The 57671-nt window shown below is 32.9% G+C and carries 52 protein-coding genes, 1 tRNA gene and 1 pseudogene (2 of these 54 only partly in view); 37 read left to right on the top strand and 17 right to left on the bottom strand.

What is annotated here, in order from left to right; all coding sequences use genetic code 11:
• The 9 genes from H3S74_RS03770 to hxlB form a co-directional block, all read left to right on the top strand.
• Window positions 1-150, top strand: the end of a protein-coding gene (locus H3S74_RS03770) for a YbhB/YbcL family Raf kinase inhibitor-like protein (RefSeq protein WP_198200015.1). 405 nt of this gene lie to the left of the window's left edge; only the last 150 of its 555 coding nucleotides appear in the window; its start codon lies off the left edge, out of view; its stop codon occupies window positions 148-150.
• Between the two features lie 25 nt (window positions 151-175).
• Window positions 176-976, top strand: a complete 801-nt coding sequence (locus H3S74_RS03765; RefSeq protein ID WP_110447777.1) for an AraC family transcriptional regulator — start codon at window positions 176-178, stop codon at window positions 974-976.
• A gap of 226 nt (window positions 977-1202) precedes the next feature.
• Entirely contained in the window at window positions 1203-3179 is a 1977-nt protein-coding gene (locus tag H3S74_RS03760) for a transcription antiterminator (RefSeq protein ID WP_198247256.1), read from the top strand.
• On the top strand, window positions 3169-3624 hold the full coding sequence (locus H3S74_RS03755; protein WP_086364284.1) for a PTS sugar transporter subunit IIA: 456 nt from the start codon (window positions 3169-3171) through the stop codon (window positions 3622-3624). The genes H3S74_RS03760 and H3S74_RS03755 overlap by 11 nt, the downstream gene beginning before the upstream one ends.
• A 29-nt stretch (window positions 3625-3653) precedes the next feature.
• Complete coding sequence (locus H3S74_RS03750) at window positions 3654-4991, top strand: PTS galactitol transporter subunit IIC (RefSeq protein WP_086364285.1); 1338 nt, start codon at window positions 3654-3656, stop codon at window positions 4989-4991.
• A gap of 14 nt (window positions 4992-5005) precedes the next feature.
• Window positions 5006-5290 carry a PTS sugar transporter subunit IIB gene (locus H3S74_RS03745; protein ID WP_034901958.1) on the top strand — a complete coding sequence of 95 codons (285 nt, stop codon included), beginning with the start codon at window positions 5006-5008 and terminating at the stop codon, window positions 5288-5290.
• A 96-nt stretch (window positions 5291-5386) separates the two neighbouring features.
• Entirely contained in the window at window positions 5387-5902 is a 516-nt protein-coding gene (locus H3S74_RS03740; protein ID WP_198247255.1) for a YjbQ family protein, read from the top strand.
• A gap of 15 nt (window positions 5903-5917) precedes the next feature.
• Window positions 5918-6568, top strand: a complete 651-nt coding sequence (locus H3S74_RS03735) for a ribulose-phosphate 3-epimerase (protein ID WP_198247254.1) — start codon at window positions 5918-5920, stop codon at window positions 6566-6568.
• Window positions 6569-6578: 10 nt separating this feature from the next.
• Window positions 6579-7115, top strand: a complete 537-nt coding sequence (gene hxlB / locus H3S74_RS03730; protein WP_086360713.1) for a 6-phospho-3-hexuloisomerase — start codon at window positions 6579-6581, stop codon at window positions 7113-7115.
• 270 nt (window positions 7116-7385) lie between these two features.
• On the opposite strand, the gene mmuM is transcribed toward hxlB, so the two are convergent.
• The 5 genes from mmuM to mfd all read right to left on the bottom strand — a co-directional run bounded on the left by mmuM (window position 7386) and on the right by mfd (window position 16290).
• Window positions 7386-8330: a homocysteine S-methyltransferase gene (mmuM, locus tag H3S74_RS03725; protein ID WP_198247253.1), complete on the bottom strand. Its 945-nt coding sequence runs from the start codon at window positions 8328-8330 to the stop codon at window positions 7386-7388.
• Window positions 8330-9721, bottom strand: coding sequence for an S-methylmethionine permease (mmuP, locus tag H3S74_RS03720; protein ID WP_198247252.1), 1392 nt, complete (start codon window positions 9719-9721; stop codon window positions 8330-8332). Before mmuP ends, mmuM begins: the two co-directional genes overlap by 1 nt.
• Window positions 9722-9789: 68 nt before the next feature.
• Window positions 9790-11175, bottom strand: coding sequence for a YdgA family protein (locus H3S74_RS03715; protein ID WP_198247251.1), 1386 nt, complete (start codon window positions 11173-11175; stop codon window positions 9790-9792).
• A 94-nt stretch (window positions 11176-11269) separates the two neighbouring features.
• Window positions 11270-12796 (bottom strand): DUF945 family protein, encoded by a 1527-nt coding sequence (locus tag H3S74_RS03710; RefSeq protein ID WP_198247250.1) that lies wholly within the window; start codon window positions 12794-12796, stop codon window positions 11270-11272.
• A gap of 32 nt (window positions 12797-12828) precedes the next feature.
• A complete protein-coding gene (gene mfd / locus H3S74_RS03705; protein ID WP_198247249.1) occupies window positions 12829-16290 on the bottom strand; it encodes a transcription-repair coupling factor in 3462 nt (1153 codons plus the stop codon).
• Window positions 16291-16449: 159 nt separating this feature from the next.
• On the opposite strand from mfd, the gene lolC reads away from it, so the two are divergent.
• From lolC to lolE, 3 genes are read left to right on the top strand one after another with little or no spacing between them, the layout of a single operon-like run.
• Window positions 16450-17652, top strand: a complete 1203-nt coding sequence (lolC, locus tag H3S74_RS03700; RefSeq protein ID WP_198201121.1) for a lipoprotein-releasing ABC transporter permease subunit LolC — start codon at window positions 16450-16452, stop codon at window positions 17650-17652.
• Entirely contained in the window at window positions 17645-18343 is a 699-nt protein-coding gene (gene lolD / locus H3S74_RS03695) for a lipoprotein-releasing ABC transporter ATP-binding protein LolD (RefSeq protein WP_198247248.1), read from the top strand. The genes lolC and lolD overlap by 8 nt, the downstream gene beginning before the upstream one ends.
• Before the next feature lie 20 nt (window positions 18344-18363).
• Window positions 18364-19602 (top strand): lipoprotein-releasing ABC transporter permease subunit LolE, encoded by a 1239-nt coding sequence (lolE, locus tag H3S74_RS03690; protein ID WP_198247247.1) that lies wholly within the window; start codon window positions 18364-18366, stop codon window positions 19600-19602.
• 48 nt (window positions 19603-19650) lie between these two features.
• On the opposite strand, the gene H3S74_RS03685 is transcribed toward lolE, so the two are convergent.
• Together H3S74_RS03685 and H3S74_RS03680 are read right to left on the bottom strand one after the other, a co-directional pair.
• Window positions 19651-20379 (bottom strand): rhomboid family intramembrane serine protease, encoded by a 729-nt coding sequence (locus H3S74_RS03685; protein WP_198247246.1) that lies wholly within the window; start codon window positions 20377-20379, stop codon window positions 19651-19653.
• A 47-nt stretch (window positions 20380-20426) separates the two neighbouring features.
• Window positions 20427-20921, bottom strand: a complete 495-nt coding sequence (locus tag H3S74_RS03680) for a GNAT family N-acetyltransferase (protein ID WP_198247245.1) — start codon at window positions 20919-20921, stop codon at window positions 20427-20429.
• Between the two features lie 997 nt (window positions 20922-21918).
• Between H3S74_RS03680 and H3S74_RS03675 the strand changes: the two genes are divergently transcribed.
• Window positions 21919-22833: a hypothetical protein gene (locus H3S74_RS03675; protein WP_198247244.1), complete on the top strand. Its 915-nt coding sequence runs from the start codon at window positions 21919-21921 to the stop codon at window positions 22831-22833.
• A gap of 173 nt (window positions 22834-23006) precedes the next feature.
• Window positions 23007-23540, top strand: coding sequence for a hypothetical protein (locus H3S74_RS03670; RefSeq protein WP_198220317.1), 534 nt, complete (start codon window positions 23007-23009; stop codon window positions 23538-23540).
• A gap of 73 nt (window positions 23541-23613) precedes the next feature.
• On the opposite strand, the gene H3S74_RS03665 is transcribed toward H3S74_RS03670, so the two are convergent.
• A complete protein-coding gene (locus H3S74_RS03665) occupies window positions 23614-24573 on the bottom strand; it encodes a LysR family transcriptional regulator (protein WP_198247243.1) in 960 nt (319 codons plus the stop codon).
• A 171-nt stretch (window positions 24574-24744) separates the two neighbouring features.
• Between H3S74_RS03665 and H3S74_RS03660 the strand changes: the two genes are divergently transcribed.
• From H3S74_RS03660 to H3S74_RS03650, 3 genes are all read left to right on the top strand, one after another.
• Window positions 24745-25947, top strand: coding sequence for an MFS transporter (locus H3S74_RS03660; RefSeq protein WP_198247242.1), 1203 nt, complete (start codon window positions 24745-24747; stop codon window positions 25945-25947).
• A gap of 33 nt (window positions 25948-25980) precedes the next feature.
• On the top strand, window positions 25981-26772 hold the full coding sequence (locus H3S74_RS03655) for a hypothetical protein (RefSeq protein WP_198247241.1): 792 nt from the start codon (window positions 25981-25983) through the stop codon (window positions 26770-26772).
• 193 nt (window positions 26773-26965) lie between these two features.
• Complete coding sequence (locus H3S74_RS03650) at window positions 26966-27616, top strand: hypothetical protein (protein ID WP_198247240.1); 651 nt, start codon at window positions 26966-26968, stop codon at window positions 27614-27616.
• Window positions 27617-27937: 321 nt separating this feature from the next.
• On the opposite strand, the gene H3S74_RS03645 is transcribed toward H3S74_RS03650, so the two are convergent.
• A complete protein-coding gene (locus H3S74_RS03645) occupies window positions 27938-28519 on the bottom strand; it encodes a YigZ family protein (RefSeq protein WP_198247239.1) in 582 nt (193 codons plus the stop codon).
• A gap of 60 nt (window positions 28520-28579) precedes the next feature.
• Here H3S74_RS03645 and nfi point away from each other — a divergent pair, with 60 nt between their 5' ends.
• Together nfi and H3S74_RS03635 are read left to right on the top strand one after the other, a co-directional pair.
• Window positions 28580-29245: a deoxyribonuclease V gene (gene nfi, locus H3S74_RS03640; RefSeq protein ID WP_198221108.1), complete on the top strand. Its 666-nt coding sequence runs from the start codon at window positions 28580-28582 to the stop codon at window positions 29243-29245.
• Complete coding sequence (locus H3S74_RS03635; protein ID WP_198247238.1) at window positions 29235-29981, top strand: tRNA1(Val) (adenine(37)-N6)-methyltransferase; 747 nt, start codon at window positions 29235-29237, stop codon at window positions 29979-29981. Before nfi ends, H3S74_RS03635 begins: the two co-directional genes overlap by 11 nt.
• 15 nt (window positions 29982-29996) lie before the next feature.
• Here the strand turns inward: H3S74_RS03635 and H3S74_RS03630 are convergent, their stop codons facing one another.
• The 3 genes from H3S74_RS03630 to apt all read right to left on the bottom strand — a co-directional run bounded on the left by H3S74_RS03630 (window position 29997) and on the right by apt (window position 33009).
• Window positions 29997-31406, bottom strand: a complete 1410-nt coding sequence (locus H3S74_RS03630) for a basic amino acid/polyamine antiporter (protein ID WP_198247237.1) — start codon at window positions 31404-31406, stop codon at window positions 29997-29999.
• 44 nt (window positions 31407-31450) lie between these two features.
• Window positions 31451-32221, bottom strand: a complete 771-nt coding sequence (gene ddaH / locus H3S74_RS03625) for a dimethylargininase (RefSeq protein ID WP_110447800.1) — start codon at window positions 32219-32221, stop codon at window positions 31451-31453.
• A 242-nt stretch (window positions 32222-32463) separates the two neighbouring features.
• The gene (gene apt, locus H3S74_RS03620; protein ID WP_110447801.1) at window positions 32464-33009 is read right to left on the bottom strand and encodes an adenine phosphoribosyltransferase; all 546 of its coding nucleotides are present in this window, start codon (window positions 33007-33009) and stop codon (window positions 32464-32466) included.
• Between the two features lie 270 nt (window positions 33010-33279).
• Here apt and H3S74_RS03615 point away from each other — a divergent pair, with 270 nt between their 5' ends.
• From H3S74_RS03615 to H3S74_RS03605, 3 genes are read left to right on the top strand one after another with little or no spacing between them, the layout of a single operon-like run.
• Window positions 33280-34626 (top strand): VWA domain-containing protein, encoded by a 1347-nt coding sequence (locus H3S74_RS03615; protein WP_198247236.1) that lies wholly within the window; start codon window positions 33280-33282, stop codon window positions 34624-34626.
• Window positions 34627-34628: 2 nt separating this feature from the next.
• Window positions 34629-36071: a cell wall metabolism sensor histidine kinase WalK gene (locus tag H3S74_RS03610; protein ID WP_198247235.1), complete on the top strand. Its 1443-nt coding sequence runs from the start codon at window positions 34629-34631 to the stop codon at window positions 36069-36071.
• Between the two features lie 4 nt (window positions 36072-36075).
• A complete protein-coding gene (locus H3S74_RS03605) occupies window positions 36076-36759 on the top strand; it encodes a response regulator transcription factor (protein WP_110447803.1) in 684 nt (227 codons plus the stop codon).
• A gap of 181 nt (window positions 36760-36940) precedes the next feature.
• Here the strand turns inward: H3S74_RS03605 and H3S74_RS03600 are convergent, their stop codons facing one another.
• The gene (locus H3S74_RS03600) at window positions 36941-38002 is read right to left on the bottom strand and encodes a bifunctional transcriptional activator/DNA repair enzyme AdaA (RefSeq protein ID WP_110447804.1); all 1062 of its coding nucleotides are present in this window, start codon (window positions 38000-38002) and stop codon (window positions 36941-36943) included.
• 335 nt (window positions 38003-38337) lie between these two features.
• On the opposite strand from H3S74_RS03600, the gene H3S74_RS03595 reads away from it, so the two are divergent.
• Window positions 38338-38988, top strand: a complete 651-nt coding sequence (locus H3S74_RS03595; RefSeq protein WP_198247234.1) for a DUF421 domain-containing protein — start codon at window positions 38338-38340, stop codon at window positions 38986-38988.
• Between the two features lie 82 nt (window positions 38989-39070).
• Here the strand turns inward: H3S74_RS03595 and ispE are convergent, their stop codons facing one another.
• The gene (gene ispE, locus H3S74_RS03590) at window positions 39071-39913 is read right to left on the bottom strand and encodes a 4-(cytidine 5'-diphospho)-2-C-methyl-D-erythritol kinase (RefSeq protein ID WP_198201117.1); all 843 of its coding nucleotides are present in this window, start codon (window positions 39911-39913) and stop codon (window positions 39071-39073) included.
• 9 nt (window positions 39914-39922) lie between these two features.
• Window positions 39923-40543 (bottom strand): lipoprotein insertase outer membrane protein LolB, encoded by a 621-nt coding sequence (gene lolB, locus H3S74_RS03585; RefSeq protein WP_198199978.1) that lies wholly within the window; start codon window positions 40541-40543, stop codon window positions 39923-39925.
• Window positions 40544-40702: 159 nt separating this feature from the next.
• Between lolB and hemA the strand changes: the two genes are divergently transcribed.
• From hemA to H3S74_RS03565, 4 genes are all read left to right on the top strand, one after another.
• On the top strand, window positions 40703-41974 hold the full coding sequence (hemA, locus tag H3S74_RS03580) for a glutamyl-tRNA reductase (protein ID WP_198199977.1): 1272 nt from the start codon (window positions 40703-40705) through the stop codon (window positions 41972-41974).
• A gap of 34 nt (window positions 41975-42008) precedes the next feature.
• Entirely contained in the window at window positions 42009-42263 is a 255-nt protein-coding gene (locus H3S74_RS12660; RefSeq protein ID WP_110447809.1) for a DUF1289 domain-containing protein, read from the top strand.
• Between the two features lie 117 nt (window positions 42264-42380).
• Entirely contained in the window at window positions 42381-42623 is a 243-nt protein-coding gene (locus H3S74_RS03570; protein ID WP_110447810.1) for a zinc ribbon domain-containing protein, read from the top strand.
• Between the two features lie 98 nt (window positions 42624-42721).
• A tRNA-Leu gene (locus H3S74_RS03565) sits at window positions 42722-42808 on the top strand.
• Between the two features lie 558 nt (window positions 42809-43366).
• On the opposite strand, the gene H3S74_RS03560 is transcribed toward H3S74_RS03565, so the two are convergent.
• A complete protein-coding gene (locus H3S74_RS03560; RefSeq protein ID WP_198247233.1) occupies window positions 43367-43597 on the bottom strand; it encodes a hypothetical protein in 231 nt (76 codons plus the stop codon).
• Window positions 43598-44169: 572 nt separating this feature from the next.
• Here H3S74_RS03560 and H3S74_RS03555 point away from each other — a divergent pair.
• The 10 genes and pseudogenes from H3S74_RS03555 to H3S74_RS03510 all read left to right on the top strand — a co-directional run bounded on the left by H3S74_RS03555 (window position 44170) and on the right by H3S74_RS03510 (window position 56683).
• Window positions 44170-45114 carry a WYL domain-containing protein gene (locus H3S74_RS03555; protein ID WP_110447811.1) on the top strand — a complete coding sequence of 315 codons (945 nt, stop codon included), beginning with the start codon at window positions 44170-44172 and terminating at the stop codon, window positions 45112-45114.
• 59 nt (window positions 45115-45173) lie between these two features.
• Window positions 45174-46262, top strand: coding sequence for a hypothetical protein (locus H3S74_RS03550; protein ID WP_198247232.1), 1089 nt, complete (start codon window positions 45174-45176; stop codon window positions 46260-46262).
• A gap of 45 nt (window positions 46263-46307) precedes the next feature.
• Window positions 46308-47879, top strand: a complete 1572-nt coding sequence (locus tag H3S74_RS03545; protein WP_198247231.1) for a hypothetical protein — start codon at window positions 46308-46310, stop codon at window positions 47877-47879.
• Window positions 47880-49142: 1263 nt separating this feature from the next.
• Window positions 49143-49919 (top strand): annotated as a pseudogene (locus tag H3S74_RS12655) (transporter substrate-binding domain-containing protein); the annotation flags it as partial.
• 90 nt (window positions 49920-50009) lie between these two features.
• The gene (locus H3S74_RS12650; RefSeq protein ID WP_370547468.1) at window positions 50010-51524 is read left to right on the top strand and encodes an amino acid ABC transporter permease/ATP-binding protein; all 1515 of its coding nucleotides are present in this window, start codon (window positions 50010-50012) and stop codon (window positions 51522-51524) included.
• Window positions 51525-51577: 53 nt separating this feature from the next.
• On the top strand, window positions 51578-52063 hold the full coding sequence (locus H3S74_RS03530; protein ID WP_086363667.1) for an L-2-amino-thiazoline-4-carboxylic acid hydrolase: 486 nt from the start codon (window positions 51578-51580) through the stop codon (window positions 52061-52063).
• Window positions 52056-53291 carry a M20 family metallo-hydrolase gene (locus tag H3S74_RS03525; protein WP_198221271.1) on the top strand — a complete coding sequence of 412 codons (1236 nt, stop codon included), beginning with the start codon at window positions 52056-52058 and terminating at the stop codon, window positions 53289-53291. Before H3S74_RS03530 ends, H3S74_RS03525 begins: the two co-directional genes overlap by 8 nt.
• 80 nt (window positions 53292-53371) lie before the next feature.
• Window positions 53372-53953: a hypothetical protein gene (locus H3S74_RS03520; RefSeq protein ID WP_198247229.1), complete on the top strand. Its 582-nt coding sequence runs from the start codon at window positions 53372-53374 to the stop codon at window positions 53951-53953.
• 363 nt (window positions 53954-54316) lie between these two features.
• Window positions 54317-55108: a phosphatase PAP2 family protein gene (locus H3S74_RS03515; protein ID WP_198247228.1), complete on the top strand. Its 792-nt coding sequence runs from the start codon at window positions 54317-54319 to the stop codon at window positions 55106-55108.
• A 177-nt stretch (window positions 55109-55285) separates the two neighbouring features.
• Window positions 55286-56683 carry an FAD-binding oxidoreductase gene (locus tag H3S74_RS03510; RefSeq protein WP_198247227.1) on the top strand — a complete coding sequence of 466 codons (1398 nt, stop codon included), beginning with the start codon at window positions 55286-55288 and terminating at the stop codon, window positions 56681-56683.
• A gap of 234 nt (window positions 56684-56917) precedes the next feature.
• Here the strand turns inward: H3S74_RS03510 and H3S74_RS03505 are convergent, their stop codons facing one another.
• Window positions 56918-57671 carry the 3' portion of a LysR family transcriptional regulator gene (locus tag H3S74_RS03505; protein WP_198247226.1) on the bottom strand. 128 nt of this gene lie beyond the right edge of the window, so only the last 754 of its 882 coding nucleotides appear in the window; its start codon lies off the right edge, out of view; its stop codon occupies window positions 56918-56920.

Here is a 57671-nt window from a genome sequence, read left to right as displayed (position 1 = left end):
AACAGCAATCACCGTTATCAGTTTACACTTTATGCTCTTGATATTGACCGTATTGATGTGACTGATCAAACAACACCCGCGATGATAGGATTTATTGCAAATGCACATCAAATAGCCAAAACAAGTATCACTTATCATTACACTCGTTAGGCAATAATTAATAGGTTAGACTAAATTGGATTTTAAATTAATCGGGCAGATTATTCATATTACTCAACATGGTAACCATAAGTTAAAATATATTGAAAACAGTCAGCCGTTACTGGTATATGTTATTAGTGGTGAAAAATTAGTTGAGTGGAATGGTGAAACACTTAGTGTTAAAGCAGGGCAGATTATTGCTATTCCTGCGAATACCATTTTGAATATGACTAATTTGTCGATTAATAATACACCTTACCAAGCAATATGTTTTAGTTGGTATGATGAATTACTAAATCAATTTGCATCTTCTAATAAACAAATTATTCCTAAACCCCTTAAAAAGATTAAAGTCGAAACTGATTTAAGAGATAATTTTATTAATCGTTTATCACAAATAGAATCTGAATTGATAAATAGCTCAGTGAACGATTCTAGGATGAATTTGATGTTAGTTAAACATCTATTTTTAGAATTATTAATCAGGTTATCCTCAATAGGCATTGTTTTTAAAGCCAATAATAACACTAGCATCAGTTACCAGATAAGACAAATGATTAGCCAACAACCTGATAAAAAATGGAAACTAAGAGTTATCGCTGATCAATTTGCAATGAGCGAATCAACTTTAAGGCGTTATTTAGCTCGAGAAGGGCAAAATTTATCACAAATTATTTTAGATGTACGTTTAAATTATGGGTTGGTCTTATTACAAACTACCCAAAAATCAATATTAACTATTGCTCAATCAGTTGGTTATGATAGTGGTTCTCGCTTTACCCATTATTTTAAAAAACGCTTTGGCATTTCGCCTAAGATGTTACGTTCTGAATAAGTTTCTATCTCAATACCCACCAATTATTGGTTATCTACATTAAAACAAATACCCCATCTTAAGCTTGATATTCAGTCAATCTCATTATTTTACATTGATTAAGATCACATTCTATTCCAGATTAATCTGGAAAAAAATGTAATCGTCTTATTTATTTAACTAACTATACTTTAAATCATCAAGTTATGAATGTATTGCAACAACAATTAGAAAAAGGAGTTGAGTAATGGAACGACAAATCAAATTACTTAAACTACTTTTTAGCCAATCGGAATTTAAACCGGCTGCTTTTTTTAGTTCAAAATTATCAATTTCAACTAAAACTGTATATTACGATATTGAAAAACTAAATGAACAGTTAATAACGGTACCGAATACGGATATTCGAATCGAAAAGTCTCCCCGTAAAGGGCTAATGCTAGTAGGTGAAAAAACGGATGTTGAGCCGATTATTAGCTATTTAGAACAAAAAAATAGTCATAGCTATTTCAATCAAAAATCACGACGCTTAAGTCCTGAATACCGTCGATTAGATATCGTCAAACGCTGTTTACTTAAAAGCGAATCAGTATCATTGGAACAATTATCTGATGATTATTTAGTCAGTAAAACATCGTTACACAAAGATATTGAATTTATTAATCGGGCTCTTGAGCAAGAAAATATTCTATTAAATGTCACTCATAAAGGAATTTGTATTGACGGTAATGAAAATCAAATTCAACGAGCGATTAAACATTTCTTATCTTTGTATATTCATAAACAAGATGATTATTATCTCAATCAATTGATGAAATCATTTATTGGCGATAACTCTTTTGAACAGATAACTCAGTTATTATTTGAACGTTTTGAATCAGTAGTTTTACAATCTTCAGAGCATTATTTATCTTCATTACTGATATCCATCACCATTCAGCTAAAAAGATTGTGTTTAGGTTATTCAATTCCTGAAGAGAGTGATTTCTTATTTAATCATATCCGATATATGCAATCTTATTTGATTGCCTCTGAACTGGCTAAAACGTTAGAGTTAACTTTTACTGTGACATTTTCGACCAATGATATTAAATACCTAAGTAAATTGTTTTTTGCTCATCGTATTATTGATGAAAATGTCATTGTTGATGATAGTTTTTATGAGCAAATTATTCGTAGAATTATCAAAAAAATAGGCGATATTGAAAGTGTCGATCTCTCTGGTGATGGCAAATTATTTCACTCATTATTGTCGCATTTTCCACCGATGATTACTCGGTTACAAAAGCAAATTCGTATTATTAATCCAATATTAGATGAAATAAAACAGGAATATTCGAAATTATTTAGTGTGTTATGGTATGCACTTTCAGACTTAGAACGTAAATTTGATATTCATTTAAATGATCATGAAATTTCATTTTTATTGATTCATTTCCAAATAGCCTTAGATAAAGCTGCTGATGCCAATAACATCGTTATTATATGTCAATATGGATGTTCATCATCAAATTTAATCTTAAATAAAGTCCGCAAATTTTTGCCATCTAAAGATAATATTGAAGTGTATTCTGTGGCTAAACTGAATTCGACTAAGCTTAGTAATGTCGACTTGATCATCACCACTCTGGATATCAAAAATATTAATAAACCGATGGTCAAAATATCATCTTTGTTGAACAAACAAGACTATCAAAATATTATTCAAGCTTACGCTAACTATGTCTTGAATAAACAATCCGATTTTTCAGACAAAGGTAATTATTACCCATCTACCGCCAAATTTGTCAATGCGGATTTAATTGAATTAAATGTTGATATTCAACATAAAAGTGACTGCCTTAATTTGCTGATAAGTAAGTTAGAAGATAAAGGCTTAGTGACCAGAAACTATCGTGACTCAGTTTTATATCGAGAAGAAATTGGCGACACTTCAATCGAAAACGGTATTGCTTTACCGCATGGCTCGCCAATGTTTGTTATTAAATCGAGTATCTCAATTATGACCCTCAAACGACCAATAAAATGGGGCATGATTGATGTCAGTATTATTATTATGGTTAGTCTTTCCGAAGACAATATCAATAGCATTAATGATGTTTTTACCGAAATTTATGAAATTGTTTCAAATAAACAAGTAATTTCATCCTTAAAAAATCTCACAAATTTTAAACAACTTAAACAATTTTTGGATAATCAAAGAGGAATCAAGAATGTACTTTGATCAACATTTATGCCTATTTAACATTGAGGCAAAAACCAAAGAAGAGATCTTAACCACAATGGCACAAATGTTATTGTCACATGGCATTGTTAAACAAGATTATTTAACAGGTATTTTAGAAAGAGAACAGCAATACCCTACTGGTTTATTAGTTAATTCGATTGGTTTTGCAATTCCCCACACCGATTCCTCAAAAGTGAATCAATCGCAAATTTGTTTTGCATCACTAAAAAATCCGGTGATTTTTTCTGGTATGACCGATGATAAAGAGCAAATACCGGTCAAATTTATTTTCATGTTAGCAATGAAAGAGCCACATGAACAAGTTGAGAATTTACAAAATTTAATCGGCTTATTTCAAAATGAGGAGCAAATAAAATTATTAGAACAATGTCAATCAACTAACGAATTTATCTCTATTTTAAATAGCGCTGGTGTTAAATAGGATGGATTATTTTTATTAAGGAGTTACAAATGGATAGTGTCATTAATATTTTTCAATGGCTAATAAATTTAGGTGGGGTCGTTTTTTTACCTATCATCATTTTTATTATCGCCTTGTTTTTCAGAGTTAGCTTTTCCAAAGCGATGATGTCTGGTATTACCGTCGGTATTGGTATTGTCGGTCTTGGTTTAGTTATTGGTTTATTATCAGATACGTTAGGTGTTGCGATTCAAAAAATGGGTGAGCAATATGGAACGTCATTAAGCATCATGGATATTGGTTGTGGAGTAGGTGGCCCGTTAGCATTCTCAACCACATTGGGATTATTACTCATTCCTGCTTCATTAATTATTAACTTTTTATTTATTTCACTCGGTTGGACTAGAACGTTAAACGTTGATATCTGGAACTTCTGGTTTGCAATTTTCCTCGGCTTAGTGGCTTATTCAGTAACCGGTGAATATTGGGTTGGTATTATTGGTTGTATCACTGCAGTAATGTTGCAATGGTTTTTAGCTGATCTTTTACAAAAACCAATTAGTTCCTTCTTTGGATATCCGGGTATTGCCGTTACTCACCTTATGGCATTATCAGGGGCAATTGTTGCAATTCCATTAAATTGGATATTTGACCGCATTCCAGGACTAAATAAATTAAATGCTGATTCAGAAACATTAACCAAACGATTTGGGATTTTCGGTGATACAGTGGTAATTGGTTTAATCATCGGTATTGTTGTTGGCATCTTAGCTAATTACGATGTTCCACAAATTGGTAAATTAGCGATTTCAACTGCTGCAATCATGAAAATTATGCCGAAAATGGTGGCAATGTTTATGGAAGGCTTACTTCCAGTTGCTGATGCTGCTCGTGAATTTACCAGTAAAAAACTCAATGGCAAACAAGTTAACATCGGCATGGATGCTGCGTTAACTGTTGGTCATCCTGCGGTAATGGCAACTGCGTTAATTATGGTACCTGTTTCATTATTATTAGCCTTAATTTTACCGGGTAATAAAGTACTACCTTTTGGTGATTTAGCTTTCTATGCCTTTGGCATCTGTTTAATGGTACCGTTTTTCAAAGGGAATATTATTCGTTCAATTTTAGGCGGCACCATCTATTTGGTCGTCTGCTTATATATGGCAACATGGCTTGCTCCAGTTATTACTGATGTATTCCATTTGGCTAATTACGATGTAGGTACTGCTGGTATTGTTACTGTCATTTTATGTGGATTATGGCCAGTAACCTTATTCGTACTGTTGTTAACTCAGCTTGGTTTTATTGGTCTAATTGGTTTAGCGTTAGTTATTCTTTGCTTGCTTATCTATATCAACAAAATCAAAAAAATTGAAATGTATTAAAAGGGAATAATAATATGAAAAATTTACTTATCATGTGTGGTGCAGGGCATGCAACTTCGACTATCGCAGTAAGCAAAGTTAATAAATGGCTTAGTGATGAAAAATTAACAGATCAGGTAAAAATTTATCAATCTAAGATTGCTGATGAACTTAATAAGATTGACTCTTATGATGTGGTTGTAAGCACAACTATTGTACCTGATTCAATTAAAGCAAAAGTAATTAATGGGTTACCACTACTTACTGGTGTTGGATTAAATGAATTTTTTGCTGAATTGAAAAAGCGTTTAGCTATTTAATTTAAATTCAACTTTAAGTTTTGATAATGATCGCCTCATTTATTTTGTGAAGCTTAGCTACAAAGTAGATGGGGCTATAATAAGGAATAAACTATTATGAATATTATTCATCATGCCATTGAAATCAACACGATTGCAGGTAGGCATTCATACCACGATATTACTGAGCAATTAAAACAGTTTGTAAAGCAATCCAATATCCAAAATGGTCAATTAACGATAGCTACTAGCCATACAACATGTTCACTTTTTTTTGAAGAATGTATGCACGATACTAATTTTTTTGGTGATGAATTTCTGCAAGTTGATATCAACAATACATTAGAAAAAATTGCTCCACGGATGACCAGCGAAAATCAATATAACTCACCGGGTCCAAAGCATGTTGAATTTGGTTTAAGTCTTAGTGATCCTAATTATCCAGCTGAAAAATGGGTTATGTTAAATACCGATGCTCATATCAAATCATCACTGTTTGGTAATTTTTCAATAGTATTAATTATCAAAGATGGTCAGCCATTATTAGGGCAGTTAGGACGAATTTATTTTGTCGATTGGGATGCACTACGTGAAAGAAAACGTAATGTGAATTTTATGCTGATGGGTCGTTAATAAAAGGAGATAATAATGATACTGTCTCCATCACTATTTAATTCTGATCTTTATCAGATCAAAGAAACTCTAGAAAATCTACAAACTTTAGGTATTCGCCAACTACATATTGATGTAATGGATAATCATTATGTACCCAATCTAGGCTTTAATGCTAGTTTTGTTAAAAATCTAAAAGCGCATACTGATTTTATTTTAGATTGCCATCTAATGGTTGAAAAACCTGAATTAGCCATAGTTGATTTTATTGATGCTAAAGCTGATATTATTACCTTTCATTATGAAGCAACGGCGCATCATTCATATATTATTAATAAAATTAAAAATAGTAATATTAAAGTCGGTATAGCTATAAACCCTTGTACACCAGTTGAAAATCTGAAGCTGTTATTACCTCAGGTCGATCAGGTTTTAGTCATGACGGTCAATCCTGGCCAAAAAAATGAAAGTTTTTTACCTTTTACGTTACCAAAAATAGAACAATTGAAAAGTATAAAACAAATCGGTAATTATCATTACGATATTCAGGTTGATGGCAATATTAGCGATCAAAACATATCTTCATGTGTTACGGCTGGCGCAAACAGTATCGTATCGGGGGGATTTATCTTTAACAATAATCCGCTTGAAAGCAACATAGAAAGATTAAAAGCGGCAATCAAATAGGGAAATAATAATGGATACCAAAGATGTATTATCAAAAATATTAACTGAAATATCAGCACAAGTAAGCTCCATCAATGAGGAACAACTTAGCCAATTTAAAAATGCCATTATTGCAGCAAAACACATCTTTCTTGCTGGGACCGGTCGCTCTGGGTTAATGATTGGGGCATTTGCTAATCGATTAATGCATTTGGGCTTGAATGTTAGCTTGATAACTGAAATTAGTAAACCAAAAGCAAATGTCGGTGATTTATTAATTTTAGGATCGAGTTCCGGTGAAACCAAAAGCTTAATTGCTTATGCTAATCAAGCAAAAGCACTTGGCGTTAAAATAATACTATTTACTACCAATGGTAACTCTAGCTTAGCTAAGTTAGCGGATAATATTGTGGCAATTCCAATAAAAGTGCTTGAACTAAATCAACCGATGGGCAGTACGTTTGAACAACTATCATTACTCACTTATGACAGCATTGTTTACAGTCTAATGACAGAATTGCAACAGACGCCAGAATTAATGAAAAACCGTCATGCTAATATTGAATAGAATGCAAACTAAACTTACACCCTTGAGATAAAATTCTACTTATTACAGTAGTTCCAATCTTAAATGAGAACGATAAATATTTCATTATTAAATGTGAGCCAAAAAATTTTGAGGAAAGCACTTTTTTGAAGCAAAAAATTTGAGGAGAGGGGCTTTTTAGGTTATGAAATTCTTAATTATATAACAAAACACCGTTAATTTATCTTATCGATTTAATTAACGGTGCTGATTTATTGGTCTATAGCTATAAATGTAAACTATCGATTATACTTAATTAGCTGCTTTTAAATAATGAGCAATTTGTGCAATATCATTTGGAGTTGTTTGACAGCAGCCACCAATCAATTTGGCCCCTAACTTGATCCAGACTGGCAATTGATTATCAAAGGTACAATTATGTTGATGATCTTTGTGCCATTGTTTAGTGGTTGGATCATATTGCTCGCCTGAATTAGGATAAACAATTAAGGGTTTCGCCGTGAGTGTTTGTAATTCAGTTAATGCTAGAGAGACCTTTTCTAAGGCAATGCAATTAATACCGATACTAACCACCTGATCAATCTGATTTAGATAATCAATCACTTCGACAAGTGGAGTTCCATCACTAAGGTGATTGGCATCTTTTAACGTTAACGAAAACCATGCTGTCATTGTTGGATATTGTTGTAGCAATTTAGCTAACGCTTTTATTTCAACAAAGTTGGGTAGGGTTTCACAAGCTAAAATATCAACTTTTGCTTCAATGAGTGCTTGCATTCTGGCCTGATGAAAATCAATAAACTCATTTTCACTAAGTTGATAATTACCAGTATATTCTGAACCGTCTGCCAAATAGGCTCCGTAGGGCCCTACCGAACCAGCGATAACTAATAACTTATCTGACTTAATTTGATCTAGATATTGCTGCTTGGCTTGTTGAGCTAGTGCTACACTTTGTTTTATCAAATTTATTGATTCGGCAAGTGATATCCCTTTTGGGGCAAAACCTAATGGTGTCGCTTGATAGCTAGCGGTAATAGCACAATCCGCCCCTGCATTAAAATAGTCATAATGAACTTGTCTAATTAGATCGGGTTGATCAATTAATACTTTAGCTGACCATAAGCTATCATTAAGATCACAACCACGGCGCTGAAGCTCACTTGCTAAAGCACCATCAATAATTACGTAGTTATTTTGGTTTAATAACTGCGAGAGAGGATTTTCTTTTGACATTATCGATTTACTCGTTGTTGATAAGCTCGGGTAATATGATAGGCGATATAGCAAACCACTACAAATGGAATACCACAATAAAGGGCAATCCGTTGTTCAGGATCGAAAGCCAGTCCAATACAAGCAATTAAACATAATATAAACCCTAAAATTGGCACTAATGGATAAAGTGGGGCTTTATATTTTAGTGATTGTATTTCAGATGTTGAGAGTTGTTTTCTAAAAAAGTAATGTGAAGCACAAATACTTAACCAAACAGCAACAACGGCAAATCCTGAAATTGCCGTTAAGCCTACAAATACAGTATCGGGAGCAATAACACTGGAGAACAAAGCTAATAATCCTCCAATCATACTAACGGCAATAGCAGTAGTTGGAATACCTTTTGGATTTAATTTACCAAAGCATTTTGGCAATGTACCTTGATTAGATAGCGACCATAACATGCGACCAGATGCATATAATCCAGAGTTAGCTGCGGATAAAATAGCAGTTAAAATGACAAAATTCATAATGTCAGCAGCATAAGGAATTCCGATACTTTCAAATACTTCAACAAATGGACTTTTAATAACGCCAGCTTGTTCCATTGGTAATAGGGCTGCTAACACAAAAATAGTACCAACAAAAAAGATAATCAATCGTAGGATAGTCGTTTTGATGGCTAGTGGAATGGTTTTTTCCGGTTGATGGGTTTCGCCAGCGGCTATACCGATAAGTTCTGTTCCTGAAAATGCGAAATTCACTGATACCATGGTCATTACAATAGGAATAATACCATTAGGAAACCAGCCATGTTCGGTAATATTGTGCAAAAATGGAGCAGGTAGGTTATTTTTCATTGGAATAAACCCAAAGATAGCCGCACTACCAGCGATGATAAATACAATAATAGTAATTACTTTAATAATAGAAAACCAAAATTCACTTTCGGCAAAAAATTGTGCGGTAATAATATTTAATAAGAAAATCACTACACAGAAAACTAAGCACCAAACCCAAACTGATACTTGTGGGAACCAATATTGCATACATAAACCTGCAGCAGTAAAACTTGAGCCTAATGCCACAGTCCAGGTTAACCAATAGAGCCAAGCAACAGTATAGCCGATTGCAGGACTAATAAATTTTGAAGCATAAGTATGAAATGCGCCAGTTTCAGGCATCGCAACGGCCAGCTCTCCCAAGCAAAGCATAACTAAATAGACAACAATTGCACCAATCAAATAAGCAATAATAGCACCAATGGCGCCAGCAGTAGCGATGATATACCCAGTATTAAAAAATAATCCAGTTCCAATAACACCACCTAGTGATAACATGATTAAGTGGCGTGTCTTCATTGACCGTTTAAATTGATTTTCAGGCACAGCAGAAGAGTTTTTGTTCATATAATTTTTGACTCATTAAATTGTTTTTTAAATGGTATTCCGCCTGATGATAGGCGGAATTCTTTAGATTAGAAGTTTAAATTGTTTAGAAATTCTTGTTTGCTAATTTTATTGCCATTGATAGTCACTTGATCGTTTGATTTTAAGTAATCAAGTTCGCTAAATATACCAGAGGTATTACCTTTTTTAAAGGTGACTAATGGCGATCTGCTCAGTGCCATTTGTGTCATTAATTGTAAATTATTGCTTGCTCTTTGTAGCTGATTATCGGTTATTTGTTCTGACTCAGGAGCTTCTATTTGTGACATAAATCTCGCTATTACAGCAAATGGTGCTTCAAGATTTATTGAAAGTTGGTTAATTTTGTCAATGTCTCTATCATAAATTGTCATTTGGTTAAGGTTAGCAATATCAACTAATGCACTAAAATTGAAATCACCAGAAGCATTGTGCCAATGAAATTTTTTAATGTCTATTTTAGTATTGGTGATGTTTGAGTTATTAGCTGAATCTAATAACCAAGATATTTGCTCAAAATTGTCAAAAAATGATTTATCTAACCCTTGAACATTAAGTTCAAAAGTACCATTTCCCATTTGTTGCTTGCCGTAATTAAAAGCATCAATTGCAATATCCATGTTACCTTCAAGGCCAGTTGTTTTATTGGTAAATTTATAGTCCATTGCAAAATTTTTAAGCGCAATTGTTGGTTTATCGGTATTAGCCTTTAAATTAACAAATAAATCATCAACACTATTTTGTGCTTCGAAGAAATAATTTTTATAATCAATTTTATTATCAACTTTTAAATTTTTTAGTTTAATCTCATCACCATCGTGTCTTTTATAATTTAAATTATCAATAACCAATGAAAAAGAAGGTGTTTCAAATCCTAGGTTACCAGACACACTATAATCAATTTGGCCTAGTTCGAGTTTACCTTCAAGAAATTGATAATTAGGATCTTGATCACTCAAAACAATCGGTTGTGTTGTCAGGTTAATGGTTAGATTATCAGAATAAGATAAATTGATATGCCCTTTTGCAAATGGTTGGTTACCAGCAAGTTTCCATAAAATTGGGTTAGATTTTTCTGTACCTTGATACTCAAGCCAAGCCATTTGTGGCGAAAAAGTACCTTGTTTTAAAGCTGCTAGCGGGAATGGTCCATGATGGATGATGACATCTTCATCGTATAGTGTGATAGTCGAGGATGCACTTGCAGATTCAGCGATAATTTTTATATGTGTTTTAGTTGAAAAAATACCCTTTTCATCATTGGAATGGGTGATTTGTACTTCAACATCATTTTGTGAACTATTAACTTGTTTTGTTAGATTTTTTAATGTGTTATCTAATTCAGCTTCAATTACATTGCCTGTATGCCAAGCTATACCAACATAACCAAGGCCTAATATTGTAATAACGCCAATAGCCAGTGTACTTTTCTTCATGTTTACTCTCTCAATTTTTTTACTTTTAATTATTTTTTAATATAACTTACTTTCATGATTTTCGATTAAAAAATGATGTATCGCCTTTTGTTGATTATTCAAAAAGATCTAAAACCTCACTTTTGTTATAAATTTGACCATTAATATTAGCCTCGTTAGTGTCTTTAAGTATATCAATATCGATAAATAAACCTTGTTCTTCACCTTTGCTAAATTTAAATATCGCAGAATCATCGAACATATATACCAAGTTTTTTTGGACCGTTTTTTTCGATTCGTTAAACTGTTGCTCAGTGAGCTCACTATGGTGAGGATCATTATATTGGGCATAGCTGTAGGCAATTACATTAAGGGGTGCATTAACATGCAATGAAAGATTATTAATGCTATCTAAAGGATTATTTTGACTATAAATATCATCAAGCTTTGCGACATCAAGTGATCCTTTAATATTGACATCACCATTAACATTACGCCAGTTTAAATTTTTAAGCTCAAATTTACTGTTAATGGGTTGATCATAGTGAGTTTCTTCATCGATAAATTCTTCGCCAAATATTTTTTTATCTAAACCTTGATAATCAATATCTATTTCTGCTTTACCTAAATTTTGTTGTCCATATAAGATTGAATCAACACTGCTAATAAATGAGCCATTAAGAACTCGAGTATCACTTAAATCAGTTTTTTGTTTGATAGATAGTTTGTTTAATATGATGAAGGGGCGTTCATCATCTGACTCAGGAATTAGGGTAAATTTATCAAGATTAGCATTTAAGGTAATATTTTGATTGATGGAATCAATAGTTCCACTTGCCTTTAAATTCTCGATTGAAAAGGTGTCATTATCAGTTTCGGCATAGTCATAATCATCTAGATAATAAAGATAAATATCTCTTAAATTTGTTTTTAAAGAATCTAAATGCAAATTATAACCAATCATAGTTGACTGTTTTTCGCCATCAAGATCAATGTGAAGCTTATCTAACGTAAGATAGTAAACGGTTTTTTGAGTATGAAATTTATCTAAATCTAGTGTTATCGAAGGGATAGCTGAGTCCATATTACTAATAAATGTAAAACTACCTTTGCCTAATTGGTATTCAAATTTAACATTATCTTCAATTTCTCTATAATGACTGATTTCCTTGCTAAAAAGCTTTACAATCATATTTTCACTATAATCCAAACTAATATAGCCGGTAATAAAGGGTTGATTATCACTAGTCTTCCATGCGGAAGGATTGGATTCTTTGCTAGTTTCAAATTCCACCCAAGCCATTTGTGGTGAAAAAATACCTTGCTTTAAAGCGGCAAGTGGGAAAGGGCCATGATGAATAGTGAAATCCTTATCAGCTAGTGTAAATACCTCAGCAAAACTACCATCTTTAGAGGATAAGGTCATATTAATATGGGTTTTGGTTGAAAATAGCTGTTTTTTATCATTAGAATGGCTGATGTTAATTTTAAATATATTTTGGCTATTATTAAATTGCTCAGTAGCTAGTATTAACGATTTATCTAAATCATTTTCAATCACGTTACCAGTATGCCAGGCAATACCAACATAACTTAAACCTAATACAGCAATAACGCCTAAAGCCAGTGTCTTCTTTTTCATTTTTACTCTTTATATTCTGTTATATTTTTTAGCTAGTTTTCTTGATGCTCGGCAAAATCCGCTAATAAATTTTTAATATAATCAATACGATCTACTCGCTGTAAATCAGATTTAAGCAATTTTAATCGATTTGTACCTTCTAGGCGATAATTTTTTGGCGATTTTTGAATCGTTTCGATTAAATAATCTATTGAAATTTTGTTGTTAGAACCAAATTCTATAAAGCCGCCTTTTTCACCATATTCAATTTTTGTAATGCCCAATTTACTTGCTTGATAGCGGATTTTAGTTGTTTTTAATAAAAATAGCACCGGATCGGGTAATTGACCAAAACGATCGCGCATTTCAACTTGTATATCGGTGAGTTCATCTAGGTTTTCAATACTAGCAATTCGTTTATATAGTGATAATCGGGTATTAACGTCTGGGATAAAATCATCCGGAATTAGGGTTGGTAATCGTAATTCAACTTCAGTTTGTTGATTATTAAGTAGTGATTCGAGGGTAGGCTCTTTCCCCTCTTTAAGCGATTTAACCGCATCATCAAGTAATTCAATGTAAAGATTAAAACCTATTGTTTCAATTTGACCACTTTGATCACTACCGAGTAATTCACCGGCACCTCGTATTTCAAGATCATGGGTGGCTAAAGCAAACCCAGCACCTAAATCTTCTAAAGTAGCAATAGCATCAAGGCGTTTTTTAGCATCTTTAGTTAATAATTTTGGATGTGGCGTCAATAAATAAGCGTAAGCTTGGTGATATGAACGCCCAACTCGACCTCGTAATTGATGTAACTGAGCAAGACCAAATTTATCAGCACGATCGATAATAATGGTATTGGCATTGGGAATGTCAATTCCAGTTTCGACAATAGTGGTACATACTAATAAATTGAATCGTTGGTGATGAAAATCATTCATAACTCGCTCAAGATCACGTTCATGCATCTGACCATGACCTATAGCAACACGAGCTTCGGGTAAGAGTTCAGATAGTTTTTCGGCCACTTTTTCAATATCCGAGACATCATTGTGTAGATAATAAATCTGACCTCCACGCAAAATTTCTCGTAGAATTGCTTCACGAATGACTAAATCATCAGATTCTCGAACAAAGGTCTTTACAGCTAATCGACGCGCAGGCGGTGTGGCAATAATTGATAAATCACGCATACCACTCATTGCCATATTTAGGGTACGTGGAATAGGGGTGGCGGTCAAAGTGAGTATATCGATATTGGCTCGCATTGCTTTGATTCGTTCTTTTTGACGAACACCAAAGCGATGTTCTTCATCGACAATTAATAAGCCTAAATCTTTCCATTTTACATCTTCTTGTAATAATTTATGGGTACCGATGACGATATCGATTTTACCTTCAGCAAGTTCTTGAATAATGGCTTGCTGTTGTTTAGTGGTTTTAAATCGAGACAAACTTTCGATACGGATCGGCCAATTGGCAAATCTATCACAAAAACTTTCATAATGTTGCTGGGCCAGTAATGTAGTCGGTACTAATACGGCGGTCTGCTTATGGTTGATCACAGCTAAGAATGCGGCACGAATAGCCACTTCCGTTTTACCAAAACCAACATCACCACAGACTAATCGATCCATTGCGTAAGGTGAGCACATATCGCCAATAACCGCACCAATGGCATTTTGTTGGTCGTCGGTTTCTTGATACGGGAAAGCTTGGCAAAACAGCTCATATTGTTCACGATCTTGTTTAAATTCAAAACCGGGTTTACTTTCTCGTTCAGCATAAATATCAAGTAATTCAGCGGCAACATCACGTACTTTTTCGGCTGCCTTTTGTCTTGCCTTACTCCAGGTATCAGTACCTAACTTGTTTAGTGGGGCATTATCTTCATCACCGCCAGAATAACGGCTAATTAAATTTAGTGATGAAACAGGAACATAGAGCTTAGTATCATTTGCATAGAGCAGTATAAGGTATTCGGCAGTGATACCACCAGTTTCTAATGTCGTTAAACCCGCATAACGACCAACACCATGCTCTAAATGTACCACTGGTTTACCGGGTGTTAATTCGGCTAAGCTACGAATTAAACTATCGGTATTGATTGCCTGTTTGCTCTCTTTTTTTCGACGAATAACCCGACGACCTAATAGTTCGTTTTCAGTGATAAACGCGAAATTTTGTTGCTGATCGATAAAGCCTTGTTCGCTGGCTCCTATCATCAAAAAGTAGCGATTTTCGGCATTGGCTAATTGATCAAGTTGTGAGATGGATGTTGGATGTATTCGCATTCGGCCTAAGATTTCTTGCAATGCATCTTTACGGCCTTCCGATTCAACAGAAAAGATAATTTTACCTTGGAAATCTTGACTAAATTGCTCAAAATGTAAATAAGGTTGTTTTTGCTGAATTTGGATCGCAATCTCTGGCAATAAACTAAATGGTAAATTAATGTTTTTGTTTGAATCAATAATTTCAGAATGTGATACTGTAATTCGAGGGTATTGTTTAAAATGGGCAAAGATTTCATCGGTTTTTGACCAAATTACCGCTGGCGTTAACAATGGTCGCATTGGATCGACTTTGCGACTTTCATAACGTTGGGTAATATCTTGCCAATATTTATTAGCAAATTGTTCAATATTTGCTGTGTTAATGATCAACGTATTGGATAAAAAGTAAGAAAATAATGGAGTAAGTGGCTCGTTAAAAAATAGTGCCTGCCAATATTCGATACCTGTAGGTAAAATATTTTTACTGACTTGTTGATAGATACTTTCAGGATCGAGTCTCACTTCAAATTGCTCTCGCCATTGACTACGAAATAATTCGATGGATGTTTTATCAAATGGAAACTCATGGGCTGGAAGAAGTTGAATTTCATTAATTTCATCGAGTGTTCTCTGACTTTCAACATCAAAAGTGCGAATACTATCAATTTCGTCATCAAAAAAGTCGATACGATATGGCTTCTCACTACCCATCGGGTAGATATCAAATAGCGCACCGCGAGTAGCATATTCGCCATGCTCCATAACTTGACTGACTGAACGATAACCGGCATTTTCAAGTTGTAACCGCAGATTTTCACGACTTATGGCTAAGCCTTTCTTCATCATAAATACATGCCCACCTAAGTAGTTTTGTGGACACACTTTTTGCATAAGGGTATTAATTGGTAGGATTAAGGCACCCTTAGTTAAATGGCCTAGCTGATAAAGACAAGATAGTCGCTCGGAAACAATATCTTGATGCGGCGAAAAACTATCATAAGGGAGTGTTTCCCAATCGGGAAAAAAAATCGATGGGAAAGTTGAAAATTGTTTCAACTCTTCATGAAGACGAGTTGTTTGTTGCATGTCATCTGTAACAATCACCACTAAACCATCGTGCGCAGCAATGGCCTGTGCACAAAATAGGGATAGGGAAGAACCAACAAGTTGACCGACTTGTTTTACTTCAGCTGATTTTTTAGGAATGATGTTAGAAATATTGTATGTTTTTGACATGTTAGAATAATAGATAATTGCGACAAAGTTAGCCTAAGATTATAACGTAATTATATGGTTGTTTTCTATAACTGTTTAATCCTGTATGATAAGCAGTTAAAATTTAACTGGTTAAACTTAATTGAAAACTTTAGGTACTTTATAACTATTATGTCAAAAATATTTCGTCCATTAGTATTTTATATAGGTTTACGCTATGTATACGGGCAAAAAACCGATGGGTTTGGTCGCTTTGTTTCTTGGCTATCTATGATTGGCATCATGCTCGGTTCTATCGGTTTGATTGTGGTTTTGTCGGTAATGAATGGATTGGAAGATCAGATGCAAAATAGTATCTTAAAGTTTTTCCCCCAAGCGCAAATTACTTCAAAAACCGGAAGAATCGATACAACAGTCATTCATTCGAAACAATTTGAAAATATCCCTGGCGTTGAACGAATTACGCCAATAATTACCGGTGATGTGGTATTACAAAGTCAGCAAAGTATTACGGTTAGTACCTTAATGGGTATCACCGTAGAGGATCATGATCCAATAGAAAATTATGTTTATACAGGTTCAATCGATTCATTACAAGCGGGTAGCTATAATGTGATACTGGGACAGACATTGGCTAATCAACTCGGTGTTTTGGTTGGTGACAAAATTCGCTTAATGGTCACCGATGCTAGCCAGATAACGCCAGTTGGACGCATTCCTTCACAACGTTTATTTACTATAAGTGGTTTATTTTCGGTCAATCATGATATTAACCAAGCGTTAATCTATATCAATCAATCTGATGCCAAAAATTTATTACGGTATCCAGCGAATAATATTAGTGGCTGGCGATTATTTTTAACACATCCACTGGAAATCGCATCAGTAACTAACCATTCGTTACCCGATGATTTAGTTTTTACTGATTGGCGAGCTAAACGTGGTGAATTGTTTCAAGCAATCAAGATGGAAAAAAATGTAATGGGTTTATTAATTAGTTTGATTGTGATTGTGGCAGCTTTTAACATTATTACTTCATTAAGTTTGTTGGTTATGGAAAAACAAGGGGAAGTAGCGATTTTAAAAACGCAAGGCTTGTCACGTTTTAAAATTATGCTGATTTTTATTATTCAAGGTGCGAGTTCTGGTGTCATTGGTACCTTACTCGGTAGTGCCATAGGGCTGTTACTTGCTTCATATCTCAATGAATTGATGTCAGTGCTTGGATTATCCTTTGCTGGTATTGAATTACCTAGTTTGGTTGAGCCTTCACAGATAGTATTTATTATTTTCGGATTACTTATGTTATCACTAATTTCCACACTTTATCCTGCGTATCGTGCAGCCAATATTCAACCAGCGGAGGCTTTACGTTATGAATAATTTACAGCCACTTCTTTCAGCTAAAAATCTTTATAAAACCTATAAAGAAGGCAAAATGGTTACTGAAGTACTAAAAAATGTTTCATTTGATATTTATCCGCAATCATTACTCGCTATTATTGGTAGCTCAGGATCAGGAAAAAGTACTTTATTGCATCTATTAGGTGGATTAGACAAACCAACTTCAGGTGAAATTATTTTTAAATCACAACAGCTTAATCGGTTATCAGAACAAGAAAAAGCACATTTACGTAATCAAGAAATTGGTTTCGTATATCAGTTTCATCATCTACTTCCTGACTTTACCGCATTGGAAAATGTGGCGATGCCTTTATTAATTGCCGGTACTTCACCAAATGAGGCTAAAAAACGGGCTATGGCAATGTTAGAGTCGGTGAATTTAGTTAAACGAGCTAATCACCGCCCAGCAGAGTTATCTGGTGGTGAACGTCAACGAGTGGCAATAGGCAGGGCTTTAATTAATAATCCTGCTTTAGTGATGGCCGATGAACCAACTGGTAACTTAGATAAATCGACCGCTGACGCCATTTTTGATCTGTTAATTAAACTTAATCGAGAACATGGCACGGCATTTTTAGTTGTTACCCATGATTTAGTTTTAGCGAATAAACTTGATCAACAATTGATTATGAGTGATGGCCAGTTGTCTACCTGTAATTCTGTGAAATAAAGCTGAACGGATAATTAAATATGAATTTATCATTAATTACAGCCATTAAATTTCGTAAAGGTCGCCGTAAAAGTGGCATGGTTTCGTTGATATCAATTATTTCAACCTTGAGCATTGCGATTGGTATTGCTGCATTGATTATTGGTTTAAGCGCTATGAATGGTTTTGAACGAGAACTCAACGATCGGGTGTTATCGGTAGTACCACATGGTCAAATTTATTCACAATATGGCAACTTAGATAATTGGCAGCATGTTCAAACCGAGTTACAAGAGAACAAAAATATCTTATCGGTGACGCCTTATGTTAGTTTTACCGGATTGATTGAAAATGGAAGTAAGCTTGGTGCTGTTGAAGTACAAGGATTTGATCCAGAACAAGAACAGAAAATCAGTTCATTACCCAACTATGTCCTTAATAATAGATGGCAAGATTTTAAGGCTGACAGCCAGCAAATCATTTTAGGAGCAGGATTAGCTAAATCATTAGCGGTTAATGAAGGGCAGTGGGTTACCTTACTTATTCCTGTATCAAACAATCCTGAGCAACTTAAGCCCCCTCGGCGTGTTCGTTTGCAAGTACACGGTATTTTAGATCTAAGTGGTACGTTAAGTAACAATGTTGCTTTATTGCCATTAGCTGATTCACAACAGTTACTTGCTATTGGTGACAGTGTCACGGGGTTGATGATTAATGTTGATAATGTCTATCAAGCTAGTGCTATTATTGGTCATGCAACATTAAATCTGGAAGAAGATCTTAGTTTTAATAGTTGGGAACATACCTTTGGCTTCATGTATCGTGATATTCAAATGATTAGACAAATTATGTATTTAGCGATGATTGTGGTTATTGGTGTGGCTTGTTTTAATATTGTGTCGACGCTGGTTATTGCGGTAAAAGATAAACAACGTGATATTGCTATTCTTAAAACACTCGGGGCGACTAATCGTCTAATAAAACGCGTTTTTATTTGGTATGGTGTGCTTTCTGGATTAATCGGTAGTGTGATTGGTGTATTGCTTGGATCTATTTTGGCATGGCAACTTTCCAGTATTATGGGAGTGGTTGAATCAATGATGGGACACAAATTTTTAAACAGCAATATCTATTTTGTTGATTTTTTACCATCAGAAGTTCATCTTTGGGATGTCATCATGGTATTTATTACGGCCATGTTGCTAAGTTTGATTGCCAGTTATTATCCAGCGCAAAGAGCTTGTAAAATCGATCCGGCTCGCGTGCTAAATAGCTATTAATGATAATGAAACATAAACAAGGCGCAATATCTGATTTGCGCCTTATTTTTAATAATATTGATAGCCACTTATCAATTGATAATGCTGATAGCCCCAATATAAAAGTAAAGATGACATTATTAATATCGTGATAATTAATAGTGTGCAGATCTGTTTTTGATAGCGGAATTTTTCTAAACAAACACTAATTAGTCCGCCTAAAATAAGGCCAGTGATAGCTCCACCAATATGTGCCATATTATCAATAGAAGGTAGCAATCCTAACCCAAAGGTCAGTAATAAACTGACTAGGATTGATTTGATTGGCATCTCTTGTAAGTCAGTACGATTAATTAAACAATACGCAAGTAATGCCGTAATAATTCCTAAAATTGCACCTGATGCGCCACAACTAATGACATTATGATTAATAGTGGCAACATCACTGGCTAAACTACCAAATAATCCTGATAATAGATAAATGCCAATAAAGGCTAATGGTGGTAGCAAGCGTTCTAGAATAATGCCAATACTCCACAATGCTAACATATTCATAGCAAGATGGGTTAAGCTAACATGCATAAAAATATTAGTAAATAAGCGCCAATATTGACCTGAAAAAGTTAACTGAGCAACATCAGCACCCCAATCAATCAAGAATCTATTTTGACTAAATGTTGAGAATCCCCGATCATCAAGTAGTCGAGAAATAAAAAAACAAGCTATATTAATCAGTATTAAAATACTGGTAATTTTCGCTTGATTATAGAGCGGTTGAACATTTTTTAAGATAGACATATGCTAAGGTTTCCGTTAAAAAAATCACATTAAATTAGATGATTAATTTAATCAAATCGTTTACCTAAAATAACTAAATCACGTTTGATACCATCAAGTTCAGCAATGTTGGGCAGTAATGCCCATTGTTGATAATGCATTTTTTCGAATAGCTTAATGCTTGGAACATTATGGCCAAAAACATAGCTCAATATAGCGTCAATACCCACTTGTTTGGCAAATGACTCAATTTCTCGTACAACAGTTTGACCAATTTTTTTGCCTCTAAAATCTTGATGAATATATAGGCTTATCTCAACTGTTTTATCATAAGCTGGACGACCATAAAAAGATGACAAACTGACCCAACCACAAGGTTGATTTTGATATTTGATTAACCAAAGTGGACGTTTTTGCGAATTATGCTGTTCAAACCATGCAATTCGGCTTTCAACCGACACCGGCTGCAAATCGGCCGTTACCTGACGACTGGCAATAGTCGAATTATAAACATCAACTATAAAAGGTAAATCATCTAAAGTAGCATCAACATAAGTAATCATAAGTATAAAAGAGAAGTGATTAATTGTTCCTCATTGTAATGGCTTTACTATTAGCAAGCAATATTTGTTAAAATAGATCGAAATATGAAAAATTTCAAAATTGTAACAATAAGTTACTCAAAAAAGCTTTTCTGTAATGTTTTTATTATTGCTTAATTTTTTCTTAACAAATGTTTACATAAAAAATTATTGCATATCATTAATTTTATATTAATATTCTATGCACATCTTTAATGATTTTAGTTTGATGGATTATTAAACTAATAAACATGAAGTTAGATGTTTATCTTATTGTTTTAATTGAAAAATATATGTAAATCATAGCAGGGACTAGCGAAAATATGTTAAAATGTGGTCTTAATCGGGCATCGGGCATCGGGCATCGGGCATCGGGCATCGGGCATCGGGCATCGGGCATCGGGCATCGGGCATCGGGCATCGGGCATGTAATTTATTAAAACAAAAATATTTATATCAGCATTCAAATAAAAGCATATCAAATTTTTTACAATTATTATTTAAACCCCTTTCAAGTTTAGATAATTTATTATCCTATTCTTTCCAGCATTTTTTAAAATTAAAGTTACTTATTATTTTCTTATATCCAATAATATTACCTTGTGCTTATGGTTTAAGTAGTTTTACAGTCAATGTTATTCATGGATTTAGCCCTAAGGTTGATAATGTAAAATTAGCCGCAGATAAGCATGGTTTTACAGTAAATGGTGTATTTTATAGTGAATCAACAGGTAATATAAAAGAAGATGAAATAAAAGAGTTTGATGGTAATTTAACATTTAATCACTTTGTTATAAAACAATTAAATTATCAATCCCTAGACAAACAAAAGAATTATCGAGATAACGATGGAGATAATATCGATCCAGTTCAACCATTCGCGACGACAACAACTACTTGGCAGTGGCTTGATGCAAATGGAGTTAAAATTCCCGATAAGGATAAAAATAAGATAATTGGTTGTGGAAGTGGTTATCCAATGCCATTAAGGTTAGAGATACTTAATCAAGTACAAACCATTTCACAATATGGAATACCAAGAAAAAGTAATTTTGTCACATTAAAGAAAGCGTATAAAATTGCAGCCAAACCTGAACTATGCTATGTAAAACCTAATTCATCATTTATAGAGCCTGATTCTCAGTGGTTCAGTGTTGATAACAATGGAAAGTATATAGGTTGGAATGGTAAGATAACTAATCGTCATTATTTAGCTGGAGGCGGTTATTCCAAGGATTTTGTTCCTAATATGGGCTTCAAAGTTAATCCAACTGCTTCTAATGGTAAAAAATTTCCAACAACAGGATTTCCCGGTGCAAAATTTCAGTTACTTATGAGTGGAGCGCAGCGTGATTATAGTTATAGTATAGTGGCTAATCCTGGAAATAATGTATCAATTGATGCAATGGGGTTTGTTACGTTACATGGTAAACCAACAGGTGATGGAAAAGTAACAATACGGGCTAAACTAATTCGTAATACAGCTGTACAATTTGATTATTCCTTTAATCCTAATTCTGTGTGGGCTAATCCGCAAGGTGATTTCAAAGGAACTTGGGAACAAGCGTCTAACAGATGTGGTCAATTGAGTAATTTATTAACGCGTAAGGAATTAACTAACTCTCCATACAATAACTTGTCGGTTACAATTGGTTCTGAAGAACAGAATGTTTATACACGTGCAATTGATGGAACAGTATTAGGTGAATGGGGATATGTAACAGAGAAAACCTACCCGCAATCAGCTTGGCGTTGGCTAAATAGTATTCCTTATTGGACTAAAGATATTCAAAATGATGAACAAGTTTTTGACGTTTACCCAAATAGTGGGCATGTAGGTATATCAAATGTTAAAGTAAAGCCATGGATAAATTATGTTGTTTGTCGAGGTTAAAAATAATGTCTATCTATTAAGTTATATCATATTTTGTAATATAGATATCTTTAACTGTTGTTATGCCTTTTTATAAACATTTGTAATTTAATGTCCTATATAAAAGAAAGTTACCCAGTCACCGGCGTGATGACGCGATTAGCGTTATCACGCCGAAAAAAACAGAATAAAAAATGAACATTAAAATTAATGACAAATTAGAAATTAGTCAAAGACAAGGTTTTTTAAGCCTAATTGATGAAGGTTCTTTTTTACGAATCTATAATCAATCGGCTTTTATTGTTACGCAAATATTGCAACATAATTTTAAAATATCAGCACATACGATTGGAAAATTCCAACAATATCATTTTGTTTATTGTGCCTTTCCAAAAAGGAATTTACATTTTCATTTTGAAAATATTCGCAAAACTGCTTGGGGGTATGAATTAACTGGTGAATATGACTTAGTTGATTATGATAATTGGTTTAAGCAGTTTTTTGTTCAAACGCATAAAAATTTAAATAGAAATATCACTGCTCAACAATTAGATTCACATTTAACTTCTGGGCATTTGTTTTCAAATGAGCGAAGCGTAGAAATTGAAGGTAAGCCTATATACCTAAATCCTAAACAAATCATGTTTTTAAGAAATTGGCAACGTGGATATAATAACAATATTGTTATAGAAAACTTTATTGAAAGTTTGCAACGCAAATTACGATAAATACCAATTTATTAAAAAATGAAAATTTTGAGGAAAGGGGGTTTTTGCAATCCTAATGAAGCCATTCAATACATTAACCTCGCTTAAAATAATTTATTATCGCCTGATTAACTGCGGTGATTTTTAAATCTTTACGCCAAATCAGATAAATATTTATTTTTAATCTTTTATCTTGATTTGAGATCAATTTTTTATAGGTAACTCCTTCAACTTTAGCTTGTGCCATTGATTGTGGTAGAAGCATCATTGCTTTACCTAATGCAACCTCTAGCAGCATAGATAAATTATCTGCAAGTTCGGCTCGACGAGATAGTGGATGGGCGAGTTTATTGAATACTTGTTCACATTGATCGTAAAAAAAAGGATTTACTTGTTGTTTAAACCAAAATAATGGTAAATCAGTGACATCATCAAGATTTACTTTGTTTTGTTGACAACATGGATGACTTGCCGGTAATACTAATGTTACTGGTTCTTGATAAATGAGTAATGAGTTTTCGCTAAAATCTCTAGTTGGGTAATCGGAGACAATTGCAAAATCAATATTGCCTTTTTGTAGTTCAAGAAGTAGCTCTTTCGAAGTATAGTTATGCTTATATATTTTAGTCTCATCTCTAAATTCTGACAAAAATAATTTAAAGAAAGGAATATAATCAAAAGATAAGGTTTTTGTTGTCCCTACCGTGACCTTTTCAAGAATACTTGTCTTAGTTGCTTTAGTGATAGAGCAAAGATCATTTAATAATTGTGTTACTTTTGATTTTAATATTTCCCCTTCTTTGGTTAATACAACGTTGTGTGAGTTTCGCAAAAATAATGTGCTTTGTAACTTGTCTTCTAAATTTCTAATTTGAGTTGAAAGAGGGGGTTGACTAATGCCCAGTTTTTCAGCTGCACCAGTAAAACTGAGTTCTTCACAAACAGCAATAAAATATTGTAATTGTTTAATCGTTGGTAATCTTTTGCTATAGATGTCCATAAATTTTACTATCCCTAATAAACTATTTCGCTGAGTTGTAAGCGTTTGTGTCATTTATCTATCTAAATTAGATTATTATTATGAATGAGAACTTTGTTTTTTGCATTTGTTTATATGATTTTTTCTGCGATACGAATTTCGTATAACAAAATATGTATTTCTATATTGCTGTATTGTTAGATAACCTCTCTCAAGTTTAATCAATTAGCAATTGGTATTTTGTTCATGGAATCCATCTCTACAGAAGAGCCAATACAGACAAAACCGCGTTTAGTGCTGTCAGCATTATTAATCGTGCTGTTAGTCGGATCGGTTTATATAAGTCAACTTATCTTTCAAGAGATCTCTCAAACTTATGAGATCGATATTTTAGCCGCCAGAAATGTATTCAGCTTATCGTGTTTTTTTTATGCTATCTCGTTTTTTATTTATGGCCCTTTATCGGATAAAGTTTCAACCAAGTTGTTAGTTTTGGTTGGCAGTATTGGAACTGTTTGTTGCCTAGAGTTATCTGTGATTGTAGATAGTTTCAATTTATATTTGATGGTTATGTCATTGATCGGATTTTTTGCCGCAGCGGTTCCGGCAGCATTGTTTGCTTATACAGCTAAAAACACGCCTAATCATAAGTTACCGCAAGCAATGGGTATTATGATTTCAGCTTCAATTATAGGTATTATTTTTAGTCGAAGTTTGGTTGCTATGTTAACTGATTTTTGGTCTTGGCAAGTTGCCTTTGCCATATATGCCGGTTTGATAACGATCGTATGTCTTTTTGTTCCTTTCGCGATAAAACAATCAAGCTATCAATCTTCAACCACCAGTGTACTTGGCACATATTTGACGGCAATTAAAATATTATTTGATAAAACAGTGATAATATTTCTATCTGTTGGTTTTCTACTTTTCTTTGTTTATTTAGGATTATCTTCACTACTCACTTTTTATCTAAAAAGTGCACCTTTTTCTTTATCTGCAACAGTTTTGGGATGGCTTAATTTTGCTGGGCTTAGTGCGATTATTGGCACCATAATTACGAGTAAATTATTACGGGTTATAAATGAACGCTATCTTTTAATCATTTATTTGTTAGCTGTATGTGTAACAGTTGTGACTATTGGCTATAGCTCAAGGTTATATGTTATTGGATTAGGGATTTTTAGTTTGTTTTTATTTGTATTTGGCATTCAACCATTAGTTATTGCCATGCTTAATAAAAATGTACCCATTAATTCACGCGGAGCTATTTCATCTTTATATTTACTTTCTTGTTTGGCAGGAGGCAGTATTGGTACCTATTTATTAGGTATCGTTTATCAAAATATGGCTTGGAATGGCGTGATAGCTATTTGTGTCTTATTGACAATTGTTAATCTAGTTTTAGCGTTAGTTGGTATTCAACTTATCAAAAGTAATCATAGAAAATAAAATTGTAGGTATTAATTATTAAGGAGACTCATCATGAAAAAAAGATTGTTACAATTTTCACTATTTATATTTTGTTGTTTTTATGGAGCATTCTGTATGGCTGATTTAACTAAAATTTCTTCAAGCTTTAGTGCACCAACAGGCATTGCGTTTGATAGTAAGGGATTAATGTATGTAACCAATTGGTCAGGTAACTCAGTTACGAGAGTCAAATCAAATGGTGAAACAGAGACTTTTTATTCAGGTATATCTTCACCAGCTGGTATCGTTATTGATGCAGAAGATAATGTTTATGTTTCATCATATGGCGATGATTACATTGTAAAAATTGATAGTAATGGTAAATCAGAAAAAATATCTGATGGTTATCATACTCCTACTGGTATCGCTTTTTCTAATCAAGGTCAATTACTCATTACTAATCGTTCAACTGGTGAGATAGTTTCTCTTGATCTTAAAACTAAGAAAAAAAGCATTATTGCGCGTGGATTGACCACACCAGTTGGTGTAACTCAATTAGCTGATAACAGTTTAGTTGTTTCACAATACAGTGGTCGTTTAACCATGATCAGCCCAAATGGCACTAAAACTGAGCTAGGTTCGGATTTTAATCGCCCAGGTGTTGGTATTGTTACAGTTGCACCAAATGTTGCCGCCGTTATTGATAATGGTGCTGGAGTGGTTCGACAAATTGATGTAAAAACTAAAAAAGTATCGACCTTAGTTGGCAATTTATCTGGAGCAGTAGCGTTAGCTTATCATAATGGTAGCTATTATATTGGTACTTGGGGTGACGGTACTGTATATGAATTGAAAGATAAATAAAATTATCTTCAATATTTTAATAAGTTTTACAAAGATATTAGCTAACAATAAATATTAATAGGAGAATTAACTACATAAAATTATAAGGGAATTTCTATATGCGATAGAAAAGTGAAAGAGGTAATTTACAACTAATCGTGATGTTCTATAATAATTCTGTTTATCATTAAAAGAAATCGTATTAGGAATATCAATGAAACAACGAGTAAAAGAACCTTATTATGCTTTCAATCCTAAAGAGGCGCATTTTTTGTTTGAGCGTACAATTAGATTTGAATCACGAGCAGAGCTTTTGGCAAAAATTTCCCGAATAATACATCGTATGTATTTTCCTAAAAAGGCAATAATCACTTTTTTTGCTTTGATTGTTGCCCTTATCCTCGCCATTATAGTAACTTATATAGTTAATTTATTCTCGCCTTCTTTTGCCAACAAAGTTGGAAAGTATTTGACTGTAATTCCATTAATTAACATAGGAATTTTAGTCTATCTTGTAGATCATTATTTAAAAATATATTTAGAAATACGTTCAGTTAAGAAGCTTTATAAAAAAAATCTTGAATGGCCTGTTGAATGTTATTGTGCTTATTTCCAAGAAGGTATCTACATAAAATCGATCGATATGGAAGGTATTTTTTATTGGGACGATTTTATGGCTATGGGGTGTAGCAAGGATGCACTTGTTTTCCATTTTTGTCCAGCAAGAACCCCAAGTGGAAAATTTTTCAAGCAATATTATCCTCGATTAGATAATGTTTATATTTTTATTGATGGTGATGAACAAGTTAGGTCGTTAATAGCTGCTGTAAATAAACATTATAAAGATTTAGTAACGTTTAAATAATCAAAGCGAAGATTTAACTCTCTTTTAGCAAGTTTTTGACCAGTAATATTGAGTTTTGCTGGTCAAAAATAGATGAATTTTACGCGAAAACAAACCAAAAATAATTCCAGCGCTTCCTATCATATTTATCTATTTTAAATCTATCTTTATATTGGTAGGGAACACGATGCAATATCTGATAGGTCACTAAAATCAAGCGGTTTATCCCTATGTGTATAGGGAACACGCTAATTATAACCATTTGTTTTATAATTAAAATACTCAGTCTACAATTTCTACCAATTTTTTTGTTATATTTAACTGTGTGTTTATACAGATATTTTAAGTCTTGATAATCACTCTACCGCGAGTAATATCGCTAATATTTTTTTTGAGTATAGCTAGATTATCTAGTGTGATAGCAATACTGACAGTTACGCCTTCAGCATCAAAATCTTGTTGTTCAATGAGCGCATCCAGTTCTTTTAAACGGTTTTCGATAATTGGCCATTCATTGTAATAGCAGTGAAATTGCAAAGAAATTCTAGTGATAAGTTCAATTAATTCTGCTTGTTGTAAACAATGACTAGCCGAACCACCGTAAGCCCGAATGAGTCCACCTGTACCTAATTTGATACCACCAAAATAACGGGTAACTACCACTACCACCTGATCACAATCTTGACCTTCGATGGCAGATAAAATAGGGCGGCCTGCGGTACTGGTTGGTTCACCATCATCATTAAAGCGATATTGTTGACCAATTTTCCATGCCCAACAATTATGTGTTGCATTTGGATCACTGACGCTGTCGATAAACTCGGCTGCCTGTTGAGCATTAATAATTGGAGCCGCATTGACAATAAAGCGGCTTTTTTTTATCTCTTCGGTTAATTGGCTAGGATTTGTTAATGTATAAGACATACTAATTCTGGTAAAATCGTTTTATTGCAACTCATAATACTCAGCAGAATTAAAATGTCTATCAATTTAGCACAATTAAAACATTCACAACAACAACTAGCCGAACAGGTGAGGCTGGTTGATGAATTTAATCCAGCAATCAAATTAATTGCTGGTACAGATGTTGGTTTTGAGCAAGATGGAACAGTAACTAGAGCTGCGATAGTGACATTGACTTTCCCTGATTTTGATGTGGTTGAGTATCATATTGCGCGATTAGCGACAAGTTTTCCCTATATTCCGGGATATCTATCTTTTCGAGAATACCCAGCATTGTTAAATGCATGGCAACAGCTTAAACATAAACCAGATTTACTATTAGTTGATGGTCAGGGGATAGCGCATCCAAGACGTTTAGGAATTGCTAGTCATCTTGGTTTATTGTTAGATATGCCAACTATAGGTGTCGCAAAAAGCAAATTATGTGGGCAATATCAAGAGCAAGCAAAACAAGCGGGTAATGTAACCCCTTTACTAGATAAACATGAGCAAATTGGTTGGGTATTGCAGAGTAAAAATAATTGTAATCCGTTATTTATTTCAGCAGGACACAAAATTAGTCAAACTAGTGCATTACATTGGGTAAAACAGTGTTTACGAGGTTATCGATTGCCTGAACCAACTCGCTGGGCTGACGCAATTGCATCGAATAAACCATTATTTAGAAAATTTAAGCATGGCAAATAATCAATTACCATTAAAACAAGGTGGATTTACCTTTAGGCGTTTTTTTGTTGCTCACGACGAAAGTCCAATGAAGGTGACAACTGATAGTTGTTTATTAGGTGCATGGGTACCAATTAAAGGTGATGTACAACATGTTTTAGATATCGGTACTGGATGTGGCGTAATTGCCTTAATGTTGGCTCAACGTTTAGAACATCAGGCATGTCAAATTGATGCGATTGATATCGATATGCAAGCTATATTGCAATGTCGTGAGAATAGCTTAAATGCAGGCTTTAAAAATATTAAGCCATTAAATATCGATGTGAATCAATTTAGGACTACTGAGCGAAGATGTTATGATTTAATTGTCACTAATCCTCCTTATTTTCAGTCTGCTGTAGAGTGTCGTAGTACAGAACGGCAATTAGCCCGTTATACAGAAAGTCTTAACTATCAGCAACTTATTGATGTAGTAAAACGATTATTAAATCCGCAAGGGTTGTTTGGTTTAGTTTTACCTTATCATCTTACTGAACAATTTAAACAATTAACTGCGTTAAACCAGTTATATTTATGTCATGAACTGCAAGTTAAATATACAGCAAATAAAGACTATTCGTTAGTACTGATGGCATTTTCATTTAATCAGCATGCTAGTGTTGAACGCCAATCACTGTGTATGCGAGATGAACAAGGGCGTTATTCCCAACAATTTAGACAACTGTTGGCCGACTTTTATCTATTTCGTAAATAACGCCTTAATTATTGATTAATGAGGAATGATATAAAAATAAACAATGGCTATAATGGCAAGTACCACTATAGCTATGGCATAAATTTTATCATGTAAATAGCTAAACGCTGATAGTTGTCTTTGCTTTCTGGCATAAAGATAAAACAGTAGCCCAACACTATATAAGATCATTGATAGTAGTAAATATGATACGCCACCAGCATAGATCAACCAAAATCCATATAGCGAGCCAAATGCACCAATGAAAATGAGATATTTTCTAGGTTGATGTATTGCTAATTTAAACATAAACAGTGCTGAAAGTAGATAGGGGATAAGCACCATAGATGTTGATAATTGAATCAGCGTGTTATAACCAGATTCATAAAAATGAGCAAGTATAATTAATAAGCTAATTAAGCTGGTTGTTAACCATAAAGCATTAGCTGGTGTGCTGTTTTTATTAAGTTTACCAAAGCATCTAGGAACAGTATGTTGTTTACCTTGACCGGCTAAAAATAACATTTCTGCAGCTAACATTAACCATGATAATAATCCACCACTTACTGAAACTATCAAACCAATATTAATAAATGTGGCGCCCCAACTACCAACGACATGTTCAATGACTAGTGCCATTGACGGATTTTTCATTTGTGCGAGTTCATGTTGTGGCACAATGCCTAATGAAAGAACGGAAACACAAACTAATAAAAGACTAGTAATGGCAAAACCAAAAAAGGTGGCTCGACTTATACTGATTATATTTTTCGCTCGTGCAGCATAGACAGTAGCACTTTCAATCCCCAAATAAACCCATACAGTATAAAGCATAGTATATTTTACCTGATCAATGATTGAACCTAATTGTGGTGTTCCCCAAAAATCAGTGTTAAAAGTTGAAATTTTAAAGGCTAAAACAACACAAACGATAAATAAACCGATAGGTACAATTTTAGCTAGCGTTACTAGGCAATTAAGTAAAAATGCTTGGTAAATTCCGTTAATGACAAAAAAGTGCATAATCCATAAAAGGATAAGTCCGGCAATAACGGCAGGAATTGTCGTACCATTACCAAAAAATGCAAAACAATCAAAAGAGCCTAATGCACTAAATAAGATAACTAAATAGCTAGTACAAGACATCCAAGCTGATATCCAATAACCCCACGCGGCATTAAAACCGATATAATCCCCAAATCCTTCACGAACATAACCATATAAACCTTCATTAATTTTGTAAAACCGAATAGAAAGATATTGAAATATTCGTGTCAGCATAAACATGCCGAATAATGTTACGGCCCATGCGATAAGTATCGCACCGGCACCGGCACCTTCAGCCATATTTTGTGGTAGGCTAAAAATACCACTACCGACAATACTTCCCACCACCAGTAATGTGAGAGGAAGTATGCCAAGCTTTTTTCTTACTGGTGTATTCATATTGTTTTCTTATTTAGTTTGTTTAATTTTTGTGGTTTTTTAAATTAAAATCGCAATGACATACAGCTTACTCCACCATCGATTTTGCGATATTCTGAAGTATCAACTTCAATGACCTGATAACCGAGTGCTTCAATTTTGGCTTTAGTAATAGGATAACCAGCCGGCATTATCACTCGTTCATTGACCCATATACAGTTAGCGGCATAACTTTCTTGTTCAGGGATTTCAATGATATTGAGATGTTGAAATTCTGGCTTAGTAATAAATTCACCTGCAGCTAATAAGTTATTGTGTTCCAAATAGGCAAGTCCCGTTTTTAAGTGTAATACTTTTTCTAAAGTGACGACCGAACCAGTTAAACCATATTTTTCCAATATTGCAATCATTTGGTTTGCACCTTCTTGATTGGTTCGAGCGGAAAGACCAATGTAAAAGTGATTTTCAACCATCATGATGTCACCCGCTTCTACGGTGCCTGGTGCCTTAATATATTCAACTTTATTTGGATAAAAACGACTAACAGCCTCAGTAATTAGTTCTGTTTCAGCTCGACGAGATTCGGCTCCTGGTCTAGTAATGATTACGCAATGAGGTGTACAAAGGGCAACATCTTCAACAAAAACTGAATCAGGAAATTCTTCACAGGCTGGTAGAATGGTGATATCGACATCGCATTGTTGTAATGCTCGAATGTAGCTGTTATGTTGATCGAGCGCTTTTTGATAGTCAGGTTTGCCTAGATTAGCTGACGTTAAGCCATTAATTAATGATTTCGCCGGTGTTCTAGCAATGATATGACTAAATTTTTTCATCTTATAAATTCCTTGTAATAGTTATGCAGTAATTTTGAATAATAATTCATTAAAAAAACAAAATCAAGCTTGTTGATTAGCTTATAGGTTTGTAATATGCATTTTTATGCTATTTTGTTGATCAGAAATATTGAGAGGAATTTATAAATGGTGAGCAACAACAATTAATTGTTTATATTTAAAATAAGCATCGCTAATATGAGATTAGAAGTAGGGCGAATTATCGCCCGATAATATAAAGATTATTCACCAGCAAAATCGACTAACGTATAGCAGTTGATTCCCATAGCGGTTAATTTGGTTTTACCCTGTAAATCAGGTAAATTGATGACAAAAGCGGCATCTTCAGCGATCCCTCCCGCTTTTTGAATTAATTTAGCGGTTGCTGCAACGGTCCCTCCTGTTGCTAGTAAATCGTCAATAATCAATACTCGCTCATTAGGTTTTATGGCATCACAATGCATTTCTAAAGTATCGGTACCATATTCGAGTTGATATTCTTCTCTAAAAACGTGACGCGGTAACTTATTCGGTTTTCTAACAGGTACAAAACCAACACCTAAGGCTAAAGCAAGAGGGGCGGCAAAAATAAAACCACGCGCTTCGGTGCCAACAACTTTATCGATTTTTTTATCTTTATAATGCTCAATTAAAAGATCGATTGATGTTCTGAAGGCGATTGGGTCTTCTAATAAACTGGTAATATCCCGAAATAAAATCCCTTGTTTAGGATAATTAGGTATAGTAATAATACTATTTCTGATAAGTTCAAGTTTTGATTGAGTCATATTAAATGTTCTCTAACTATTCTCTTTAAGAGCAAATAATATTTTATTATATACCTATGCGGTTTTGACTGGCAATAAACAAACAGTTAACACACCGTAAAATCTAGAGATTGGTTAGTTTAAGTACGAATAGAAATATTTTTAAACGATAATTTTATCTCGGTTATGATTTTACTTTTTACAAACTTTTACAATTAAATACATTAATTAGACAGTTTATTTGGCAATTGGTGAATAATTGAATAAACTTTATACAGGAAGGGAAACACTATGAAATTTATTAAAATATTTGCCATGTTGGGGTTTTCTATTTGTAGCTTATTAAGCTATGCAGAACAAAACAGTGGGGTTAAACAAATTCAAGTTCGTTCAGAATTGTCTTCACCAGTTATAATGGAAGGCCATCCAGAAAAAAATTACTTAAAAGTCTCATTATCAGGCCAAAAAATTGATACCAATAAACGCGTTCCTATTAATTTAGCTATTGTTATTGATAAATCAGGTTCAATGGGTGGGGAGCGCATCGAAAAAGCGAGAGAAGCAGCTATTTTTGCGGTTAATTTATTGAACGAAGAAGATACGCTATCTATTGTTGCTTATGATAATGAAGCAAAAGTGATTGTGCCTGCAACCAAAGTAAAAAATAAACAAAAAATTATACAATTAATTAATAAAAATGTTTTTGCCGGTGGAGGAACAGCTTTATTTGCTGGCTTAAGTAAAGGTATTAAGCAAGTTGAAAATCAACTGACAAAAGATAAAGTTAATCGTATTATTTTGCTATCTGATGGTCAGGCTAATGTTGGTCCAAGCTCAGTAAATGAGCTATCTGAATTGGCTATTATTGCCGCGAAAAAGAATATTGCTATTACCACTATGGGGATAGGTTCTGATTATAATGAATTATTAATGTCATCGATCGCAAGTTATAGTGATGGAAATCATGTATTTGTAAATAATTCTGCCGATCTCGAAAATGTGTTTGTTCACGAATTTACTGATGTAATGTCAACTATTGCTCAAGACGTTGTGATTACTATTCAATTGAAAGATGGTGTTAAACCTGTGCGTTTACTTGGTCGAGATGGCGTGATCAAAGAGAATCAAGTCACGGTTAAAATGAATCAATTGTTTTCCAACCAAGAAAAGTATGTATTGTTAGAAGTGATACCTGATGAAGGTAAAGTGGGTCAAAATAAAACTTTAGCTCAAGTTGATTTGAAGTATGATAATTTATTGGTAAATAAGATTGAACATCAAACGCAATCGGTTAACATTGCGTATACCAATAATCAAAAATTGGTCGAGGATTCAATAATCCAAGATGTCTTAGCAGAGTCAGAAATTCAAAAAGTGACAATTGCGAATGAAAAAGCATTAGAGCTCTATGATCAAGGTATGCAAGAGCAAGCAGAAATGATGCTTATAGAAAATAGCAGTAGACTTGCATCATTTTCAGACATAATCGTATCACCTTCGTCAAAAGCGAGATTAGATGGCCAAATTGAGAAAAATAATATTATGGCTGATGCCGTTAAAAATCAGAATAGAAATGTTTCTCGTAAAATAATAACTCAACAACAGTTTGAGTCAAAAAGTAATGTAATTAAAAAATAGTTATGAAGAAATTAACAACGATTTTATCTTTATTGATATTAATGACATTTATAAGTTATTTAGGTTGGCGAAGCGTTGAACATGAGGTTTTATTAAGAGAAAATAATGAAACCTTACTCGCTAAAAGTCATATGAATAATATCAAATTATCGATTGAATCGTTGTTGAATCAACGTCTATCTTATCTTAATAGTTTGGCATTACAAATTGATAATGACTATGGTAAAGCTGAGGATTTATTAGAAACGGAAACGGATTTTAAGAATATTTTTATCATCAACAAAAATAGGATTTTATTTTTAAGTGATTCTGATGATTCTCAATGGCACAATCTGGTTGAATCAATTGCATTAGATAATTCTGTTTTGATCAATCAACAAGATTATTCAGAACAATCTCAACCAAGCTCTGGTTGGTATCAAATATATAACCACTTAATTTATTGGACAATTCAATCGGATAATATTATTGGTTTTGAATTTTCCAATATAAAGTTTTCATTTGATGTTATCAGTTTATTAGATACATATGATTCTGATGATAATTTTAAATTATCCGATGGCGATAAACAGATATATAGTAATGGTGAAAAATTCGATAATGAAATTTCTCTAAGGCTTAATTATCCCCTACAAAATTGGCATTTAACCTATTATTATTCTTCACCAAACTTAGTTAATTTATATTTATTAGGTTCAGGCGTTATAGGATTATTTTTTATCGTTTTGCTTGGGCTTATTGGTTACGGTTATCGAGAATATACCCGAACACTTCGTTTAGCAAAACAACAAGTAAGTTTTGTTGGGCAGGTTTCGCATGAGTTTAAAACGCCTTTAACCAATATATCTCTTTATTCAGAAATGTTATCTGAATATTTAGAAGATGAGCCAGCGCCTGTTCCTGATTATCTGCATATAATTAGTGCAGAAAGTAAACGACTTACGCGATTGGTGCAAAATGTTTTAACTTTTAATAAGCCAAGTCGTTTAAATATAAAACAAGTAAATTTAACCATACTAATTAAACAGATATATCAAACTTTTAAACCTATTTTAGAGGCTAAATCATTACAACTGAACATCACCACTCTTGAAAATGATTGTATAGTTGATACTGATGAAGATAGTGTCATGCAAATTCTCAATAACTTTTTGAGCAATGCCGAAAAATATGCTTTTAATGGTAAACGAATTGATTTATCTTTGACCAGAAAAGGAAAACTGGTCACAATTACTGTTCGTGATTATGGAGATGGTATTGCCAGCCATCTATTAAAACAGATTTTTGAACCATTTTATCGAGTCAATTCATCGATAACTGAAGGCGTTTCGGGTACAGGAATCGGTTTGACGATTGCCAAGCAGTTAGCTAGTCAGATCAACGGAGAGATTAAAGTTATGAATCATAATCCAGGAATGGCATTTTCACTGATATTAATGGAGTAGTAGAATGAAAATTTTAATTGCTGAAGATGATAAGCACATTCTTAATGGCATGTCAGATTTGTTAGAAAAAGAGGGCTACATTATTATTAAAGCTGTTAATGGTAAAGTTGCGCTGGAACTATTCAATCAATACCAACCCGATTTTATTATTTTAGATATTATGATGCCCGAGCTTGATGGCTATTCTGTTTGCCGTGCAATCCGTAAATTAAATGAAGATGTGCCAATTTTATTTTTATCCGCTAAAGATGAAGAAATCGATCGGGTTATTGGTTTAGAACTAGGTGCTGATGATTATATGAATAAACCTTTTGGTATTCATGAGCTTAGAGCAAGAATTAAGGCTATTGCTAAACGTTATTTAAAATCTAAACATCTAACTCTTTCTAAAGAAGATTATTTTCAATTTGGCGATTTAAATGTATATCCTACCGAATTGTACGCTAAAAGAAATGATCAGATAATTGAATTAACTTTACGAGAAATTAAGATTTTAGAATGTTTATATCAATATAAAAATCAAGTTGTTACTCGAGATATGCTTTTTGATTATGTGTGGGGATATGATTTTCTACCTAATAGTCGAACTCTTGATCAACATATTTCAAAATTGAGAAAACAAATAGAAATTAACCCAAGCATACCAACTTTAATAAAAACGGTACATGGAATTGGTTATAGACATTAAATTTGCTATACACTCTATTGAGCTGATTTTTCAGCATGTTAAGTCATCATCTCAAAAAGAGATGACGTTATATTGAGCAAATAATTCTGATTAGATGAGACTTGACATAAGGTATCACAGCAATTTTTTTCTATAGCTTTTGTAATATTATTGATTGACTGATAATTATTATTTTCAATAATTATCGATGGTTACGATTTTTATTTTCATGTTCAATTAACCATTTTTTTCTTTCTAATCCACCGCCATAGCCAACTAGTTCTCCATTCGATCCTATTACTCGATGACAAGGGACAATAATCGCCACTCTATTATAACCATTGGCATTGGCGACAGCTCGAATTGCTTGTGGATTATTAATTCTTTGTGCTTGCTGTTTATAAGTGGTCAATTCTCCATAGGGAATGTGTTTTAAGCAATCCCAAACGGTTTGTTGAAATAGGGTGCCAGGTGTATGTAAGGCAACGGTAAAGTTTGTTCTTGTTCCTGAAAAATATTCGGCAATTTCAACCTTAGCTTGTTTGATATGTTCATTTTCGCCAAAAATAATCTTCATTTTAAGTAGGCTTTGTAGTTGTTCAAATTCTGTTTCTAACATTCTTCTATCTACAAACTCTAATAAACAAATTCCTTGATTTGTTGCACAAATAAACATAGGACCTAAAGGGGAGGTTAATCTATCGATTAAAATAACGTCTTGCTGTTGGTTTGCTGAAGGTGACTTTTTCATGATTTTTTTATAAGTATAACCAAAACCACTTAAGGAATTGTAACCAGTATCAAAGGCAGTATTAATAACATTTTTTCCTGATTTTAATTCTTGAAAAGCACTGTTAATTCGATACATTCGTTGATAAGCATGAAAAGTAATTCCGTAATGTTTTTTAAACCAACGGCGAAGAGTTTCAGGACTTAGTTTATTTTGTCTGAGCTGATAATCAGTGATCTTTTGTTTAGGATTATTATTAATTAATGCTAGGGCTTTAATTATTTCATCTGGTGCTTGATTAGCATTTTCGGTTGGTTTGCATATTTTGCAAGGTCGATAACCGGCATCAAGCGCTGATTTGAATGAATCGAAAAATTCAACATTGGCAAATTTTGGTTTTCTTGCTCGGCAAGTTGCAATACAAAATACCGAAGTGGTTTTGACTCCGACATAAAAGATCCCAATATAGCTATGATCTCTTTCAAGTAAAGCTCGGTAATAAGTCTCTTTTTGATTAGGGTTAGTTATTAGCATTTTATTCTATCTTGTCTAAGTTTCGGTAATTTATGAACTAAGCTTATTAAAAATGCTATTCGTTGCGCAACCGAAAAATTGACAACTATTTTTATTCACTTTCTTCGTAAATTTTTTAGCTGTTTAATAAAAATAAATTGCTAAAATGACCATTATCAATCTAATATTGATACATCACTTGTTATCACTCAAGATTTTTATTATTTAATAGTCATTCCTTCGTTCATTGTTGTTAATATTTTTTGTAAATACTTAATATTTAAATCTGTTTTTATGACCAATTTTAGTACTAATTGCTTCTATTGCCTTAGGCATTTATTATTTTGGAGAGTACTATGCTTAGTTATCTTGATTTCCTTATTATTGCTTTAAAGTTGTTGGTTGTATTTATCTGTATTCTGTTATTTTTAAAAATAACCGGCAAAACTTCATTATCACAAATGTCGAGCATTGATTTTATTGGAAATATGATTTTAGGTGGCATTGCTGGCGGGATTATCTATAACCCCAAATTAACCATATATGATTTTATTGTCGTTTTGTTGATGTGGACGGCAATTATGTATAGCTCTAATTATTTAAAAAAACGCAGTCAAAATGCTAAGGCATTTATTGTCGGTAATCCAATTATATTGATGGATCAGGGTAAATTAAAATTGGACGCTTTCACCTCAATTAATTTAGATCTAGCTAGTTTTGCTGTATTGCTTAGAATGAAAAATGTTTTTACTATTCATGATGTTGAAAAAGCAATTTTGGAACCGAATGGGCAATTATCTATTGTAAAAAAAGGTGACAAAGATATATCGGTTATTGTATTAGAAAATGAACAACCAGTAGATGATGTTTTAAAACAAATTGGTAAAGATGAAAAATGGTTAAAATCAAACTTAGCAAAACAAGGTTATAAGAGTTTCCAAGGGCTTTATTGTGTGGAATATTATGATCATCGACTTTTTGTAATACCTAATGATGCAGTAAAATGAGTTTATGTTTTTATAACTAACCACTGACCATATAAATTTAAATCACTTATATGGTCAATGATTATTGCTTTAAGAAAATTATTTAATTCGCGTATAGTGGTGATATGTTTAATGATTTAGCAATAAAGCTTTTTACGGAGTTGGATTTAAGTTCGCTCTGTATTGATAACGCATGTTGCTTTGACTCACAACGTGTAAATACACAGGCGCCGGTGCCAGTTAATCTGGTTGGCGCATATCGCGATAACTGCTGAATATGGTTATCAATTTCAGGGTAACGCTGACGCACTACAGTTTCACAATCATTACTAAAATCATCAATAGAAATTGACATCAGTTGTTCAATACTACGCTTAGGTGTATTTCGTGGTAAATTTGGATCATTAAACACCGTAACCGTTGAAATTTCTATATTAGGGTTGCTGACTAAATACCAATATTGAGGTATATCAACTTGTTGCAACTGATCACCAATACCTTCTGCAAAAGCAGCATGACCATAAATAAAAATAGGTACATCGGCACCGATTGTACTACCTATTTTCATCAAGGTAGTTTGCGACAGATGTAAACCCCATAATTGATTTAACGCAACCAGTACTGTCGCTGCATTTGACGAAGCGCCACCAAGTCCACCGCCCATGGGGATCATTTTATCTATGGCAATATCTGCACCAAGCTTATTAGTGTTTACATAAGATTTTAAACGCTTAGCGGCTATAATAATTAGATTTTTATCTGCTGGGATATTATCAAATTGCGTTAATAGATTAATTTGCCCATCATCACGAGTCGTAATGGTCAATTTGTCGCAAATATCAATAAATTGAAACAAAGTTTGTAAATCATGATAATTATCTGGACGTCGTCCAGTTATATATAAAAAAAGATTTAATTTAGCTGGTGATAACCATTGAGTCATAATCATTATCCGTTATCGTAATATCCAATTGCTAATTTTCAAACGAATTAATTCATCATCATGAGAAAGTTCAATAATAGCAGGTAAATCAATTTTTTTATTTTTATAGGTATAAGTAGCGTAGCTGCTAATCTTTAGTGACCATTTATTGTTATTTTGCATAAATGAGGTGGAGGATAATCTACCTGAGCTGTCAATTTTATCAGCTTGGCTATCATCAGAAAAACCTTTCAACCAATTATGTAACGAATTGAGTGGGATATTAATATTGGATATTTTCTTCATTAATAGTTCCACATTAACATCATGGTAGCGAACGTTGTTGTTATCAATTAATTCGGCGTAATTAGGTTCAGCTTTTAAGGTTAAAATATTTGTGCCAATTGGCGTAGTTAATTTAACGTCATAATAATTTTCAGATTGCTGTGTAATAATAAAACGGCCATAACTTTTAGTTTTCGTTCCTATATGAGCAATACTACCATTAACTTGAAATGAATTAATTTGTGCAAGAACTTGTTTATGGTTTTGCCATTGCTGTTCTACAGATACATTAGTTTGATATTTTGTTGTTTGGCATGCACTAAGTATAAACGGCAGAATGAATATGAACACATATTTAATTTTAGACATAAATTAACTCTTTAGTTGTGTATGGTCAAAAGTAAGGCGTATTATAGCTGATAATTAGTTGAATAAGAAAAGGTAACTGAAATTAACCTTTATTATTTTTTTTAGGTATAATGAGTTCTTAATAAAAACTTTACAAACTATTACAAAAGAATCAATGCAATGTCTATTACTGTATTAGGTGTCAATCATAAAACAGCACCCGTTTCTTTAAGAGAAAAACTGGCCTTTTCTAATGAGGTTATTGATAAAGCATTATATAGTTTATATCAGCATCCTTTAATTGCTGGCTGTGTCATCCTATCAACCTGTAATCGAACCGAAATTTACTTAAGTTATGATCATGAAAGTGATTTTCTGCGGGTAAGACAATCGGTTGAAAATTGGTTAGCACAATATCATGGTATTGATTTGGCTTTATTTAAATCATCATTTTACTGTTATGATGGTCGGCAAGCAGTTGAACATCTTATGTCGGTAGCTTGCGGCATTGATTCATTAATTATTGGTGAACCGCAAATTTTAGGTCAAGTTAAACAAGCATATAGTTTTTCACAGCAAAACAATTGTTTATCAGCGGAATTGGAAAAACTTTTTCAATCCATTTTTCATGTAGCTAAAATTGTTCGTACTGAAACGAATATTGGCGCCAATACTGCATCGGTTGCTTATGCTGCCTGCCTAGTGGCTCGTGATGTTTTTACTGATACCTCTGCATTAAGTGTGATGTTAGTCGGAGCTGGTGAAACAATTGAACTAATTTCACGTTATCTCAAACCTCATGGTTTTAAACATGTCATTGTTGCCAATCGAACTCGAGACAAAGCATTAAAATTAGCTTCATTTATTGAGGCTGAAATTATTTCATTACCTGATATAGCTAATCGGCTGAAAGATGTTGATATTGTTATTAGCTCAACTGCTAGCCCATTGCCTATCATTGGCAAGGGGATGGTAGAGCGCACTATGCATGATCGAAATAATAAAAAGATGTTATTTATTGATTTAGCTGTACCTCGAGATGTTGAGTCAGAAATAAGCCAATTGGGAGATGTGCATCTATTTACTGTCGATGATCTACAACAAACGGTACAAAATAATCTTGAGCAACGTGTAATCGCAGCCAATGAAGCCAAGTACATAATTCAAGAGCAAGCAGAGCAATATATTGATTGGTTAAAAACACGCCATGCGGTAGAGTATGTTAAACAGTACCGTAATAACGCTCAAACCATTAAACGTCAATTAGAATTAAAAGCATTAAATGCGATTAAACAAGGCGCCAATATTGATGATGTTATTTTTGAATTTTCGCACAAATTAACCAATAAATTAATCCATGCACCAACTCGAATACTGCTGGATGCTGCAACGCATGACTGTGATGATTGTTTTAAAGTCTTAAGCAAAGGATTAGGACTAGAAGATAATTAATTTTTGATTGAATCTACAAAGGATGATGTAGTTATTGGACCAAATTGAATTTTTTGACATACCAAGCCCTTGCCAAAGAGTATGTCAAATGGATAGGCAAGGGTATTGTATAAAATGCTATCGTTCTCGCGACGAAAGATTTAATTGGCTAAATTATTCTAATTATCAAAAACAAGAAGTTTTGCGATTATGTAGACAAAGGGCCATAAGACGTTATTATCAATTCTTGCAGCAGCAACGACAACAAAATAATCAAATTACTTTTTCACAAATCGATTTTAATTTTTGATATTTAAACATCTATTTTTCTATAACTTGTAATCCTGCTCAACTCGGAGTAGCATTTTTAAGTATATTATTATGGTTTTGTATTAATTACCTTCGCTAATTAATGGGGATAGAAAATATGAAAATGTGTATTGCATGTGGTATGCCCATGACGGCTATTGCTGATTATCCTCTGCATGATATGTCAAAAAACTACTGTAAACATTGTGCTCATAGCGATGGAACAATGAAATCATTTGACGAAAAATGGCACGAGGTAACACTTAAATATGCTAATAATCATAATATTGATTATGGTGTTGCCAAAGAGACCGCTTATACAATTTTAAAAAAATTACCAGCCTGGAAACGTAGATGGTAGTAGAATTTTTAGGCAACTAACAGCATTTAGAATAATATCTGTTGCAGATATTGCAAAGCTTAGTATAATTGCCAACGTTTACTTTTTACACTTCTAATGCCAGTGTGGCGAAATTGGTAGACGCAGCGGATTCAAAATCCGCCGCCCTTAAAAGCGTGTCGGTTCGAGTCCGACCACTGGCACCAAATCAATCAACTTTAACTCTATTTTAAATCCTTTAAAGTATACTAAATTTTTGCAAAGAACTATAACATGAAGTGCGAGAACCAATTAAACAAGAAGCTAGCAACAATAGGTTTTATGCTACGATTGAAAAAATTTTTAATCCAATCTTGATCAAGGATTAAAAGAATACACCTTATAAAAGCTCTGCGACTATTAGATAATCGTTATTTCCACATATAAAAGACTCGCCCATTAACCAAATAACAGCTATTAAAGTAATTAATGGACTATCACTATTAAAGAATAATAGTGGATAAGATACCGTTAGCGACTTTGTTGGTGAATTAATGCATTAATCCTATCAACATAGGAATATTGATAATCGACAACTCACTAAAATTACCAACATATTTAGTAATTCAAAAATTGAACATCATATAACCATCTCCTTACCGGATCACCAGAATTCATACACGCAATTAGCTATCGCTAAGATTAAACAAAAGAAAATACGATAAGAATAAAACGTGAAGAAAGACGAACCGATCATGATGCTTTAAAAAACAAATGGTAATGTTTTATCTGTAAGGTAAAATTTCAACTGAATCAGTTTTACTATCTGATTCAATACTATCAGTTTTAAGTAACACATCATAGCAGATCCATTCAAACCCAGAGATAATCGATGAGCTGAAGATAATAAAAGCTAGCCCTACACATAGAGAACAAATGGTTATTAATTGAAAATGATATTCTAAAACAAACTCCGTTAATAAAAGGGTGAAATCAGAATTCTTACACTTTGTCACAAATCGCAAGGCTTGCTTTATAACTTTGTCCTTAATGAAATTTTTATTCCTAAGGCCGACTTAATAATTCAATTTGAAAAACAATAATTATTTTTAATTATATGTTTTTTGAGTTTCAGAATTACTCCTATATTCAATATGTTCTTAATAAACAGAGTATTAATTATAGATATTTCATCCAGCACCGCCGTCGCCGTAAAAGAAGTTATGACATCTGTTCACCATATTTCAACTAAATGTTTCTTAAAATATCTAATTATATTCTAAATTTATTTATCAATCTTTTTCATTATTTAATTAACAGTTTGATGAAATTTAATGTTATCGGAAAGTTATTATTTTTAATCAAATTATATTAAATAGATTTTTTTGATCGTTTTTTTCGATCGTTTTATCGATTTTGATCGGTAAAAACGATATGACGACGATAATCGTTTTAGTGACAATATTAGTATAAATTTTTTACATAAAAACGCTTAAGTTTCCATATTATGGAAAGTGACATTGATATAGTGTTTGTCATTCGTTATGTACTATTGAAATAGTTATAAATTTTTGAATGGACTTTTAATATGGCAATAAAACATGATCAAGATAGTAGCTCAGGGCAAAAGTTATTACGTATGTACCAAATATTATTTTCAGAAGATAAGTGTCATTATCAGTCTGAATTAAGTAAATTACTAAATTGTTCTGCACAAACAATTATGCGATTAGCTAATGAAATAGAGCAATCAAGTCCTAGCTGTTTTCAAACAGGTCTTGATAGAGGACGGCGATGGTATCGCTTGCAGGCTAAACACCACAATATGTTAGGACTTGATTATCAGGAGCTACACTATCTAAGTTTATGTCAGGAAATTTCTAAAGGTTTTATTCCCGAGGATATTTCTAAACGTTTAGATCAAACTATTTTGAAATTATCAACACTGTTGTTAGAACTTGATTCTGAAAAACTTCCTTATACAAATAAACCTATCGCTTTTTTCAGCAAAGGAAAGATTGATTATTCAACACATGATTCGATTGTTGAGACTTTATTAACTTGCATTAACTCTCAATATTTTTGCCATCTTCACTATTTATCCGATAGAAATCCAAATGGTAAGAATCATTATTTTATACCCAAAAAACTTATTGCGATGAATAACGCTTTATATGTCTATGGTGCCAGCACAAACAATGTCGGTAAAGACATAATCAATACTATGTGTTTAGCCATCCACCGTATCAAAAAATTAGACTTAATTAAACAACAAATTTGTATAGCTATTCCAGATCCTAACCCAAATACTTTTGGTTTACCGTGGCATGAACCTCGTACTTTTACCATACAGTTTAGAAAAGATGTTTCAAACTATATAAAAGAACGGGTATGGGCTGAACAACAAAAAATAGAGGAATTAGACAATGGTGATATTGCATTAACGATTACCACATGTAGTGAACCCGAACTTATGGCATGGATTAGAAGTTTTGGAGAAAAGGCTTCAGTCTCAAGTTTAGTAAATTTATAACGTACCTAAAAATAGTAGTGAAAGATCTTAACACTTGTAATTTATATGAGGAAAACAGCATGGCAATACCGTTAGTAATTATTGGAGCTGCAGCTGCGGCAACAGTGTTTGGTGGAAAAAAAGCATATGATGGGCATAAAACCAAGCAAGAGGCCAACGAAATTCAGGAGAATGCAATTAAAAAATATAATAACAGAAAAGAGCAACTTGATAAAATACAAAATGATACCGATGAAAAATTAAATAATCTTGGTCTTTTGGAACTGAGTATTGGTCAATCAATTGGTGAATTTGAAATATTAGCTAATGAATTATTAGTAAAAATGGAAAAAAGTGGTTATAAAAACCAGAAATTGAGTATTCCATCAAACCAATTGAGTAAAATTAATGATCTTACTATTTCTACGACTGAATTTTTAGCAACCGTAGCTGCTGCAGGCGCCACCGGTGCCGCTGCAAGTTTTGCTGTTTATAGTGGAGTGATGGCATTTGCTGCAGCATCAACAGGTACCCCTATTGCAGCATTGTCAGGTGCCGCTGCCTACAATGCAACAATGGCTGCAATTGGCGGCGGATCGCTTGCTGCAGGTGGTTGGGGAATGGCTGGTGGTGCGATGGTATTAGGTGCCGCAGCGGCAGCGCCTATTTTAGCTGTTGCTGGTTGGGCTTATGCAATACATGCAGAAAAAGCATTAGCGAATGCAGAAGAACAAAACAATGAAGTCAATAAAGCCTTAGAAAAAATGAAATTGGCCGAAGTACGACTCAACAAAATAACTAATTATGTACAACGAATTGATCTATCACTGACTTCCATTAATAATACTTTTATTGAGTATTTCGATGCCTTAAAAGCAATGCATCAAACTATTATGAAGCGTCATCAAGGCGAAGATATCTCAATTGATGAATCTAAAGAATTTCTTCAGAAAATTGATAACGGCTATGCATTGGCGGCCATTATGACTGAGATTATTACTACTCCGATTTTTAAAGCTCAAGTTGATGAGGATGGAAAAGCAGTTATTAAAGATGGACAAATTCAATTCGAAACTGATGAAGATGGTGGAAGCGTACTTAATGAAACAATTTTAGATTCAGTTTTAACTGAACAGTCTAAAAAACATAATGAAATTTTATCAAAATAATTATATATCGCCGGATATTTTCCGGCTTATTTATAAGGAACATCCATGTATAAAGCTGAAATAGACTGGAGTCACGAACTTCATGAAACTGTTGTTAAATCACTAGCGACTTCTTTTGGATTAGATTTTTTATTATTTAAAGATAAAGATGGTGGTGATGTCGATACTATCCATAATGTGAGAAAGGGGATTTACGCGACTGAAAAAGAAAAAGAGCAGTATGATAATCGTGGGAAATATGATTCTCATAAATATCATTCACACCGTGATTATATTGCAACAAATAAGCAAGGTAAAATTGCTCATCAACAAGGGGAGTTATATGATGAATATACAGGTAATTCTTTTCATGTTGATGATAAAAAGAATCTAGATCACGTTATATCTGCAAAAGAGATCCATGATGATGCAGGTAGAGTTTTAGCAGATATCATAGGGGAAGATTTAGCAAATGCTGAATCAAATCTTTGTTTTACTAATGAAAATATTAATAAAAAAAAGCAAGATAAGTCGATGCAGCAGTTTACTCTGAAACTACAAAATGAGCATATTGAAAGACAACAGAAAATAGCTGAACTCAAAAATAAACCTCATTTAACTGAACAAGAGCAAAAAGAATTAAAAAAATTAGAAAATATAGTTAATGCTGATTTAGCAAAGATGAAAGAAATCGATGAAAAAGCGAGAGCAGATTATAATCAAAAGATAAATCGTGAATATTATATAAGTAGTAAATTTGCAAAAAATATCACTAAACAGGCTGCTATTTCAGGTTTTAAAATGGGCACAAGGCAAATGCTGGGGCTGATTTTGGCTGAAGTGTGGTTTGAACTAAAAGAATCAATTCCTACTATATATGAGCGAAATCGTCAATATTTTACCATCAATGGTTTTATAATTGATTTAATGAGTACATTTAACAATATATGGCATAGAATTAAAAACAAGTTCCATACATTTTTTATGGCTTTTAAAGATTCGGCAATAGGTGGAGTGTTATCAAGCGTTAGTACCACCGTGATTAATATTTTTTTTACAACACAAAAACAGATCGTGAAGATGCTTCGCGAGATTTGGGGGAATTTAGTACAAGCAATTAAATTAATATTCTTTAACCCTCAATCATTACCTTTAGGTCAATTAATTAAAGAAGTCGGTAAAATTGTTGGTGCAGGAATAGCTGTTTCTTGTGGTGTAATGGTTAACTCAATGTTATCTCACGTTTGTGTATTCCCTTTTGGTACAGAAATAGCCGCTTTTTGTAGCACCTTAGTTACGGGTATTATTACATTAGGGGTAACTTATTATCTTGAAAATGGCGAGATTTGTCAGAAGATTTGGTCATTTTTAGATAAATTCTCTGATAACAGTACTAAAAGACTTAATTTTTATCGTGAAGTTAATAAAAAATTAGACTGTTACCTATTAGAACTTTACCAATTAGAATTTAACATTGATACCGAACAACTTGAGTTCTTTTCATTACGTTTATCTTCAGTCAATAATGAACTTGAACGAAGTTTTATACTAAAAGAGGAAATTGATAAACGAAATATTGAATTGCCATATGAAATGGGAAATTTTGATTCATTAAAGTCGTGGTTAAATTCACGGTGAGTTTTTTAACACCTTTCCCCTGTGATAAATGTGGTATATGTTGCTGTCACGTAAATTTATCGCTCGAAACCCAATTTTTGGATCGAGGAGATGGTATTTGTCTTGCATATAATCCACATTTAAAATTGTGTCGTATTTATGGCGTACGTCCAGATATTTGTCGGGTAGATGAACAATATAAAAAAAATTATATAAATAAATATACTTGGCAGGAATTTATTGAATTAAATCAAATCGCCTGCCGTATTTTATTATCTAAATAAAAATTTTAAAGAAAAACTCTTCAATCTAAGTTATGACATTCTAACTATATTCTAAATAGGAGTAATATATATTTATCTATTTTTCTAATTATCAGATATCCAGAACTGATAATTAGAAATATTACTCTTTACGAAAGCCAAGAAATAACACTTTTCATAGAAGATTATAGTCAATTTTAACCTCACGGATAAATGGCTACATTGTATTTTATGAATATAAAATTACCTATAATAAATTAGTAATTGGTAAATACTACAGATAACTATACGCGAAGGTGGAAAGCTATTAATAAATTGATTAATAAGTAATAAATGAATAATTCTATTATTGGTTATCTTGCAGAAATCTATTGTGATAACTATAAACTATTTTTTAATGAAATCGTTCACGAATCACCTTAGTTTAAGGCTGCGAGTTTTCATTTTCTATACTTAATATACAATGTCTTGATAACTGGAGATGAAGAATTTCAAAATACCTACCTAGAAGAATAAATTAACCAATCCATTTTTTATAATAGAACTCAAATATTAATTAAATGGTGGTATACACTCCTCAATTATTTTTACAAAATAAACCTTTATAAACCAAATTCAAATAATAAGAATATTTATCTGGCATAATAAATTAGAATTCAAAGAAGATTTTCAAGTTAATATTTATATTTTTAAAATTATAATCTATTGTTTTTATCTTGCTGAATATATCATCGATAAAGATTATTGGACTGATGGTTTAAGTAATTAGAACTTTTAGTAGTTGATGTTTTACATCATAGTTGATGAACCATAATTATATTCTGATAAATATTGTCTCTATATAGCTTATAGAAATCCCGCAATTAAGTGTTTAGGTTATGATGGCATATATTTAAATGCTATAACAATATAACTATTTATTATTATTCAAATAGTTATTTATTACTATAATCAAGTACATCCTAATGATATTTCTCAATATATCTATTTAAATAGAAACTTACACAAGGATGGAAAAATTATGCGCTCTTTCCTGTCTTTTTATAAAAACATTTTTGCCGTGGTTATTGGCGTTGTTTTTCTTTTAATAACTCCTTTATCAGTAGCAAAAATTGATGATAATTCTAATGTGCTAAGAGTTGGCATTGATTTGACCTATGCGCCTTTTGCTTATCTGGAAAATAATCAAGCTGAAGGTTTTGACCCTGATTTTATGCGTTTGTTAGCACAAAAGTCTCATAAGATAGCTGAGTTTAATGATACTCGAATTGAAAATATTATTATTGGACTGGAATCAGGCCATTATGATGTTGTAGCTAGTGCTTTATATGTTAATGGTACACGAGCTAAACAAGTTGATTTTATTCCTTATTTACAGACTGGTGGTGTGCTATTAGTTCGACAAGATGATAAATTTAATCCACAAACCTTAGAAGATTTATGTGGTAAGAGTGTATCGTCTATGAAAGGGGCGGCATGGATTGAAACAATGAATCAGATCAGTGAGACATATTGTAAATCTCACCATCTTCAGGCCATTATGGTAAAAGAGTACCCAAGTGCTCCAGAAGCTTCTCAAGCGCTCCTTTCACATGGTGTTGATGTGCAATATGAAGATGCTGCGGTGGCAAATATGGTGATCAAACAACTAAATAACAGTTTGAAAATCACTAGCAAAAATATGATAAATCCTGTTCTGATTGGTTTGGCTGTGCGCAAGAATGATACGGAGTTCAAGCAATATTTGCTCGATCTTATTAAATCGGTACGACAATCTGGCGAATACGATCTATTGTTAAAAAAATATAATTTAGCTTATCCCAATCAAACATTACTACAAGATAACATCGATTTTATTGCTACCGATTTGGCAGGCAATTTAAAACAAATTCAGAATGTTGAACAGAAAGGCTTTAATTGGAGTTATTTTTTTAATGAGTTGATTAATCCTAATTTTGCAAAAGCTAGTTGTACTGTTATTTCTTTAAGTGGTTTGGCGTGGCTAAGTGCTTTAGTTTTTGGACTATTATTAGCGTTGGGTAATCGTTCAAAGCGCTTAGTATTGGTAAAAATAACCGCATTTTATATCTGGTTATTCAGAAGTTTACCATTATTAGTTTTGTTAATTTATATCTATAGTTTACCTAGATTTTGGCAAGCAAGTAGTGTTGTATTATCTAATCCTTTTTGGGCTGGGCTGATTGCATTGATTCTCAGTGAAAGTGCCTATATGGCTGAAATTCATCGTGGGGCGTTACAAGCAATTTCCAAAGATCAAATTGATGCAGGTAGAGCCTTAGGTCTAAGGTACTGGTCAATTCAAGCTAAAATCGTTTTCCCTCAAGCACTGAGAATAGCCTTACCACCACTAACAAATCAATTTGTTACCATTATAAAATTAACATCGTTAGTATCGGTTATTTCATTAACTGAAATTTTATTAGTTGGTCAACAGCTTTATACCCGTAACTTTTTAGTTATTGAAACGCTAACTATTGTTGCGATTTATTATGTGGCTATAGTGACTATAGTAACTTGGCTAATCAAGCGTTTTGAAGTCTCTTTGGATGTTACAAAACGTTCCAACATTGCGACAATTGAAGCAAATGAATTTAAGTCAATTTCTAATAAAGAGAATAATCTTTTATCAACAAGTAAACCAAGTAAGTATGTGTTAGAGTTGCAACATTTGTCTAAAAATTATGGTAATACAAAAGTTCTAAAAGACATTAATTTAGATGTCAATTGGGGGGATGTTATATCGATTATAGGTCCATCAGGTTCAGGCAAAACAACCCTTATTCGAACCATTAATGGTTTATCCGACTTAGATGAAGGAACGATTAAATTTGAAGGAATTCCCTTTATTAATGGCGGACAAATACATGATAAACAATTCTATAATCGAATTGTGCATTTAGGAATGGTATTTCAAAATTATAACTTATTTCCTCATAAGACTGTTTTAGATAATTTACTTTTAGCGCCTGAATATCATGGCAAAGATTTAGCGATAACGAAACAATTAGCTTTAGCTTTATTAGATAAAGTAGGGATGTTAGATCATGCCTATAAATATCCGCATCAGTTATCTGGTGGACAGCAGCAAAGGGTAGCAATTGCTAGGGCTTTGGTTATGGAGCCAAGTATTATGTTGTTTGATGAACCTACATCAGCCCTCGATCCTGAATTGGTTAATGAGGTTTTACAAGTTATTGCAAAACTGGCAACAGAAGGGATGACTATGTTAATTGTTACTCATGAAATGTCTTTTGCATTTAAAGTTTCCAATCGTATCCTCTTTATGGAAGAAGGACAGATTATTCATGATGATTCGCCTAATGTTTTAAAAAATAGTGATGATAAACGTTTACAACAATTTCTTAATCAGAATGAACGTTGATAATAAAAATTTAAACTTAAAAAATAATAGTTAGAATGATTGAGGTATAAGTGATGCAAGAATTTCCCGAAATAGGTATTTTACATCGTCGTAAAATTGAAGCAGAAATAATAAAACCTATATATGAAATATTAACACGCGATTATGGTAAAGAGGTCGCTAAGGCGGTTATTGGCGAAGCGGTTGCCCAAGCAGCAGTTGAATCTGGAAAAGAGTTTGCTGCAAAGGAGCCCAATGGTACTAGCGTTGAAAGTTTTGTAGCCTTACAACATCTGTGGGAACAAGATGATGCTTTAATAATTACTGTCGTTGAAAACAGTCATGAGCGATATGACTATAATGTCCATCGATGTCGATACGCAGAAATGTATCAGCAAATGGGATTAGCTGAAATTGGTTTTTTATTATCCTGTAATCGCGATAGTAAATTTATCGAAGGCTATGCTCCGCAAGTTAAATTAGATCGTCCTCATACTATTATGATGGGTGATGGTATTTGTGATTTTCGTTACTGCCTAAGGGGCAAAAATAATGAGTAGTTTACAACCCAAAATTAATATTACACGCCTTGAAAAATTGCTTGATGATTTTGCTCAAATAGGCAAGACTAAAAATGGCGGTGTGACACGTTTAACATTAACGAGTTTAGATAAACAAGCCCGTGATTTACTTATTCAAATTAGTCAATCTGCTGGTTTTAAAGTTCAAGTCGATGCGATAGGTAATATTTTTATACGTCGAGAAGGCCTTAAAGATTTACCAGTAGTGATGACCGGTTCACATGGTGATAGTCAACCAAAGGGGGGCCGGTATGATGGGATCTATGGCGTATTAGCTGGTTTAGAAGTTTTACTAACGTTAAATGATTATAATATTCAAACTAATCACCCTATAGAATTAGTGATGTGGACTAATGAAGAAGGTTCACGTTTTGCGCCAGCCATGATGGGATCAGCTGTTTTTACTGGCAAGCTGGATCTTGATCAAGCTTATGCGATAAAAGATCAAGATGGTATTACGGTTAAACAAGCATTAGAAGATATTGGTTATTTGGGTAATGCTAAAATAGCCAATCAATCAATTAAAGCCATTATTGAGGCTCATATTGAACAAGGTCCTATACTTGAACAACAAAATCAAACAATTGGTATTGTTAAAGGTGCGTTTGCCCAGCGTTGGTATGAAGTCACATTGACGGGTTTAGCTGCCCATGCAGGAACAACGCCAGTCAATATGCGCCAAGATGCGGTGGTGGGATTATCTGAATCTGTGACTGCTTTAAACCGACTGGCATTACATCCAGACAGCAAAGATATTAGGTTAACCGTGGGTATGATAACTGTCAGCCCAAATTCTCGTAATGTAGTTGCGGATCATTGTTTTTTTACTATAGATCTACGACATTATGATTCTGAATTATTGGCAAACTTTGAAACGCTTATCTATGCTCAATTATCTGAAATTGCTGAGAAATTAAATTTAAAACTGGAAATAAAAAAAGTGCTTAGCATGCCATCTATCCATTTTGATCTAAACTGCATAACGTCAGTTAGAAAGGCGGCAATAAAAAATAATTATTCGGCAATTGAAATGGTTTCTGGTGCAGGTCATGATGCTTGTCATTTGAGTAGCATCGCGCCGACTTCAATGATATTTATTCCTTGTATCAAAGGGATAAGTCATAATGAAGCTGAATCGATAACTACTTCCTGGTGCAAAGCCGGAGCAGATGTTTTATTGGATACTTTATTAGAATTATCGCAATAAACGATATTATTTTCCTCTAATAAAGACATAATTTGACTATTTCAATTAGAGCCATTGTTTACAAGATTAAAGGATTAAAAATGAAAAAAATAATTTATTTTGTTTTGGCTATTTTCATTATTGGATGTGCTCCTAAAGATTCGGTTCGAATGGTTCCACCCAAAGAGTATGATAGATACAATACAGGTATAAAAATCAAATATTGTGTGTTTAATACAGATAAAAATCAATGTAACGAATATATAGGTAAAAATGATCTCTATATTTTTGTTGGTAAAAAAAATGATTATAGGCAATATTATACTTATTTTAATAACATACTTTTAACTTATCCTAAAATTGAAACAGCCCAAGTTGATGATGCAATAAAAGAACTTGTCAATTTTTTAAAATGGGCAAATTTACCGGCACAAGAGCGTTCTTTAAAACAAAAAGAATATGAAGCTAATATAAAATTAGGCGTCTTGGGTAGAAAATATTTAATAAATAATAATATTCCTTATATATCTCAGACCCTTATTGATAACGGTATTTTTGGCTTATTTAAGTCTGAAAGACGTTATTTAGTCGATGAAGTTACAACTAAAAAAATATTAGTTCAATTACTAATTTGGAAAAAATTTATTCAAAAAACGAATATTCCCTTAGATAATAAAAAATAATCTCAATTAATTATTTTAAGTGAATAAATGAATTAATATATTTTCATAAGGTCGTATACTCGACCTTATAAGAAGTAATAAAGTTTTCGTACTTCGATATTCAGTATTTCAATGCTTTTAATATCAGTTTAAATACAATTGAACTTTTCTCGTATTTACGTTCGGATGACTAATCTAACGAAGATATAACCCATTACAATTAGATTAGTTTTTCCATTTTCAGTCAAACAATTGATAAAAAACTAGAAATGTTTGTGCAATGTTAGATGTTTCTTTCACTTTTTATTTATAAAAATTTTTTTAAGCTCCCTTAATTTAATTAATTGTTTTTTAAATCAATCAACCAAGTAATAGGAGTAAATAATGGTTAAAAATGTTAAGAACAGAAAACTAACTATCTTTATTTCAACGCTATATTGCTCTTTGTTTTTTTCTTCATCGTTATTTGCTTTCCAAAAAGGTTCAACAGAGGATTTTTTAGGCCATGAAGTAGGGATTACTTATCACACTGCCGAGCAAGCGGTGAGTAGTAAAGAGTATTTACCTGTTTATCCAGAAGAAGGGACACCTGAATTTGAAGCAGATAAAATAGCTTATTTACATGGTTATAACCTTAAAGGTACAGAGCGTTGGCAACAAGCGATACAGGATGCTGATTTGCATATTGCGAATGTGGCTAAAATATTTTCTCAATCGCTCGGTATCACAATTTCGCCAGAGACTACGCCTACTTTATATAAAATGTTTGGCGATCTATTAGTCGATTCAGCAGACAATGCGACTAAAACTGCCAAAGAATTTTACATGAGAAAACGTCCATTTGTCTATTTTGGTAATCATTCTTGTCAACCGATTGAGGAAGAAGATCGATTACGTCAAAATGGATCTTTCCCATCAGGTCATACAGCTTATGGTTGGACATTAGCATTAGTTTTAGCTCAAATTGCTCCTTCACATGCCGAAACAATAATAAAACGTGGTTATGAGTTTGGTCAAAGTAGAGTGATTTGCGGTGCTCATTGGCAGACAGATGTTAACGCTGGTCGTATAGTCGGTGCTGTAGAATACTCAAAATTACAAACTATTGCAAAATTTCAAGAAGACCTTCGCAAAGCTAACGAAGAAATTAATCAACAATATAGTTTATTAAAATAAGTAGTCTATCTCCCCTGAGTGAATAAAGAATCTAGTTTATAATAGGCTTAGGGGAGCACTATTATGAATTTTTAAAGTTATCTAACTCTATATTTTTCAATAAAATAATGGAACTATATATTTATACTAGTTAAGATAATCATTCTAGCTATATTTGATTTGCAATTAGTATTTAAAATGAAAAAAATAAATTTATTATTATCTGTATTTGGTTTTTTATTGCCCTTGACTGTCATGGCAGTAGAAGTTAATGATGTAACTGGAATGACACCAGTTCAAGTTGCTGCAGTTGTGCAACCAGAATCTACTCAACAAGTTGTTGATATAGTTAAAAAGGCTAGCGGGCCAATTAGTATTGCTGGTGGTAAATATAGTATGGGAGGACAAACCGCAATTCAGGGCGCCGTACAAATAGATACTCGCAAATTAAATCATGTCATTGATTTTAAACCTGAACAAAAGTTGCTAACTATCGAGACCGGTGCCACATGGCATCAAGTCCAAGCGCTTATAGACCCTTATGATTTATCTGTAAAAATAATGCAAAGTTATGCTAATTTTAGTATTGGTGGATCATTAAGTGTTAATGTTCATGGCCGTTATATAGGTGAAGGACCTATAATTCTTTCGGTAAAACAATTTAAAATTGTGTTAGCTGATGGCAAAGTAGTAATAGCTAGTCCTGAGCAAAATCAAGATATATTCTATGGTGCTATTGGGGGTTATGGTGGCTTAGGTATAATCACCGAAGTGACTTTACAACTTGCAGATAATGTTAAAGTCAAACGTTTTAGTAAAGCTATGCCAATTACCAATTATTATCAATATTTTACCCAACATATTCGTTCTGATAAAAAATCGATATTCCATAATGCGATAATTTATCCACCAGATTATAAAAGAGTGAGATCCGTTACTTATAAACAGACTGAAGAACCATTAACGATTTTGCAACGATTAAGATCTGATGATAAAAAATCGCATAATCTGGAAAAGCCAATCAAAATTGTATCTTCCTCGACTACTGGTAAAAATTTACGTAAATTATTTGATGATTTTTATTACATAAAAAAACCAGTAATGTGGCGTAATTATGAGGCTAGTTATGATGTCTCGTATTTACAACCGATAGCGACTAAAAATAAAAGCTTTGTTTTGCAAGAATATTTTATACCGGTTGAACAATTTGATCACTTTTATCCCAAATTAGTCACTATTTTGAAAAAATATAAAGTTAATGTTATTAATATTTCTATTCGTCATGCCAACCAAGATAGTGGTTCATTACTGGCTTGGGCAAAATCGGAAGTATTTGCTTTTGTGGTCTATTATCAGCAAGACACTGATGAATTGAGCAAACAACATGTTGGTAATTGGACAAGGGAATTAATAGATGCTGTTTTGGAAAATCAAGGAAGTTACTATCTACCTTATCAATTACATGCGACAACAGAACAATTTCAAAGAGCATATCCACAGGCTGAGCAATTTTTTAAACTTAAAGCTCGTTTAGATCCACACAATAAATTCAATAATATGTTATTGAAACGCTACCATATTCAAACCGTTCAATAACATAGTGCCAGCAAGATAATTAGTTATTTTTTGTTAAATAACTAATTATTTAAGCTGATATTAGATAATATCAATAAAGTTCAATACATTGTTTAATATTAGAAAAGATTTTATTTTTAAACTTATGTGAGCTTCATTTTAATGTACTATATAACGAGTATTAGACATAAAAATTGTTTGTAGATTTAAATATTAATTTTTCATGTCATTTTTTATCAATCATTTGAAACTAAACTAGTTTTTTAATGCTTCTAATACTAGTCTAAATACATTTGAATGCCCCTTACGACTTGGATAATAAATATAAAAAGGTTCATATGTAATTGAATATTCAGGTAATAATTCTATAAGTTGTCCTGATGCTAATTCATTTTTTACATCTGGATAACCAATCCAACTAATACCTAAGCCATCAAGAGTAGCTTGTTTTCTTAAATGATTATTGATTGTGAAGTGAGAAATAGGGTGATATTGAATAATATTGCCTTTATCGGAAAACTCCCATATCGATTCCATTCCATATTGGGTTGAAACTTTTTTGCCAATTAATAAATGTTGATCTAAATCATTTATCTGTTTTGGTTTTGTTCTCTGACGCAAATAATCAGGACTAGCCACTAAAGCCATTCGCAAAGGTTCTGATATTTTTACTGCTACCATCTCTTTTGCCAAATCATTTCCGATTCGGCAGCCCATATCGAAACCTTGTTTGACAATATCGACTAAGTTATTGTCACATTGAATTTCAATTTTAATTTGTGGATAGCGTAGTGAAAATTGACTTAATTTAGGGTATATAAAATTTTCAATAGCAATATTAGATGCATTAATTCTAATGGTACCCGATGGAGTATCAAGGTAATCGCCAAGAGCAGCAACTTCTTCATTGATTTGTCGATATAGAGGGGCTATTTGTGTATAAAGTTGTTCACCTGCTTCTGTCAATGATAGGCTTCGAGTCGTGCGATTAAATAGTCGTAAACTCAGA

Origin of the sequence: Gilliamella sp. W8126 (genome assembly GCF_016102185.1) — a bacterium.
Classification (GTDB): domain Bacteria; phylum Pseudomonadota; class Gammaproteobacteria; order Enterobacterales; family Orbaceae; genus Gilliamella; species Gilliamella apis_A.
The sequence above is the reverse complement of the archived record's forward strand: the minus strand, read 5'-3'. Positions and strand labels throughout refer to the sequence as shown.

Excerpts from the sequence above, each read along its gene's own strand:
- H3S74_RS03755 (WP_086364284.1), top strand. The coding sequence starts at position 3,169 with ATGTACTTTGATCAACATTTATGCCTATTTAACATTGAGGCAAAAACC.
- apt (WP_110447801.1), bottom strand. The coding sequence starts at position 33,009 with ATGACTCAATCAAAACTTGAACTTATCAGAAATAGTATTATTACTATA.
- H3S74_RS03595 (WP_198247234.1), top strand. The coding sequence starts at position 38,338 with ATGCTTAGTTATCTTGATTTCCTTATTATTGCTTTAAAGTTGTTGGTT.
- H3S74_RS03550 (WP_198247232.1), top strand. The coding sequence starts at position 45,174 with ATGGCAATACCGTTAGTAATTATTGGAGCTGCAGCTGCGGCAACAGTG.
- H3S74_RS03610 (WP_198247235.1), top strand. The coding sequence starts at position 34,629 with ATGAAGAAATTAACAACGATTTTATCTTTATTGATATTAATGACATTT.
- H3S74_RS03545 (WP_198247231.1), top strand. The coding sequence starts at position 46,308 with ATGTATAAAGCTGAAATAGACTGGAGTCACGAACTTCATGAAACTGTT.
- mmuM (WP_198247253.1), bottom strand. The coding sequence starts at position 8,330 with ATGTCAAAAGAAAATCCTCTCTCGCAGTTATTAAACCAAAATAACTAC.
- H3S74_RS03520 (WP_198247229.1), top strand. The coding sequence starts at position 53,372 with ATGAAAAAAATAATTTATTTTGTTTTGGCTATTTTCATTATTGGATGT.
- H3S74_RS03670 (WP_198220317.1), top strand. The coding sequence starts at position 23,007 with ATGAACATTAAAATTAATGACAAATTAGAAATTAGTCAAAGACAAGGT.
- H3S74_RS03745 (WP_034901958.1), top strand. The coding sequence starts at position 5,006 with ATGAAAAATTTACTTATCATGTGTGGTGCAGGGCATGCAACTTCGACT.
- H3S74_RS03650 (WP_198247240.1), top strand. The coding sequence starts at position 26,966 with ATGAAACAACGAGTAAAAGAACCTTATTATGCTTTCAATCCTAAAGAG.
- lolE (WP_198247247.1), top strand. The coding sequence starts at position 18,364 with ATGAATTTATCATTAATTACAGCCATTAAATTTCGTAAAGGTCGCCGT.
- H3S74_RS03750 (WP_086364285.1), top strand. The coding sequence starts at position 3,654 with ATGGATAGTGTCATTAATATTTTTCAATGGCTAATAAATTTAGGTGGG.
- mfd (WP_198247249.1), bottom strand. The coding sequence starts at position 16,290 with ATGTCAAAAACATACAATATTTCTAACATCATTCCTAAAAAATCAGCT.
- H3S74_RS03740 (WP_198247255.1), top strand. The coding sequence starts at position 5,387 with ATGAATATTATTCATCATGCCATTGAAATCAACACGATTGCAGGTAGG.
- H3S74_RS03660 (WP_198247242.1), top strand. The coding sequence starts at position 24,745 with ATGGAATCCATCTCTACAGAAGAGCCAATACAGACAAAACCGCGTTTA.
- ddaH (WP_110447800.1), bottom strand. The coding sequence starts at position 32,221 with ATGAAAAAATTTAGTCATATCATTGCTAGAACACCGGCGAAATCATTA.
- H3S74_RS03760 (WP_198247256.1), top strand. The coding sequence starts at position 1,203 with ATGGAACGACAAATCAAATTACTTAAACTACTTTTTAGCCAATCGGAA.
- H3S74_RS03710 (WP_198247250.1), bottom strand. The coding sequence starts at position 12,796 with ATGAAAAAGAAGACACTGGCTTTAGGCGTTATTGCTGTATTAGGTTTA.
- H3S74_RS03630 (WP_198247237.1), bottom strand. The coding sequence starts at position 31,406 with ATGAATACACCAGTAAGAAAAAAGCTTGGCATACTTCCTCTCACATTA.
- H3S74_RS03675 (WP_198247244.1), top strand. The coding sequence starts at position 21,919 with ATGCCATTAAGGTTAGAGATACTTAATCAAGTACAAACCATTTCACAA.
- lolD (WP_198247248.1), top strand. The coding sequence starts at position 17,645 with ATGAATAATTTACAGCCACTTCTTTCAGCTAAAAATCTTTATAAAACC.
- lolB (WP_198199978.1), bottom strand. The coding sequence starts at position 40,543 with ATGTCTAAAATTAAATATGTGTTCATATTCATTCTGCCGTTTATACTT.
- hemA (WP_198199977.1), top strand. The coding sequence starts at position 40,703 with ATGTCTATTACTGTATTAGGTGTCAATCATAAAACAGCACCCGTTTCT.
- H3S74_RS03645 (WP_198247239.1), bottom strand. The coding sequence starts at position 28,519 with ATGTCTTATACATTAACAAATCCTAGCCAATTAACCGAAGAGATAAAA.
- H3S74_RS03605 (WP_110447803.1), top strand. The coding sequence starts at position 36,076 with ATGAAAATTTTAATTGCTGAAGATGATAAGCACATTCTTAATGGCATG.
- mmuP (WP_198247252.1), bottom strand. The coding sequence starts at position 9,721 with ATGAACAAAAACTCTTCTGCTGTGCCTGAAAATCAATTTAAACGGTCA.
- H3S74_RS03525 (WP_198221271.1), top strand. The coding sequence starts at position 52,056 with ATGAGTAGTTTACAACCCAAAATTAATATTACACGCCTTGAAAAATTG.
- H3S74_RS03685 (WP_198247246.1), bottom strand. The coding sequence starts at position 20,379 with ATGTCTATCTTAAAAAATGTTCAACCGCTCTATAATCAAGCGAAAATT.
- hxlB (WP_086360713.1), top strand. The coding sequence starts at position 6,579 with ATGGATACCAAAGATGTATTATCAAAAATATTAACTGAAATATCAGCA.
- H3S74_RS03570 (WP_110447810.1), top strand. The coding sequence starts at position 42,381 with ATGAAAATGTGTATTGCATGTGGTATGCCCATGACGGCTATTGCTGAT.
- H3S74_RS03735 (WP_198247254.1), top strand. The coding sequence starts at position 5,918 with ATGATACTGTCTCCATCACTATTTAATTCTGATCTTTATCAGATCAAA.
- H3S74_RS03530 (WP_086363667.1), top strand. The coding sequence starts at position 51,578 with ATGCAAGAATTTCCCGAAATAGGTATTTTACATCGTCGTAAAATTGAA.
- H3S74_RS03655 (WP_198247241.1), top strand. The coding sequence starts at position 25,981 with ATGAAAAAAAGATTGTTACAATTTTCACTATTTATATTTTGTTGTTTT.
- H3S74_RS03510 (WP_198247227.1), top strand. The coding sequence starts at position 55,286 with ATGAAAAAAATAAATTTATTATTATCTGTATTTGGTTTTTTATTGCCC.
- H3S74_RS03680 (WP_198247245.1), bottom strand. The coding sequence starts at position 20,921 with ATGATTACTTATGTTGATGCTACTTTAGATGATTTACCTTTTATAGTT.
- H3S74_RS03615 (WP_198247236.1), top strand. The coding sequence starts at position 33,280 with ATGAAATTTATTAAAATATTTGCCATGTTGGGGTTTTCTATTTGTAGC.
- H3S74_RS03665 (WP_198247243.1), bottom strand. The coding sequence starts at position 24,573 with ATGACACAAACGCTTACAACTCAGCGAAATAGTTTATTAGGGATAGTA.
- H3S74_RS03555 (WP_110447811.1), top strand. The coding sequence starts at position 44,170 with ATGGCAATAAAACATGATCAAGATAGTAGCTCAGGGCAAAAGTTATTA.
- H3S74_RS03600 (WP_110447804.1), bottom strand. The coding sequence starts at position 38,002 with ATGCTAATAACTAACCCTAATCAAAAAGAGACTTATTACCGAGCTTTA.
- H3S74_RS03635 (WP_198247238.1), top strand. The coding sequence starts at position 29,235 with ATGGCAAATAATCAATTACCATTAAAACAAGGTGGATTTACCTTTAGG.
- H3S74_RS03515 (WP_198247228.1), top strand. The coding sequence starts at position 54,317 with ATGGTTAAAAATGTTAAGAACAGAAAACTAACTATCTTTATTTCAACG.
- H3S74_RS03715 (WP_198247251.1), bottom strand. The coding sequence starts at position 11,175 with ATGAAGAAAAGTACACTGGCTATTGGCGTTATTACAATATTAGGCCTT.